General features: G+C 72.1%; 46 protein-coding genes and 2 pseudogenes. 22 read left to right on the plus strand and 26 right to left on the minus strand.

Translation table 11 applies throughout. The annotated features are described in order from the left end of the window. Both FLV34_RS43350 and FLV34_RS07775 read right to left on the minus strand, forming a co-directional pair. Window positions 1–167, minus strand: a 167-nt coding sequence (locus FLV34_RS43350) for an arabinofuranosidase catalytic domain-containing protein (RefSeq protein ID WP_222709444.1), incomplete at its 3' end; no start/stop codon positions are given. Window positions 168–444: 277 nt separating this feature from the next. Further along, the gene (locus tag FLV34_RS07775; RefSeq protein ID WP_240971510.1) at window positions 445–1,917 is read right to left on the minus strand and encodes a helix-turn-helix domain-containing protein; all 1,473 of its coding nucleotides are present in this window, start codon (window positions 1,915–1,917) and stop codon (window positions 445–447) included. A 243-nt stretch (window positions 1,918–2,160) separates the two neighbouring features. Between FLV34_RS07775 and aceA the strand changes: the two genes are divergently transcribed. After that, window positions 2,161–3,453 (plus strand): isocitrate lyase, encoded by a 1,293-nt coding sequence (aceA, locus tag FLV34_RS07780; RefSeq protein WP_142648368.1) that lies wholly within the window; start codon window positions 2,161–2,163, stop codon window positions 3,451–3,453. A 248-nt stretch (window positions 3,454–3,701) separates the two neighbouring features. On the opposite strand, the gene FLV34_RS07785 is transcribed toward aceA, so the two are convergent. Together FLV34_RS07785 and FLV34_RS07790 are read right to left on the minus strand one after the other, a co-directional pair. Next, window positions 3,702–4,505, minus strand: a complete 804-nt coding sequence (locus tag FLV34_RS07785; protein WP_142648367.1) for an ABC transporter ATP-binding protein — start codon at window positions 4,503–4,505, stop codon at window positions 3,702–3,704. Window positions 4,506–4,550: 45 nt separating this feature from the next. Further along, complete coding sequence (locus FLV34_RS07790) at window positions 4,551–6,269, minus strand: serine/threonine-protein kinase (RefSeq protein ID WP_187280567.1); 1,719 nt, start codon at window positions 6,267–6,269, stop codon at window positions 4,551–4,553. 194 nt (window positions 6,270–6,463) lie between these two features. Between FLV34_RS07790 and FLV34_RS07795 the strand changes: the two genes are divergently transcribed. Then, window positions 6,464–6,688, plus strand: a complete 225-nt coding sequence (locus tag FLV34_RS07795; RefSeq protein ID WP_142648365.1) for a hypothetical protein — start codon at window positions 6,464–6,466, stop codon at window positions 6,686–6,688. A gap of 59 nt (window positions 6,689–6,747) precedes the next feature. On the opposite strand, the gene FLV34_RS07800 is transcribed toward FLV34_RS07795, so the two are convergent. Beyond that, entirely contained in the window at window positions 6,748–7,728 is a 981-nt protein-coding gene (locus FLV34_RS07800) for an alpha/beta hydrolase (RefSeq protein WP_142648364.1), read from the minus strand. A 115-nt stretch (window positions 7,729–7,843) separates the two neighbouring features. On the opposite strand from FLV34_RS07800, the gene FLV34_RS07805 reads away from it, so the two are divergent. Genes FLV34_RS07805 through FLV34_RS07815 form a run of 3 tightly spaced genes read left to right on the plus strand, consistent with a single transcriptional unit; the run spans window position 7,844 to window position 10,254 of the window. Next, a complete protein-coding gene (locus FLV34_RS07805) occupies window positions 7,844–8,650 on the plus strand; it encodes an ABC-2 family transporter protein (RefSeq protein WP_142648363.1) in 807 nt (268 codons plus the stop codon). Between the two features lie 6 nt (window positions 8,651–8,656). Then, a complete protein-coding gene (locus FLV34_RS07810) occupies window positions 8,657–9,445 on the plus strand; it encodes an ABC transporter permease (protein ID WP_147942730.1) in 789 nt (262 codons plus the stop codon). Between the two features lie 5 nt (window positions 9,446–9,450). Beyond that, window positions 9,451–10,254, plus strand: a complete 804-nt coding sequence (locus FLV34_RS07815; protein WP_147942731.1) for an ATP-binding cassette domain-containing protein — start codon at window positions 9,451–9,453, stop codon at window positions 10,252–10,254. Here the strand turns inward: FLV34_RS07815 and FLV34_RS07820 are convergent. The 4 genes from FLV34_RS07820 to FLV34_RS40275 form a co-directional block, all read right to left on the minus strand. Beyond that, window positions 10,181–10,654: a hypothetical protein gene (locus FLV34_RS07820; RefSeq protein WP_142648360.1), complete on the minus strand. Its 474-nt coding sequence runs from the start codon at window positions 10,652–10,654 to the stop codon at window positions 10,181–10,183. The two genes, FLV34_RS07815 and FLV34_RS07820, sit on opposite strands and share 74 nt — an antisense overlap. A 64-nt stretch (window positions 10,655–10,718) precedes the next feature. After that, a complete protein-coding gene (locus FLV34_RS07825) occupies window positions 10,719–11,651 on the minus strand; it encodes an ABC transporter permease (protein ID WP_261985697.1) in 933 nt (310 codons plus the stop codon). After that, complete coding sequence (locus tag FLV34_RS07830; protein ID WP_147942732.1) at window positions 11,638–12,714, minus strand: ABC transporter ATP-binding protein; 1,077 nt, start codon at window positions 12,712–12,714, stop codon at window positions 11,638–11,640. Before FLV34_RS07830 ends, FLV34_RS07825 begins: the two co-directional genes overlap by 14 nt. After that, a complete protein-coding gene (locus FLV34_RS40275; RefSeq protein WP_168066003.1) occupies window positions 12,711–13,955 on the minus strand; it encodes a DUF2092 domain-containing protein in 1,245 nt (414 codons plus the stop codon). Before FLV34_RS40275 ends, FLV34_RS07830 begins: the two co-directional genes overlap by 4 nt. A gap of 134 nt (window positions 13,956–14,089) precedes the next feature. Between FLV34_RS40275 and FLV34_RS07845 the strand changes: the two genes are divergently transcribed. From FLV34_RS07845 to FLV34_RS07860, 3 genes are all read left to right on the plus strand, one after another. Then, on the plus strand, window positions 14,090–14,764 hold the full coding sequence (locus FLV34_RS07845) for a response regulator transcription factor (protein ID WP_142648356.1): 675 nt from the start codon (window positions 14,090–14,092) through the stop codon (window positions 14,762–14,764). A 75-nt stretch (window positions 14,765–14,839) separates the two neighbouring features. Further along, window positions 14,840–16,225 carry a cell wall metabolism sensor histidine kinase WalK gene (locus tag FLV34_RS07855; protein WP_261985698.1) on the plus strand — a complete coding sequence of 462 codons (1,386 nt, stop codon included), beginning with the start codon at window positions 14,840–14,842 and terminating at the stop codon, window positions 16,223–16,225. A gap of 9 nt (window positions 16,226–16,234) precedes the next feature. Further along, the gene (locus tag FLV34_RS07860; protein WP_147942735.1) at window positions 16,235–17,716 is read left to right on the plus strand and encodes an aspartate aminotransferase family protein; all 1,482 of its coding nucleotides are present in this window, start codon (window positions 16,235–16,237) and stop codon (window positions 17,714–17,716) included. A 201-nt stretch (window positions 17,717–17,917) separates the two neighbouring features. Here FLV34_RS07860 and FLV34_RS07865 read toward each other — a convergent pair whose 3' ends face one another. From FLV34_RS07865 to FLV34_RS07875, 3 genes are all read right to left on the minus strand, one after another. Then, window positions 17,918–19,147 (minus strand): Cmx/CmrA family chloramphenicol efflux MFS transporter, encoded by a 1,230-nt coding sequence (locus FLV34_RS07865; RefSeq protein ID WP_147942736.1) that lies wholly within the window; start codon window positions 19,145–19,147, stop codon window positions 17,918–17,920. Between the two features lie 896 nt (window positions 19,148–20,043). After that, window positions 20,044–20,925: a dihydropteroate synthase gene (folP, locus tag FLV34_RS07870; RefSeq protein WP_147942737.1), complete on the minus strand. Its 882-nt coding sequence runs from the start codon at window positions 20,923–20,925 to the stop codon at window positions 20,044–20,046. A gap of 291 nt (window positions 20,926–21,216) precedes the next feature. Next, on the minus strand, window positions 21,217–22,086 hold the full coding sequence (locus FLV34_RS07875; RefSeq protein ID WP_147942738.1) for a LysR family transcriptional regulator: 870 nt from the start codon (window positions 22,084–22,086) through the stop codon (window positions 21,217–21,219). A 1,384-nt stretch (window positions 22,087–23,470) separates the two neighbouring features. Here FLV34_RS07875 and FLV34_RS07880 point away from each other — a divergent pair. After that, on the plus strand, window positions 23,471–24,616 hold the full coding sequence (locus tag FLV34_RS07880) for a neutral zinc metallopeptidase (protein WP_147942739.1): 1,146 nt from the start codon (window positions 23,471–23,473) through the stop codon (window positions 24,614–24,616). Here FLV34_RS07880 and FLV34_RS07885 read toward each other — a convergent pair whose 3' ends face one another. Beyond that, entirely contained in the window at window positions 24,617–25,027 is a 411-nt protein-coding gene (locus FLV34_RS07885) for a hypothetical protein (protein WP_147942740.1), read from the minus strand. Between the two features lie 114 nt (window positions 25,028–25,141). Here FLV34_RS07885 and FLV34_RS07890 point away from each other — a divergent pair, with 114 nt between their 5' ends. The 5 genes from FLV34_RS07890 (at window position 25,142) to FLV34_RS07910 (ending at window position 30,865) form a co-directional block, all read left to right on the plus strand. Further along, window positions 25,142–26,683 carry an LCP family protein gene (locus FLV34_RS07890; RefSeq protein ID WP_147942741.1) on the plus strand — a complete coding sequence of 514 codons (1,542 nt, stop codon included), beginning with the start codon at window positions 25,142–25,144 and terminating at the stop codon, window positions 26,681–26,683. A 381-nt stretch (window positions 26,684–27,064) separates the two neighbouring features. Continuing rightward, the gene (locus tag FLV34_RS07895) at window positions 27,065–28,426 is read left to right on the plus strand and encodes a S8 family serine peptidase (protein WP_147942742.1); all 1,362 of its coding nucleotides are present in this window, start codon (window positions 27,065–27,067) and stop codon (window positions 28,424–28,426) included. A gap of 233 nt (window positions 28,427–28,659) precedes the next feature. Further along, window positions 28,660–28,986, plus strand: a complete 327-nt coding sequence (locus FLV34_RS07900; RefSeq protein WP_147942743.1) for a hypothetical protein — start codon at window positions 28,660–28,662, stop codon at window positions 28,984–28,986. Beyond that, entirely contained in the window at window positions 28,983–29,549 is a 567-nt protein-coding gene (locus FLV34_RS07905) for an AAA family ATPase (RefSeq protein ID WP_147942744.1), read from the plus strand. The genes FLV34_RS07900 and FLV34_RS07905 overlap by 4 nt, the downstream gene beginning before the upstream one ends. A 353-nt stretch (window positions 29,550–29,902) precedes the next feature. Continuing rightward, a complete protein-coding gene (locus FLV34_RS07910; RefSeq protein WP_147942745.1) occupies window positions 29,903–30,865 on the plus strand; it encodes a zinc-binding dehydrogenase in 963 nt (320 codons plus the stop codon). 119 nt (window positions 30,866–30,984) lie between these two features. On the opposite strand, the gene FLV34_RS07915 is transcribed toward FLV34_RS07910, so the two are convergent. The 3 genes from FLV34_RS07915 to FLV34_RS07925 form a co-directional block, all read right to left on the minus strand. Further along, the gene (locus tag FLV34_RS07915; protein ID WP_147942746.1) at window positions 30,985–31,590 is read right to left on the minus strand and encodes an HD domain-containing protein; all 606 of its coding nucleotides are present in this window, start codon (window positions 31,588–31,590) and stop codon (window positions 30,985–30,987) included. Between the two features lie 65 nt (window positions 31,591–31,655). Then, entirely contained in the window at window positions 31,656–32,426 is a 771-nt protein-coding gene (locus FLV34_RS07920) for an ion transporter (RefSeq protein WP_142648344.1), read from the minus strand. 440 nt (window positions 32,427–32,866) lie between these two features. Further along, window positions 32,867–33,283 carry a DoxX family protein gene (locus FLV34_RS07925; RefSeq protein ID WP_205830359.1) on the minus strand — a complete coding sequence of 139 codons (417 nt, stop codon included), beginning with the start codon at window positions 33,281–33,283 and terminating at the stop codon, window positions 32,867–32,869. A gap of 74 nt (window positions 33,284–33,357) precedes the next feature. Here FLV34_RS07925 and FLV34_RS07930 point away from each other — a divergent pair, with 74 nt between their 5' ends. Both FLV34_RS07930 and FLV34_RS07935 read left to right on the plus strand, forming a co-directional pair. Then, entirely contained in the window at window positions 33,358–34,218 is an 861-nt protein-coding gene (locus tag FLV34_RS07930; protein ID WP_147942747.1) for a sigma-70 family RNA polymerase sigma factor, read from the plus strand. 166 nt (window positions 34,219–34,384) lie between these two features. After that, window positions 34,385–34,735, plus strand: a complete 351-nt coding sequence (locus FLV34_RS07935; protein ID WP_147942748.1) for a helix-turn-helix domain-containing protein — start codon at window positions 34,385–34,387, stop codon at window positions 34,733–34,735. Between the two features lie 122 nt (window positions 34,736–34,857). On the opposite strand, the gene FLV34_RS40280 is transcribed toward FLV34_RS07935, so the two are convergent. Together FLV34_RS40280 and FLV34_RS07945 are read right to left on the minus strand one after the other, a co-directional pair. Next, entirely contained in the window at window positions 34,858–35,358 is a 501-nt protein-coding gene (locus FLV34_RS40280; RefSeq protein WP_187280568.1) for a hypothetical protein, read from the minus strand. A 520-nt stretch (window positions 35,359–35,878) separates the two neighbouring features. Continuing rightward, window positions 35,879–37,030: an ROK family transcriptional regulator gene (locus tag FLV34_RS07945; RefSeq protein ID WP_142648341.1), complete on the minus strand. Its 1,152-nt coding sequence runs from the start codon at window positions 37,028–37,030 to the stop codon at window positions 35,879–35,881. A 241-nt stretch (window positions 37,031–37,271) separates the two neighbouring features. Here FLV34_RS07945 and edd point away from each other — a divergent pair, with 241 nt between their 5' ends. Genes edd through eda form a run of 3 tightly spaced genes read left to right on the plus strand, consistent with a single transcriptional unit; the run spans window position 37,272 to window position 40,671 of the window. Continuing rightward, window positions 37,272–39,101, plus strand: a complete 1,830-nt coding sequence (gene edd / locus FLV34_RS07950; protein WP_142648340.1) for a phosphogluconate dehydratase — start codon at window positions 37,272–37,274, stop codon at window positions 39,099–39,101. Further along, the gene (locus FLV34_RS07955; RefSeq protein WP_147942749.1) at window positions 39,098–40,057 is read left to right on the plus strand and encodes a glucokinase; all 960 of its coding nucleotides are present in this window, start codon (window positions 39,098–39,100) and stop codon (window positions 40,055–40,057) included. The genes edd and FLV34_RS07955 overlap by 4 nt, the downstream gene beginning before the upstream one ends. After that, window positions 40,054–40,671, plus strand: a complete 618-nt coding sequence (eda, locus tag FLV34_RS07960) for a bifunctional 4-hydroxy-2-oxoglutarate aldolase/2-dehydro-3-deoxy-phosphogluconate aldolase (RefSeq protein ID WP_147942750.1) — start codon at window positions 40,054–40,056, stop codon at window positions 40,669–40,671. The genes FLV34_RS07955 and eda overlap by 4 nt, the downstream gene beginning before the upstream one ends. Window positions 40,672–41,003: 332 nt before the next feature. Here eda and FLV34_RS07965 read toward each other — a convergent pair whose 3' ends face one another. The 7 genes and pseudogenes from FLV34_RS07965 to FLV34_RS07990 form a co-directional block, all read right to left on the minus strand. Next, on the minus strand, window positions 41,004–41,897 hold the full coding sequence (locus tag FLV34_RS07965) for a carbohydrate kinase family protein (protein WP_142648337.1): 894 nt from the start codon (window positions 41,895–41,897) through the stop codon (window positions 41,004–41,006). Between the two features lie 88 nt (window positions 41,898–41,985). Beyond that, window positions 41,986–42,381, minus strand: a pseudogene (locus FLV34_RS43355) (substrate-binding domain-containing protein); the annotation flags it as partial. Beyond that, window positions 42,366–43,040, minus strand: a pseudogene (locus tag FLV34_RS43360) (LacI family DNA-binding transcriptional regulator); the annotation flags it as partial. The pseudogenes FLV34_RS43355 and FLV34_RS43360, both read right to left, overlap by 16 nt. Beyond that, entirely contained in the window at window positions 43,033–44,646 is a 1,614-nt protein-coding gene (locus tag FLV34_RS07975; RefSeq protein WP_147942751.1) for a glycoside hydrolase family 13 protein, read from the minus strand. The pseudogene FLV34_RS43360 and the gene FLV34_RS07975, both read right to left, overlap by 8 nt. A gap of 26 nt (window positions 44,647–44,672) precedes the next feature. Further along, window positions 44,673–45,539 (minus strand): sugar ABC transporter permease, encoded by an 867-nt coding sequence (locus FLV34_RS07980; protein ID WP_142648334.1) that lies wholly within the window; start codon window positions 45,537–45,539, stop codon window positions 44,673–44,675. After that, entirely contained in the window at window positions 45,533–46,495 is a 963-nt protein-coding gene (locus FLV34_RS07985) for a carbohydrate ABC transporter permease (protein WP_142648333.1), read from the minus strand. Before FLV34_RS07985 ends, FLV34_RS07980 begins: the two co-directional genes overlap by 7 nt. Window positions 46,496–46,498: 3 nt before the next feature. Beyond that, window positions 46,499–47,794, minus strand: a complete 1,296-nt coding sequence (locus FLV34_RS07990) for an extracellular solute-binding protein (RefSeq protein WP_142648332.1) — start codon at window positions 47,792–47,794, stop codon at window positions 46,499–46,501. Window positions 47,795–48,108: 314 nt separating this feature from the next. On the opposite strand from FLV34_RS07990, the gene FLV34_RS07995 reads away from it, so the two are divergent. Then, window positions 48,109–49,380, plus strand: coding sequence for an ABC transporter ATP-binding protein (locus FLV34_RS07995; RefSeq protein ID WP_147942752.1), 1,272 nt, complete (start codon window positions 48,109–48,111; stop codon window positions 49,378–49,380). Window positions 49,381–49,401: 21 nt separating this feature from the next. Here FLV34_RS07995 and FLV34_RS08000 read toward each other — a convergent pair whose 3' ends face one another. Continuing rightward, window positions 49,402–50,019, minus strand: a complete 618-nt coding sequence (locus FLV34_RS08000; RefSeq protein ID WP_142648392.1) for an amino acid-binding protein — start codon at window positions 50,017–50,019, stop codon at window positions 49,402–49,404. A gap of 412 nt (window positions 50,020–50,431) precedes the next feature. On the opposite strand from FLV34_RS08000, the gene pulA reads away from it, so the two are divergent. Both pulA and FLV34_RS08010 read left to right on the plus strand, forming a co-directional pair. Next, window positions 50,432–55,927, plus strand: a complete 5,496-nt coding sequence (gene pulA / locus FLV34_RS08005) for a pullulanase-type alpha-1,6-glucosidase (RefSeq protein WP_147942753.1) — start codon at window positions 50,432–50,434, stop codon at window positions 55,925–55,927. A gap of 189 nt (window positions 55,928–56,116) precedes the next feature. Then, on the plus strand, window positions 56,117–57,643 hold the full coding sequence (locus FLV34_RS08010; protein ID WP_147942754.1) for a cell wall metabolism sensor histidine kinase WalK: 1,527 nt from the start codon (window positions 56,117–56,119) through the stop codon (window positions 57,641–57,643). Window positions 57,644–57,671: the final 28 nt, after the last annotated feature.

Genomic DNA, 57,671 nt, shown 5'->3' on the forward strand with positions numbered 1-57,671 from the left:
CGGGTCGTGCTGTGCGCCGCCACGCACGGCGTGCCGCCCGCGGCGTAGATGTCGCACGGCCCCTGCGTGGCGGCCTCGGACGGTGCGGAAAGGCCGGCCGGCAGGCCGGCGGCGATCACCGCGCTGGCCCCGGCTGCGAGCGCCCTTCTCAGGCTTCCCAAAACCATGAGGCCTTCTCCTCTCGATCAGGAATCATGAGCGGACGGCGGCGACACGGCAGGCCCGGCCAGGCAGTGTTAGCGCTAACATCAATCGACGCCCGACACCGATTCGCGGTTTGACGGTAATGCGGAGTCAATGTGAAGAAGGCTTCGCCGTCAAGGGCAAAGATGTGATGTCTCGGACGGCCGGGCATCGCCCCGGCACCGCTTGGACATCTTCCCTGACGTTGTCACCCCGCATCGATGGGATGTCGTGAAACTTTCATCCGCGAGCCGTCGCCCGTCAGCCGCTGGCGGCGTGGCGCTCCAGGAACGCGTACACGTCGGCCTCGTCGACGCCGGGGAACGACCCGGGCGGCAGCGCGGCGAGCACGTGAGAGTTGGCGCGGGCCGACGGCCAGGCGTAGCCCTCCCAGCGCTGCGCGAGCTCGGCCGGCGGGCGGCGGCAGCACTCGCCGTTCGGGCAGTTCGAGCGGGTGCGGTGGGTGGTCTCGCGCCCGCGGAACCAGCGCGACTCCCGGTAGGGCACGCCCAGCGTGATCGCGAAGTCCTTCTCCTGCGACGGGTCCACGTGGGCGATGCAGAAGTACGTGCCGGTGGGCGAGTCGGAGTATTGGTAGTACACCGAGAACCGGTCGGGCGAGAGGAACACCTGGCGGCCCGACCACTGCTGGCACATCCGCTGGCCCTCGATCGCCCCCTGCTCGTCGGCGGGGAAGACGATCCCGTCGTTCTCGTACGCCTTATAGATGATCCCTCCGGCGTCGTTGCGCACGAAGTGACAGACGATGTCGAGATGGCGGGTGGCGATGTTGGTGAACCGGTGCGCCGCCATCTCGTAGGACACCGCGAACACGTCGCGCAGGTCCTCCACCGACAGCGCCTTGTCCTGCTTGGCCTCCCGCAGGTACGGCACGGCCGCCGCCTCGGGCACGAGGACGGCGGCGGCGAAGTAGTTGGCCTCCACCCGCTGGCGCAGGAAGTCGGCGAAGTCGCGCGGCTTGTGGTGCTGGAGCGCGATGTGCCCGAGCGTCTGCAGCAGCACGGTGCGCGGCGTGTGCATGCCGAGCTGCTGGCGTTTGACGTAGATGCGGCGGTTGCGCAGATCGGTCACCGACCGCGCCGAGCGCGGCAGGTCGGGCGCGGTGTGCACGGTGAACCCGAAGTGCGACACCAGCGCCTGGACGGTGCTCTCCGACAGCGCGCCGGTCCGGTAACCGACGGCGGTCAGGGCCTCGGCTGCGGCCTTCTCGATCTCCTCGAAGTAGTTGCCCAGCTCGCGCTGCTTGCGCCGCAGCTCGGCGTTGGCGGCCCGCGCCTCCTCCGGCGTGGCCGTACCCTTCGCCTCCCTGGCCTTGAGCTCCTCGAACAGGCCGAGGATGTGTTCGAGCACCTCGTTGGGCACCCGTGAGGAGACCTTGAGCCTGCTCAGTCCCAGGCCCGCGTAAAGCGGGTCACGCTGGGCCTCCTCCAGGGCGATCTCCAGCTGGGCCCGCCGGTTCGGCGCCTGCCTGCGCAGCAGCTCCTCCACCGGCACGTTCAGCGCGGCGGCGAGCGACTTCAGCAGCGAGAGCTTGGGCTCGCGCTTGCCGTTCTCCAGCAGCGACAGCTGGCTGGGCGCACGCCCGACGCGCTCGCCGAGCTCGGAGAGCGTGAGACCGCGCTGCTTGCGCAGGTGCTTGAGCCGCTGACCGAAGGCCAGGAGATCGAGCTCGTGCGTCAAAGACAGCGGTTCTTCGCCCAGGACGGAGGTCATAACCCGATCTTATGCGGAAAATCGGCGTTTCTTCCAACGAGACGTGCTCCACTTCACGCGGATTGGTCTAGTCCATAGCGAAAACTTTGCCTTTCTTCATAGTCGAATACCCGTCAGTCTTGCTTGGAACAGAATATTTGGCGTTCTTTCGCCCGACCACTCCTTGTGAGTGTCTTGATATCGACACAAACTCGGAAGCAAGCCCCAGGTGACGACAACGTACGCAACAAGGGAGTGACCGAGATGTCGGATCGCCTCACCGCAGCCGCCCAGCGGCTGCAGCAGGACTGGGAGACCAATCCGCGGTGGACGAACGTCGAGCGGACCTACACGGCCGAGGACGTGATCCGCCTGCGCGGCTCCGTGCAGGAGGAGCACACCCTGGCCCGGCTCGGCGCGGAGCGTCTATGGGACCTGCTGCACCACGAGGACTACGTCCACGCCCTGGGCGCGCTGACCGGCAATCAGGCGGTCCAGCAGGTGAAGGCGGGCCTCAAGGCGATCTACCTGTCCGGCTGGCAGGTGGCCGCCGACGCCAACCTCAGCGGTCACACCTACCCCGACCAGAGCCTCTATCCGGCCAACTCGGTCCCCGCCGTGGTCCGCCGGATCAACAACGCGCTGCTGCGTGCCGACCAGATCACCTGGGCCGAGGGCGACGAGGAGGCCCCCCACTGGCTGGCGCCCATCGTGGCCGACGCCGAGGCCGGCTTCGGCGGCGTGCTCAACGCGTTCGAGCTGATGAAGGCGATGATCGCGGCCGGCGCCGCGGGCGTCCACTGGGAGGACCAGCTCGCCTCGGAGAAGAAGTGCGGCCACCTCGGCGGCAAGGTGCTGATCCCCACCGGCCAGCACATCAAGACCCTCAACGCGGCCCGCCTCGCGGCCGACGTGGCGGGCGTCCCCACCCTGGTCATCGCGCGGACCGACGCCCAGGCCGCGACGCTCCTGACCAGCGACGTGGACCCCCGCGACCAGGCCTTCTGCACCGGCGAGCGCACGGCCGAGGGCTTCTACCGGGTCCGCAACGGCGTCGACGCCTGCATTGCCAGGGGTCTCGCCTACGCGCCGTACGCCGACCTGCTGTGGATGGAGACCTCCACACCGGACCTCGACGTGGCCCGCGAGTTCGCCGAGGCGATCAAGCGGGAGCACCCGGACCAGATGCTCGCCTACAACTGCTCACCGTCGTTCAACTGGAAGAAGCACCTGGACGACGCGACGATCGCCAAGTTCCAGCGCGAGCTGGGCCACATGGGATACAAGTTCCAGTTCATCACCCTGGCCGGCTTCCACTCGCTGAACTACTCGATGTTCGACCTGGCCAGCGGCTACGCCCAGGACGGCATGACGGCGTACGTCGGGCTCCAGGAGGCCGAGTTCGCCGCCGAGCGGCGCGGCTACACCGCCACCCGCCACCAGCGGGAGGTCGGCACCGGATACTTCGACCTGGTCAGCACGGCCGTCGCGCCGGACTCCTCCACGACGGCCCTGAAGGGCTCGACGGAGGAGGCACAGTTCGCCGGGGCTCACTAACCATCAGCGGACTTATCGGGACACAGGTCGGTGGCGGGCCCCGCCGTCCGTCCGCAGGTCACCCTCGGGGATCTGACGGATCGGCGGCGGGGCCTCGCCGTGTTCGCGACCGGGGTCAGCGACCGGGGTCAGCGCCCGGGGCCGGGTCAGCGCGCGCGACCGAGTCCGCGCTCGGAGTCACGGCTCCCGTCCGCGTCCGAGCCCGCGCCCGGATTCGTACTCAGGGCCGGGTCGGCGCCCGCGGCCGGTCAGACGCGCAGGGCGCGGGCGTACCAGCGGCCGTCCAGCGCGTCGATGCGCAGGCGGCGGCCGAAGCACTCGGACAGGTTCGGGCCGGTGAGCACCTCGTCCACGGGACCGGCGGTCAGGATGCGGGTGTCCCGCATGAGCAGCGCGTGCGTGGTGGTGGCCGGCACCTCCTCCAGGTGGTGCGTGACCATCACGGTGGTGAGCCCCTGCCGGGTGCGGGCCAAGTCTTCCAGCGCCTCGATCAGGTCCTCCCGCGCGGGCAGGTCGAGGCCCGCGAACGGCTCGTCGAGCAGCAGGATCGCCGGGTCGGCCATCAGCGCCCTGGCCACCCGGACGCGGGCGCGCTCCCCCTGCGAGCACACCTGGAACCTGCGGTCGGCCAGGTCCTTGCAGCCGAGGTCGGCCAGCAGCCGGTGGGCCCGCTCCCGCTCCTCGTCACCGTATCGGTCCCACAGCGGCGCGCTCGTCCCGGTATGACCGGTGAGCACGACGGTCAGCGCGGTCGCGCCCTCCTCCTCCAGCAGCGACTCGTCAACGAGCCGCTGACTCGCCGCCACCAGGCCGATGCTGCGGCGCAGCTCCCGGAGGTCGACCCTGCCAAGCCGCCGTCCGAGCACTGTGGCCGTGCCGGAGCTCGGGTGCCGTACGGCCGCGGCGATCGAGAGCATCGTCGTCTTCCCGGCGCCGTTGGGGCCGAGGATCACCCAGTGCTGGCCGTGCTCCACCCGCCAGTCGGCACCGGTCACCAGGGTCCGGCCGACCACGCGGACGGTCACGTCGTCGAGTTCGAGAGCTGCTTCCATGAACAGACAGCATGCTGCACGCGGGCACCCGCTCGGGACGCCGTATCAGGGAATGGACGGTGCGGGGGTGACCACCACGCTGGGCGGCGGGCTCGCCGGCGGGCTGCCGCCCGGTTCCGGCGGCGGCGACTCCCCCTCGCCCCACTGCGGCTCCTGGCTGACCCCCGAGGACGGGACCGGGGAATGGCCCTGCCCGGGCTGACCGGGCTGCTGTCCGGGATGGCCGGGCTGACCAGGCTGACCCGGATGTCCCGGCTGGTTGGGGCGTCCTGGGCGGCCCGGTGGGGAGGGCCGGGTGGGACGGCAGTCCCTCGGCCGCCCGGTGACGCAGCGCCCGTCTCCCGGGCGCAGGGTCGTCCCGGCGGGCGTCGGCGAGGGCGGCGCGGTCGCCCGGCCGTCGTCCGTGGTCACCGGCGCCGGCGTCGAGCCGGGTGAGCCGGGCGGCATGGTCCGCGTGGCCGTCACCGTCACCCTGGGCCGGGCGGCGTCCGCGATGGGCACCACCGGCGGGCCGGTGCGGAGCGCGTCATCCGGCGGCAGGGCGCTGTCCTCGCCGGGGATGACCACGGGCGCCGCGGGCGGCGGATCGGCCGTGCTCTGCATGTGGGCCGACCCGGCGCCCGCCGCGACCACGGTCACCGCGGCGATCGTCACGGTGGCGAGCGCCGCGAAGCCGGCGTGGGACACCTGTCCCCGCGATCGCGCCGCCCGGCGCCGCGCCGCCCTGCCCTCCTGTGCCGGCCCCTGTACCGACCCCCGAATCGACCCCCGAATCGACCCCCGAATCGACCCCTGTGCCGGTCCCTGGGTCGCTTCCCCGGAGGCCCTGCTCCGTGTCCCCTGCGTGGCCCGGCCGGGGACGGCCCCCGCCGGGTAGGGCACAGGCTGCCAGATCTCGTCGAGCACGGCGGCGACCGCACGCCGGGGATCGGCGGCCGCGTGGACCCCGCCCGCCGCGAGCAGGGAGGCCAGCAGCCACGCCGCGTCCGGGCGGTCGGCGGGCTCGCGCTGCAGCGCCGCCGCCACTGCGCCCCACAGCGGCCTCGGCACGGCGTCGATCCGGGGCTCCTCGACCAGGATGCGCCGGGTCAGCACGTCGAGGTCGCCGCCGCCGAACGGATGCAGCCCGGTCGCCGCGAACGCGACCAGGCAGCCCCAGGAGAAGACGTCGGAGGCGGGGATGGCGTGGTGTCCGCGCAGCCGCTCGGGCGCGACCCAGCCCGGGCTGCCCATGATCTGCCCGGCCTGCGTATGCGCCATCGCGACGTCGAGGTCGCGGGCGATCCCGAAGTCGATGACGAACGGCCCGCGCGGCGACAGCAGCACGTTGCCCGGCTTGAGGTCCCGGTGCACCAGCCCGGCCTCGTGCGTGGCCACGAGCGCGGCGGCCGTGCCGAGGGCCACGCCGTACGCGAGGTCGGGGGTGAGCGCGCCCTGCGCGGAGACCACCTGGGAAAGCGCGGGGCCGGGGACGTATTCGGTGACGAGGTAGGGCCGCTCGCCGTCGAAACCGTCCTCGATGACGACGGCCGTGCAGAACGGCACCACGCGCCGGGAGAGCGCGACCTCCTCGGCGAATCGGGCCCGCAGCGTGGAGTCCCCAAGGTGCATCGGATGCGGTGTCTTCAGCGCGACGTATCCCCCGCTGGGGTGCTCGGCCAGGTAGACGACTCCCATTCCGCCGCTGCCCAGCCGGCCGAGCAGCAGGTAGCGCCCGATGACGACCGGGTCGCCAACGGTCAGCGGGCGCACACCGGGAGGCATGCCGCTATCGGAAGCCGTTCCGCCACGTGCCATACGGAAGCTACCTCTCTCGAAGTGCCGCACAGCCACTGTGGCCGGTTGGAACGCACCACGCGCTCAAGTAGCGACAAGCGGCATGAGAGGTAAGCCCAATGGCACCTTTAGGTAAGGTGAATCGGAGAAACCGCAGGTCACATTGGTCTCATAAGCCACAAATGAGCGCCGTTCTCCGTAAAGACACCCCGATCGCCTGTTCGCCCAGCCTCTCCTTCACCCGGACGGGCGGCGCCGCCGTCGTGTACGGCTCGATCTCCTGCGACGCCGGGGTCGCCTGCCGGCCCGGGTCCTGTCAGGCCTCCGCGCATTCCCAGGCGTACAGCACCTCGGGCTACGGCGACCACGCCTCGCAGACGACGCCGGTCCACGCCGTCACCTGCTGACCCCGGTGCGGCGGCCTCGCGAACGGCCGCGCATTCCGGCGGCCGTTTTCCCGAAGTGCTCAGGCGGCCTCGGCGCCGGGAGTGGAGGAGTGGGCCTGGACGGCGTCGAGGAAGCGGGAGACGTGGTCGAAGAACAGGCGGCCTTCGGGGAGGGCGTCGGCGAAGAGGGGGAAGATGTGCGGCATGCGGTTCCACTCCTCGTAGGTCACCTGCACGCCGTCCTCGCGCGCGCTGACCGCGACCCGGCGGGCCTCGTCGCGCAGGACCTCGGTGGAGCCGGTGACGATCATCAGCGGGGGGATGCCGGTGTAGTCGCCGTACACGGGGGACACGAGGGGGTCGCAGCGGTCGAGGCCGTCGGTCCAGCGGCGGGCGAGCCAGTCGACGCGTCCGGCGGGGAGCATGGGGTCGGACCATGCGTTGGCGCGGTGCCGGCTGGTGCTGAGGTCGGCCCAGGGAGACAGGCAGATGCCGGCGGCGGGCAGCGGCATGCCCCGGTCGCGCAGGGCCAGCAGCGTGGCGAGGGTGAGATGCCCTCCGGCGGAGTCCCCGGCCAGCACGATGTCCCTGGCGGCGTACCCGCGGCCGAGCAGGCACTCGTACGCCTGGAGCGCGTCCGACAGCGACTCGGCGAGGGAGTGCACCGGGCCCTGGCGGTAGTCGAGGGAGAACACCGGACGGCCGGCGGCGGCCGACAACCGCCACGTGATCGGCCGGTGGGTGGCCGGGGAGCAGACGAAGTAGGCCCCGCCGTGGAAGTAGAGCACCACCTTGCCCTCGTCCAGGCCGGGACCGCCGCGCACCCATTCCCCCGTGCACGAGCCGAACTCGTCTGGAACGATGGACACGTGCTTGGGGAGGATGCCGGGGACCCGCTCGCCGAGGCACATGATGCGGCTGGCCACGGCCATTCCCGCGGTGTTGCGCACGAGGATGGTGGAGATCGGCTTCATGGTGCCCCGCAGGACTCCGTTGATCGCGGCGGCCTGCCAGCTGACCGGATATTCCGGGCGTATGTCTACATTCAGCTCATGTCCCATGCAAGCCTCCCAAAAGGGACATTCCCTGTTAGGTCATCCGTTCTACCGCTAGGCACGTTTCACTCCCCTTACGGCAAGGTTACGACAAGGTAACAGCCCAGGATATGAGGCACTTATGACGGTGATCCCCGGCCACGGCGCCGCCGTCGCCCTCTACCCGCGGCTGGCCTGGTACGGCTTCCGCAGGCACGCGACCTACTGGGCCGCCGCGCTGGCCGGGGCGTTCACCAACACCGTCTTCGGCGTGCTCCGCGCGTACGTGCTGATCGCGCTGTGGCAGGCCCGTCCCGGCCTCGGCGGGTACGACGTGGCGGGCGCGGTCACCTTCACCTTCCTCACGCAGGCGTTCATCGGCCCGATGCAGCTCTTCGGCGGCGGCCTCGACCTGCCGGAGCGGATCCGCACCGGCGACGTCGCGCTCGACCTGGTCCGCCCGGCGTCCCTGCAGTTGTGGTGCCTGTCGGAGGATCTGGGCCGGGCGGTGTATCTCTTCGCCGTCCGCGGCGGCCCGCCGACCCTCGTGGGCGCGCTGCTTTTCGGCATCGTCGCCCCGCACGCCCCGGCCGCGTTCCTCCTGAGCGTCGCCCTGGGCGTGCTCGTGAGCTTCGCGTGGCGTTACATCGTCGCGCTGGCCACCTGCTGGGTGATGGACGACCGGGGTCTCGCGGTGCTGTCGATGGTGCTCACGACGTTCTTCAGCGGGCTCATGCTGCCGCTGTCGATCTTCCCCGGGTGGTTCGGGGAGCTGTCCCGGGCGCTGCCGTGGTCGGCGATGGCGCAGGTGCCCGCCGACGTCTATCTCGGCACGGCCGATCCCGCCCGCGCCCTCGGCTTCCAGGCCCTGTGGGCGGCCGTCCTGCTGGCGCTGGGCGCGCTGATGACCGGCGCCGCCCGCAGGAAGGTCGTGATCCAGGGTGGGTGAGGGCCCGTGATCAGGACGTACGCGCTGCTCGCCTGGACGTGGACGCGGGCGGCGGCGCAATATCCGGTGTCGTTCGCGCTCATGACGGCGGGCGGGGCGGTGGTCGGCGGCCTCGACATCGCGGCCATCTGGGTGATCTTCGCCAACACCGACAGGCTGGCCGGCTTCGGGCTGACCGAGGTCATGTTCCTCTACGGCGCGTCGCAGCTGGCCTTCGCGCTCGCCGACCTGCTGTTCGGCAATCTCGACAGGATCAGCCGGCACATCGTGTCCGGCACGCTCGACGTCATGCTGATCCGGCCCGCGTCGCCCTTCGTGCAGGTCGCCTCCGACCGGTTCACGCCGCACCGGATCGGCCGGTCGATCCAGGCGGGGGCCGTGCTCGCCGTGGGCCTGTCGCGGCTGGACGTCCCGCTCGGCCGCGTCTGGATGGTGCCGGTCATGGTCGTCTCGGGCATCGTGATCTTCACGGCGCTCTTCACGCTCGGCGGCGCGCTGCAGTTCCTGCTCACCGCCGCTCCCGAGGTGGCCAACGCGTTCACGTACGGCGGGGCGACGCTCACGCAGTATCCGCTGAGCGTCTACGACCCCCGCATCGTGCGGGGGCTGACATTCGGGCTGCCGCTGGCGTTCGTCAACTGGCAGCCGGGCCTCTATGTGCTCGGCCGGCCCGATCCGCTCGGGCTGCCGTCCTGGACGGGCCTGCTGTCCCCCGCCGCCGCGCTCGCACTGGCCGCCGTCGCCGCGCTCGCGTGGCGGGCGGGGATCCGCCGCTACCGATCGACGGGGAGCTGAGACGAGTGATCGAGGCAGACGGGGTCGGCAGGACCTTCAGGGTCCGGGGCCGGATCGTGCACGCCGTACGGGACCTGTCCTTCCGGGTCGCGGCCGGGGAGTTCGTCGCGTGCCTCGGCCCGAACGGCGCGGGCAAGTCCACCACGATCAAGATGCTGACCGGGATCCTCACGCCCACGTCGGGCCGGGTGAGGGTGGCCGGTCTCGACCCGTCCCGGCGGCGTACGGCTCTCGCCCGCAGGATCGGCGTCGTCTTCGGCCAGCGGACGACCCTGTGGTGGGACCTGCCGCTGTGGGACAGCCTGGAGCTGGTCCGGCTCCTTTACAAAGTAGATCGCAAGGTGTTCCGGGAGCGCCTCGACGACATGTGCGACCGGCTCGACCTGGGCGGCTTCCTCGCCACGCCGGTGCGCCAGCTCAGCCTGGGCCAGCGGATGCGCGGCGACATCGCCGCCGCGCTGCTGCACGACCCCGCCGTGCTCGTGCTGGACGAGCCGACGATCGGGCTCGACGTCGTCAGCAAGGCGGAGGTGCGCGACTTCCTGCGGCGGCGATGCGCGGAGCACGGGACGACGGTACTGCTGACCACCCACGACCTGGGCGACGTGGAGCGGCTGTGCCGGCGCGTGCTGCTGATCGACCACGGCAGGCTGGCCTTCGACGGCACCGTGGACGAGCTGCGGGCGACCGCGCCGGGACGCGCCTCGATCGAGGACGTCGTGGCCGACCTCTATCTCAGAAGCCGTACGACTCCTCGTACTCCTCCTCTTCCTCGTCCCGCTCCGGACGGGCCCAGCGCGACGGCATGAGCACCGGGAGGAACAGCGCCACACCGAGCAGGGCGTACACGCCGGTGGACAGCAGCATGAGCATCCCCCGGCCGGCCTGCAGCAGCTCGGCCTGCACCGACGGCCCGGTGGGCACCAGGCTCGCGGCGCGCGACACGTCGAGCACGTAGACCACGGTCCAGGCCAGCAGCGCCATCGACGGGACGAACGTCGCCAGCGGGGACACCCGGCCGACCAGCACCAGCCCGAGCAGCAGGCCCACGACCGCCATCGCTCCGACCGCGATCAGCATCCGGGTGTCCTTGGCCGGGTCGACGATCTGCGCCGCTCCCCGGACCAGCTCCTGGGACGCCCATCCACCACCGAGGAGAAGAGCCGCCGCGACGACAACGCCAAGGAGCAGCCCGAAGAAGTGCCGCATGAACACCACCTTGGGTGAGAGGTCCGCGGCAACACTAGCGATAAAGAACGGTAAAGGGCAGCACTTACGCCGTGATGTCCTTACTCGTGAAGCGTGACCAGGCGAAAGAGCCGAAAACCAGGACGTACGCGGCGAAGGCGAACAGCCCTCGCCCCATCTCGTCGAACGCCATCGGCGCCCGCAACGCCCCGTCGAACGCGCCCCACCACCAGGTCAGCAGGACCGGACGTACGGCCGCCACCTGCGGGATCGCGCTCAGCACCTGGCTGACCACCACCAGCACGACACTCGTGGCGACCGCCCCGATCGGCGCCTCGGTGAGCGTGGAGACCGCGAGCGCGACCGCGCCGAGCGCGGCCATCCCCGCGGCGGCGTACAGGACGACCACCCCGACGCGCAGCAGGGCGTCGGCCGCCGGGATCGTCGCGCCCGACAGCAGCGTCACCGGCCCCACCGGGAACAGCACCAGCCCGGTCACCAGCGCCGACACCGCCACCAGGGCACACGCCGCGAGACAGAAGACCACGATGTTGGCGTATTTCACCAGCAGCAGCCTGGTGCGGCCGGCCGGGGCGACGAGCAGGTAGCGCAGCGTGCCCTGGGCCGCCTCGCCGGCGATCGCGTCGCCCGCCACGACCGCCACGGTCAGCGGCAGCACGATCGGCATCATGACGACGAACGCGGCGAAGGTCAGCATCAGGCCGTTGCCCGCGATCTGTCCGATGATCGAGCCCCCCGCGTCACCGTCCGACGCGACCCGCACCGCGATGCCGACCACCACCGGCACGACCGCGAGCACCGCGAGCATCGCGAGGTTGCGCGGGCGGCGGAACGTCAGCCCGATCTCGGAGGCCAGCAGCCGCGTCAGGTGCCGCACCGGGCCCGGGGCGGGCCGGGTGGACTCGGCGGGGGTCCGCTCCTCCCTCGGCGGTGCCGCCTCCTGGCGCACCGGCGGCCGGGCCTCCGACACCGCGGTCCCGTTCTCACCCATCGACATCGAACCCCTCCCCCGTCAGCCCGACGAAGACGTCTTCGAGCGTGGGACGCACCACGCCGAACCCGCGCACGGCCACGCCCTCCCCGACGAGCAGCGCGCAGATCTCTTCCGGCGCCCGGGCACCGATGACCGCCGTGACCTCGTCGTCCGCGACGCGTACGTCGCCGAGCCCGGCCCCGGCCAGCACGGCCGCCGCCGCGTCCGTGTCCGGCGTCTCCACCCGCAGGCGCGGCTCCTCGCCCGACGCGCGCAGCGCGGCGATCGGGCCCTGGGCGACGAGCCGGCCGGCGCGCATGACGCCGACGTGGGTGCACATCTGCTCGACCTCGCTCAGCAGATGGGAGGAGACGAAGACGGTCGTGCCGTCCTCGGCGATCCTCCTGATCAGCGTGCGGACCTCGCGGGTGCCCTGCGGGTCGAGGCCGTTGGTCGGCTCGTCGAGCACGAGCAGCTCCCTGGGCACCAGCAGCGCGGCCGCGATGGCCAGGCGCTGGCGCATGCCGAGCGAGTAGGTGCGGTAGCGCTTGCCCGCCGCCGCCGTCAGCCCCACCCGCTCCAGCGCCGCGGCGATCCTGGCCGGTGCCGTACGCGCGTCGGCCGACGGATCGGCCGCGTCGAGGCGGCGCAGGTTGGCCTCGCCCGACAGGTACGGATAGAAGGCCGGCCCCTCGACCACCGCGCCGACGCGTGGCAGCGCCCGGGCCGGCCCGTCCGGCATGGGCGTCCCGAGCAGCGACCACGTGCCCGAGGTCGGGGCGACCAGGCCGAGCAGCATGCGGATCGTCGTGGTCTTGCCCGAGCCGTTGGGGCCGAGGAAGCCGAAGACCGAGCCGCGCGGCACGGCCAGGCCGACGCCGTCGACGGCCACCTGGCCGCCGCGGAAGCGCTTGGTGAGACCGGACGTGACGATGGCGTCCGCGTCCGAGGTTCCGGCGGAGGGCGGGGGCGCCCCGGTGTCCTCCCGTGACGCCCCCGCGCGCGTGCCCACCGTCCCCGCGTCCCGCCGGTCCACCGCGACCTCCGCTCGGATTCCCGCTCGCGCGCGGTGCGTGGGCTCGGTCATCCCTTCACACCGGCCGCGCGGTAGAGGGCCTCCGGGGTGACGGCGCCGGCGAGCAGGCGGCCGTCGTCGGTGATCAGGATCGACACCACCTTGGTGCTCAGCAGCCGGCCGCTGCCCCACTCCCCGCTGACGGGGGTGGCCGCGCCCTTCAGGCCGTCCAGCAGCGCGGCCACGTCCAGGCCGCCACGCCCCTTCTCGTCCTGCTTCTGGGCGGGGGCGTCGGGCTTCTGGGCAGGGGTCTCCGGCAGGGAGGTGACGAGGACACTGTCCCAGCCGGAGCCGACGACGCGGCCGCGGTCGTGCGCCTCGGCCGCCGCCTCCGGCCGGTGGTCCGCCGGGGGCGTGGCCGTGCCCTCCTCGACCTTCGCTCCGGCCGGCGGAGTGAAGGAGAAGTTCTCCGGCGCGGGAGCGGTGAACGACAGCGACTCGAAGCCGACTTCGAAGGCCGGCTCGGCCGCCCCCTTCGTGTACACCTGGACGCGCAGCGGGATCAGCTTCTCGCCGTCGAGCGCCACCCGGACATCCCTGATCAGCGAGTCGGCCGACTTCGGCGTCAGCACGATCTGGTAGGCCGCGCGGCCCGCGACCGTGACGTCGTCGCCGACGCTGATCGCGGTGTCGGTGCCGGCCGCCTCCAGCGCCTGCCGCGCGGCCTGGTCCGGCGTCGCGAACGGCGACGCGGCTCCGGAGCGCATCGGGAAGGGCCCGCCGTGCCCGCCGTGCCGACCAGGCCCACCAGGCCCACCAGGCCCACCGGGCCCGCCGTGCTCGCCGCCGGACCCGGCCGGGACGGTGAGACGGGTCGCCGTGTTGGCGGCGCTGTCCCACAGCCAGACCGTGCCGCCGTTGGCGACGACGTCGGTCTCGCTCATCTCCCCCGGCAGCATGAGGCGGAACCTGTCCTCCCCCGCGTACCAGATCTTGAGCTGGTGCGACCCCGACAGCAGCGACGCCGGCGAGGCCCCGCCGGACGGCCCCGGTCCTCCGGACGACCCGGACAGGCCGGGCAGCGCGGGCAGGCCGAGCGACGCCGTCTCGACGATCGTGCCGGACATCTGCGGCATCCGGCCGTTCTGCCAGGTGCGCGCGACGTCGGCCAGCAACTGCTCCGCCGTACGGTCGGGCAGGGACGGCTCGCTGCGCACCGCCGCGATCACCGGCCCCGTCCCCACGGCCGCCGCCACGACGGCCACCGCCGCCACCGGCACTCCCCACCTCACGGCGCGGGCTCTCTTCGCCATTTCACATCTCCCACTATGTGCGGAAAGCTGATGACCCGAGACTGCCGAGACGTTCCTGTGCCGACGCTGAGACGGACTGAGAGGTCTCTCAGACTGGCCGCGCCCGCACGTCCAAAAGGGGCCACACTGGGGCAATGCGGGTTCTAGTGGTGGAGGACGAGCGGCGGATGGCGGCGGCGCTGCGCCGCGGGCTGCAGGCGGAGGGCTTCGCCGTCGACCTCGCGCACGACGGGAACGAGGGCCTGCACCTGGCGCGCGTCGGCGACTACGACGTGGTCGTGCTCGACATCATGCTGCCCGGCATGTCCGGCTACAACGTGTGCAAGCAGTTGCGGGCGGAGGAGAACTGGGTGCCGATCCTCATGCTGTCGGCCAAGGACGGCGAATACGACATGGCCGACGGGCTCGACCTCGGCGCCGACGACTACCTCACCAAGCCGTTCTCGTACGTGGTGCTGGTGGCCCGGCTCCGGGCGCTGCTGCGCCGGGGCGGCGGCCGCAGACCCGCCGTGCTGCGCGCCGGCGACCTGTCGCTCGACCCGGCGGCGCGTACGGTCACCCGGGGCGAGGCGCCGGTCGAGCTGACGCCCAGGGAGTTCGCCCTGCTCGAATATCTGATGCGCCGGCCGGGCGAGGTGGTGTCGAAGCCCGAGATCCTGGAGCACGTGTGGGACACCTACGACACCGATCCGAACGTGGTCGAGGTGTACGTCGGCTATCTGCGCAGGAAGATCGACACGCCGTTCGGGCGCGCCGCCCTGCAGACCGTGCGCGGGGCCGGATACCGGCTCGCGAGCGACGGCGGCTGAGCCGTGTCCGGCCCTGTGTCCAGCCGTGTGTCCGGCCCTGTGCCCGGCCCTGTGTCCGGAACTGTGTCCGGAACTGTGCCGAGCCCTGTTTCCAGCCCGGTGTCCGGCCTGCTCATCCGCCCGGTGACGTGGTGGCGGAGGCAGAGCCTGCAGTTCCGGGTCACCGCGGCCGCCACCGCCGTGCTGGCCCTCGCCCTCGCCGGGTCGGCGTACGTGTTCGTCGCGGTGCTCGGCAGGGCGCTCGTCCAGGGCATCGACGAGCAGGTCTACCAGCGGGGACGTGAGATCGTCGCGTTGTCGGACGCGAACCGGCTGTCCGATCCCGTCGTCTCGGTGGACAACACGATCGTGCAGGTGCTCGACCGGGACGGGCGGATCGTCGACGCCACCCCCAACACCGACCGCCTGGTCCCCCTGCTGTCCGCGCAGGCCCGGGAGGCCGCCGTACGCACCGGGACGCCGCTGTTCCTCGACGGCCGGCCGTACGCGCTGCCGGGGCCGCTGCGGGTGCGGGCGCTCAGCGCGGACCGCGGCGTGACGGTGATCGTGGCCCGGTCGTTCGGCGAGGTGGAACGCAGCCTCGTGACCATCGGGCACGTGCTGATCGCCGGCATGCCGCTCCTGCTCGCGCTGCTCGCGGCGGTCTCGTGGCTGGTCGTCGGGCGCACGCTGCGGCCGATCGCGCTGCTGCGGCGGGGCGCGGCCGAGGTGGGCGCCACGGCCCGGTCACGGCGCCTGCCGGTGCCCGAGGCGCACGACGAGGTGCACGCGCTCGCCACCACGCTCAACGACATGCTCGGGCGGCTGGAGGAGGCCGACGCGCGCCAGCGGGCGCTGGTCTCCGACGCGGCACACGAGCTGCGCAGCCCGCTCGCGAGCATCCGGCTCCAGCTCGAGGTCGCGCTCAGCCACCCGGACGGCCAGGACTGGAAGGAGACCGCCGAAGGGGTGCTGGAGGACACCCTGCGGCTGTCCCGCCTCGCCGAGGACCTGCTCGCCCTCGCCCGGCTCGACGAGGGCCGCGCCGGCCGGCGGGAGCCGGTCGACCTGGCCGAGATGGCCCGCCGTACGGCCGAGCGGCACGGCCTCGACCTCGACCTGCCGCCCGGCGCGCCTCCCGTCGTGCTCGGCGACGCGGTCGACCTGCGGCGGGTGCTCGCCAACCTGGTCGACAACGCCCTGCGGCACGCGGCGTCGGCGGTCCGGATCGGCGTACACGCCGAGGGGGACACCGCCGAGCTGACCGTCACCGACGACGGGCCGGGCATCCCGCCCGAGGACCGGGAGCGGGTCTTCGACCGGTTCACCCGGCTCGACGACGCGCGCAGCCGCGACGACGGCGGCGCCGGGCTCGGACTCGCGATCGTGCGCACCACGGTCGAGGCCCACGGCGGTACGGTCCACCTGGAGGACGCCTCCCCCGGACTGCGCGCCGTCGTCCGGCTCCCCCTGGCACGTTGAGGAGATCCATTGCTTCCCGATCACGGCAGGCCCGTCACCGAACTGCTCGCCGAGCTGACCGCCCTCAAGGAGGCCGACCTGCCGGTGCGCGGCGGCAAGGTCACGGCCTACGTCTACGACACCGGCCTGCCGGAGGTGCACGAGGCCGCGCAGCGGGCGTACGCGGAGATGCTCGAAGTCAACATGCTCGACCCGACGGCCTTCCCCAGCATGGTCGCGCTGGAGCGGCAGGTGGTCGGGGCGGTCGCCGAGCTGCTCGGCCGTCCCGGCGCGCCGGGGATCTTCACCAGCGGCGGCACCGAGTCGATCATGCTGGCGGTGAAGGCCGCCCGCGACGCCAGGCCCGGCGCGACCCGGGTCGTGCTGCCGGTCACCGCGCACCCGGCGTTCCACAAGGCCGCGCACTACCTCGGCATGGAGGTCGTGCCGGTGCCGGTCGACCCGGTCACCTATCGGGCCTCGGTCCCGGCGTTCGAGGCCGCGCTCGACGACCGTACGGCGTTGGCGGTGGTGTCGGCCCCCTCCTACCCGCAGGGCGTGGTCGACCCGGTCGAGGAGGTCGCCGCGCTCGCCGCCGCGCGCGGCGTGCCGTGCCACGTGGACGCCTGCGTCGGCGGCTGGCTGCTGCCGTGGCTGCGCGAGGCGGGCGCCGCGATCCCGCCGTTCGACCTGAGCGTGCCCGGCGTCACCTCGATCTCGTGCGACCTGCACAAGTTCGGGTACGCGCCGAAGGGGGCGTCGGTGCTGCTGTTCCGCGACGCGGAGCTGCGCCGCCGGGCATACTTCGCCTCGGCGGCCTGGCCCGGCTACACGATCATCAACGCGACCGTGCAGAGCTCGCGGTCGGCCGGACCGCTCGGCGGCGCCTGGGCCACCCTGCAGGCCCTCGGCCGGGAGGGCTACCTGGAGCTCGGCCGCAGGACGCTGGAGGCGACCCGGCGGCTGGCCGAGGGCGTGGCGAAGATCCCCGGGCTGCGGGTGCTCGGGGAGCCCGAGGCCGCGCTGGTCGCCATCGCCGGCTCCCCCGAGGTGGACGTCTTCGTCCTCGCCGACGAGGCGCGCCGGCTCGGCTGGTTCCTCCAGCCCCAGCTGTCGTACGCCGGGATCCCCGCCAACATCCACATCACGGTGACCGGTGTGACGCTGGCGGGGGTGGACGCGATGCTGGAGGTGATCGCGGAGGCCGCCGACGCCGCCCGGCGACGCGGGCCGGCCGATGTGCCCGAGGGCCTGCCCGAGCTCATCGCGTCACTCGACCTCGACGCGCTGGACGACGCCACGTTCGCCGAGCTCGCCGCGTCGGTGGGGATCGACCTCACCGCGACGGCGGAGCCGGGAACAGCGGAGCCGGGAACAGCGGAGCCGGGAACAGCGGAGCCGGGAACGCCGGCACAGCCCGGGATGGCGGTGGTGAACGCCGTGCTCGACGCCCTGCCTGCCGCCACCCGCGAGGCGATCCTCGTCCGCTTCCTTTCGGTGCTGTACTCCTGACTCACCGGCCCAAAGGGCCTGGCGGGGGCGGTCTGAGCGACACCGGGGTCGGTCACCGCGCCGGGGTCGGTCACCGCGCCGGGGTCGGTCACCGCGCCGGGGTCGGTCACTGCGCCGGAAGGGACCTCCGGTCCTTGCGGAGCCTGCCCGGCCTCACCCGCGAAGCTCCTCACAAGCTCGGAACTTCCGCGAGGCCCGGTCTCAGGCCTTCGCTGTGGTCCTCGTTCCCTTCCGCTCCGCTCCCGCCACAGCGAGCGCCAGCGCGACCAGCAGCGCGCTCACCCACAGGGGAGACCGGTAGCCCAGCCCGGCGCCGATGGCGGCCCCGCCCAGCAGGGGCCCGGCGGTCGCGCCCACGTTGAGGGCGGCGGTCGCGAACGAGCCGCCCAGAGACGGCGCGTCGTACGCCTCGTAGAGCGCCCGCGTGATCAGCATGGAGCCGACGGCGAAGGACAGCGTGCCCTGCACGAAGACGAGCACGAGGACGGCGGCCGGGTCGCCCGCGACCATGTCGAATGCGACCCAGCCTGCCGTCAGGGCCAAACCGCCGGGCACCAGCAGCCGCATCGGCCGCCGGTCCGCCATCCTGCCGCCGATCGTCACACCGGCGAATGATCCCAGGCCGAAGATCGCCAGCAGCACCGGCACCCACCGCGGGCCGTAGCCGGCGACCTCGGTGACCACCGGAGCCAGGAAGGTGAAGGTGCAGAACGTGGCGCCGTTCACCAGCGCGCCGAGCACGAGGGTCACGAGCAGCCGGGGACGGCGCAACGCTCTCAGCTCGCGCCGCGCACCGGGCACGGCCGCCTCGGACGGCATGGCCGTCCCCGGGTGTGTGGCCGCCTCTGGGCGCGTAGCCGTCTCCGATGGCAGGGGCGTCACCGTTGGCGTGGTCGGAATGGCGACCGCGATCGCGATGACGGCCGGCACCGAGACGATCGCCACCGCCCAGAACGCCGAGCGCCAGCCCCATACCTGGCCGAGCACGGCACCGGCCGGCACCCCGGCGACGCAGGCGAGCGTGATCCCGCCGAGCAGTACGGAGGCGGCCCGGCCCTTGGCGCCGGGCCCCGCCATGGCGGTCGCCGTCGCGAGACCCACGGCCAGGAATCCGGCGTTGGCCAGCGCTCCGGCGACGCGGGCGGCCAGCAGAACGCCGAAGCTCGTGGTGACCGCGCCCACCACGTGAACGACCACGAAGACGGTCAGGAAGACCAGCAGCGCCCGCCGTCTCGGCCACCGGAAGCCGAGGACGGCCGTCAGGGGCGCGCCCACGATCATCCCCACGGCGAAGGCCGATGTCAGCGCCCCCGCGGCGGGGACGGACACGTGAAGGTCGCGGGCTATGCCGGGCACCAGGCCCGACAGCATGAACTCGGAGGTTCCCTGGGCGAAGACCGCCAGTCCGAGCATGTAGATGGCGATTGGCATGACAACTCCACCGCGTCGTAAAGGTCGCGAAGGCCCACGAAGGGGATCGCGAACGGTCGATGAGCACGCGGTGAGCCGCTGCGGACCACAGCCGGACGACGAGAGGAGCACCCGGCCGGGCACGCGGGATCACCGCGCGAACGAACCCGGGGTCCGGCGGCAGGAGCAGTCGAAGACGACCATGCGCGGAGCCCCAGGAGAAACGGCCCGTACGACGGTGATTCGGTGGCAGACACCCCGCAGCGGCGCTGCGACGGGCGCGAAAGCGCTCCCCCTACGGCGATGCCGGGCGGCGACGGAGGCGGCGATCCGCGTGAAGTGCCGAGCGACAGGGCGATGTGCAGAGCCACGTGCGGCCCGGCATATCGCGAGACGCACGCGGCAGGACATGCCACCCACGCCGCGGCTCGGCGCCCGACGGACGACGCGCCCACGCAGTACTGCGACCAGCTCAGTGGTGCGACCGCTCGGTGATACGAGAAGTCAGCGGCGCGACAGTTTACGGGTGCGACAGTTCAGGAGTGCGACGGCTCAGCCACCGAATGACCGGTGGCTAGCGTCTCGACGCCTCGGGGCTCGACATGGCCGACACGTTAGCCACAGCCCGAACGCCCTGTCCACCGCTTTGATCGCGGCCCGGTCTCGTCGCGGCCGGTCCGGTTGCGCCCGCCTCGGGGCCCGCCGGACACACGCGGCAGGTCGTGAGCGGTTGCAGGCGGCAGGGCCGGTCACCCCACGGGAAACAGGAGCTCTGGTCTTCGCGAAGCCCGCTCGGCTTCACCCACGAATCCTCGCAAGCTCGGAATTGCCGCGGGGCCCGGTCTCAGGCCTTCGCTGCGGTCACCGCGCCGGAACAAAGCTCCGGTCCCTCCGCCCGGCCTCGCCGGATCGAGGGGCTAGGAGGGCGCGCCGGAGAGGCGGGGGACGACGGCGAGAGCCGTACGGGCGCTCGCCGCGTCGTGGACGCGGAACACCCGGGCGCCCTGCAGCGCCGACACGGCGAGCGTGGCCAGCGTGCCGGCGTGGCGCTCCTCGACGGGCAGGCCGCCCAGTGTCTCGCCGACGAAGTCCTTGTTGGAGACGGCCACCAGCACCGGCCACCCTGTGGCGGTCAGCTCGTCGAGCCGCCTGCTGACCTCCAGCGAGTGCCACGTGTTCTTGCCGAAGTCGTGGGCCGGGTCGATCAGGATCGCGTCGCGGCGGACTCCCGCAGCGACCGCGCGCTCGGCGAGGTCCGTCGTGTACGCGACCACGTCGGCCACCACGTCCTCGTACGCGATGCGGTGGGGGCGGGTGCGCGGCTCGACCCGCCCGGCGTGCGCACAGACCAGGCCGATGCCGTACGCCGCGGCTACTTCGGCGAGCTGGGGGTCCACCCCGCCCCAGGTGTCGTTGAGCAGGTCGGCCCCGGCCTCGGCGACGACCTTGGCGACCTCCGACCGCCACGTGTCGACGCTGATGATCACATCGGGGTGCCGGTCGCGCACCGCGGCGACGACCTCCGCGACACGGCGTATCTCCTCGGCCGGATCGACCTCCGTGCCGGGACCGGCCTTCACGCCGCCGATGTCCACGATGTCCGCACCCTCCTCGATGAGGCGGGAGGCGGCGTCGACCGCGGCCGAGAAGGCGTAGGTCGATCCCCTGTCGTAGAAGGAGTCGGGGGTCCGGTTGACCACGGCCATGACCGCGAAGTCGCCGGGACCGAAGGCACGGCCGCGCAGGCGCAGGACGGCCGACAGGCCGGGCGCCTCGGCGGGCATCGGCGAAGTGGACATCGCGGCCAGCGTACTAGGTCGTGCTGACAAATCATGGCCCCGCTGCGCGTGGCCCAGGCGGCGCCTCGCTGGGTTCTCACCCCACCCACGAAGATTGCTCGCAGGCTCGCAATCTCCGCGGGCCCGGATTCATCGCCCGCAGCCTGCGCGAACTCCTCCTCCGCCTTGCGACGCATCCACCTACGCGCTCGCGGCGGGCAGCATTCGTCAGACACTCCCTAGCGGTACGGCGTCCTCTCGCTTGCCCGCCGGAGACGCGGTCGTGGAACGGTCCAAAAAGACGGCATGTGGTCACGCCGCCGAGCCGCCCTCGGCCAGAGCCACGAAGTGCTGCGCCATCGCGGGCAGCCGCCGCCGGGCGTGCACAACCGCGATGATCTTGCGGAGCGAGGGATCGAGCGAGCGGATCACCAGGCCCGCCCTGGCCGCCTGCTCGGCCATGCCCCGGTACCACAGCAGCGAGGCCCGGCCCTCCCGTACGGTCCGCAGCCAGCCACGGCGCTCGTCGGACTCGACGGCCGGGACCGGACGGACGCCGTGCGTGGCGAAGATCTGGTCGAACTCCCTGCGGCGGGGGCTGCCGGGGGAGGGCAGCACCAGCCGCATGCCGTCGAGCCTGGCCACGGGGACGGGGGCGGGCAGGGCGAGGCCGGGCGGGGAGATCAGCACGATCTCCTGGCGTTCGAGCGGGTGGCTCACCAGGTCGGTGGGCACCGGGAGGTCGGTCAGCCCGAGATCGGCCCGTTGCTCGCGGACCGCGCTGACCACCGCCTCCCGGCCCTCGCACCGCACGATCTGCACCCGTATCCCCGGATGCTCGGCGGCGTAGGCGGGCAGCAGACGCCCGGCGAGGCCGGGCTCCAGGCTCGGGGTGGACGCGATCCGCAGTTCGGCGCCGGAGGAGTTGGTCTGCGTCGCGAGGGCCTCGATCTCGGCCACCGCGTCGAGGGCCTCGCGGGCCAGCTTCACCACCCGGCGTCCCTGGGCCGTCACGACGACCCCCCGGCCCGAGCGGGCGAAAAGCGTCATTCCGAGTTCACGTTCCAGGTCGCGTATCGCGCGGGACAGAGCAGGCTGCGCGATATAGAGCGATCTGGCGGCATCGGTCATGGTGCGGTGCTCCGCAGTGGCGACCACATAACGGAGCTGCTGCAGATTCATGCGAAAAACGCTAGGGCAGACGAGCCCGGCGATTCCGGAACATCGCAGAGATCACGCTGGTCGATTACACATCGTGCCCGACATCTGCTACATCCGTGATGGATGAGATTTCAGTATTCTTTTGCCCCAAATCCACAAAGGGGGCAAAGTCGTGGCGCAGCAGCACCCTCCCCAGGAGCCGCCGGGGGAGAGTTATCCCTATTCGGGGCCGCCGTACTCGCCGCAGCAGGAGGCCGTGCCCGGCGCACCGGACGCATCGGGATCACCCGGCGCGACGCCGGGGCCGTACGGCCCGCAGGGGTGGAGCGGACTCGAGGGCGGCGCATGGCAGCAGGCGCCCGGCACCACTCCTTACCCGCCGCCGGCGCAGCCGCAGAACGGCTCCCAGCCGCCGGGAGGTCAGCCGTACGGCACGCCCTACCCGCCCGGGGCGCACCCCCAGGGCCCGCCCGCGTATCCGGCCCCGTCTCCCGGCCCGGCCTATCCGGCTAACGCCGCCTCCCAGGGCGCTCCCGCCGTCCCCGGCATGCAGCAGGGCGATGGTCTCTATCCCGGGCCCCAGCCGCAGGGCTCCGGGGCGTACCCCGGGTCTCAGCCGCAGGGCGGGGTTCCGTATCCCGGACCGAACGGTGGCAGCCCTTATTCGCAGGCCGCGCCACCGTACGGCCCAGGAGTTCAGGCGGGGGCGGAGGCGCAGGGCGGCGCCTACGGGCAGGGCACACCGCCCTACGGCCCGGGAGCTCAGGCCGGGGCGGACGCGCAAGGCGGCGCCCACGGGCAGGGCACCCCTTATCCCGGCGCGACGCCCTACCAGTCCGGCCCCCAGGGAGGGACGCCGTTCCAGGGTGAGGCACCGTTCCACAGCGGGGCGCAGTTTTCAGGTGGGGCGCAGTTCCAGGGCGGCGCACACTCTCCGGGTGGGGCGCAGTTCCAGGGCGGCGCACAGCCTCAGCCACAGGCTTCGGGGTGGCCGGATGCGGCGGGTGCCGGAGCGCACGCGCAGCCTCCCGCGCAGTCCTTCGCGCAGCCGCCTGTGCAACCTTCTGCGCAGCCCTCTGTGCAGCCCTCTGTGCAAGCCCCCGCGCACCCCTCTGCGCAACCGCCGGCCCAGTCGTACGCCGGGCCCTACGGGCAGCCCTACGCACCCTCGCCGTCCCCCACTGCCCCGGCGGCCCCGCAACCCGGCGCACCGTACGCGCCGAACGGGGCGGCGGGCCACCAGGGAGGCCAGGCGTACGCGCCGGGCGGGCCCGGATATCCGCAGGACTTCCCGGGATCGATGGGGAGCACGGCGTCCCCCGGCCCTGCGCAGGGCATGCAGTTCCAAGCGGCGCCGTTCCAGGCCGCACCGCCCCAAGCGCCGCCCCAGGCACCTCCGCAGCCGATGCCCCAGCCGGCACCCCTGGCAGCACCACAGGGCACGCCGTTCCAGGTGCCACCGCCACCGGCGCAGCAGCCGGCGCCGCCCCAGGGGCCGGGGTGGGCTCCGCAGCCTCCGCCTCCCCCGCACGGGCCCGGCGCCCCCTATCCGCCGCCCGCCTGGCGGCCACCCCGCCGCAAGTCCGGCGGAGGGGCGGTCATCGGCGCGCTCATGGGCGTGCTGGCGCTGGTCTTCGTGCTCATCGTGGTCGTGGGCGCGCTGACCGGCCTCACGCACCACACCGAGACGGTCTCGCCGGTCGCGATCCCGAGCTTCACCTTCTCGCCGTTCCCCACGGACGACGCCACCACGAGCACGGAACCGTCCGAGCAGCCCACCTCGAAGCCGACGTCGAAGCCGACCTCTCAGCCCACGACGCGGCCGAAGCCCGTGCTCAACCGCACGACGAAGAACAACAGCCTCTATCGGGCCGGGTCGCTGGCGACGACGAACTGCCGGGCGGGGAACGCGAGCATCTACAACCACTCCCAGTTCAAGGCGCTGATCCTCAAGACCGGCACGTGCATGGGCAAGGCGTGGGGGCCGGCACTGGAGCGGGTGGGGTTCGACTGGAGCCCGCCGCACTACATGATCGCGGCGCGCAAGGGCAGGGGCGCGTGCGGCGACTATCCCTCCCCCGGCAGCAACGTGCCGTACTACTGCCCGAGCAACAGCACGATCTACGCCTCCACCTCGGCCATGGCGAGGGAGTACGGCCCGCTCGGCTCGTGGAACGGGATCATCATCAGCATGATGGCCCACGAGTACGGGCACCACATCCAGAACCTCACGGGCATCTCCGACTCCTGGTGGCAGCAGACGCTCGACTCCAGCTCCCAGAGCGGCAAGATGGCCCTGAGCCGCCGGCACGAACTGCAGGCGACGTGTTTCGGCGGCATGTTCATGCAGTCGGTCGCCGCCTCGTATCCGATCGACACCACCAAGCGCAACACGCTCCTGTGGGCCTACAGCCACCTGGGCGACCCGCCGGGAGGGCCTCGCGACCACGGGAACACGCGCAGCAACGCGGCCTGGTTCCGTCAGGGCTACACCCGCCCGAAGGCATACCAGTGCAACACCTGGGTAGTCGGCTCCAGCTCGGTGTCGTGATCAACGCCACAGTTTGCGTCTACCTTGTCCGGATATGGGGGTTAGAATCCCTAGCCACAGCTTCGGAAGAGAGAGCGGTGAACCATGCGAGGCGGGGGTCCCGCTGACGAGGCCGGAGGGCCCAGGGAAGGTCAGCGGCCAGGTCAGTACGGCGGAGACCCAGGTCAGCCCGGTGGTGGGCACCCCGGCCAGCCTGGCGCGAGCCCCGGCCAGCACAGCGGGCACGCAGGTCCGCCCGGCGAGAACCCAGGCCCGTACGGGAAGCCCGGCCAGCCCGGCGGCCATGCAGGCCCACCCGGTGGGCACGCCGGTCCGCTCGGCGCAGATGTCGGCCAGTCTGGTGGGTACCCCGGTCAGCACAGTGGCGACCCGGGCCAGCCGGGCGCAGACGCCGGGCCGCCCAGTGGTCACCCCGGCGCGAGTCCCGGGCAGCCTGGCGCGAGCCGACCAGGAGACGCGAGCCGGCCAGGAGACGCAGGTCGGGCCGGTGGAGACACGGGCCGGCATGGCCGGAGCGAGGACGGCATGCCGCCCCCGGGCGCGCCGCCCACGACGGCCCCGCGCGGCGGACAGCCGCGTTTCGGCCCTCCGCTGACGACCGCCTCCCTGATCGGCTGGACGGCGCTGTCGGCAGTCCTGCCCGGAGCGGCCCATCTGCGGGCGGGCAACCGCCGCACCGGGATCGCGCTGCTGGCGACGTTCGGCGTCGTGCTGGTCGCCCTGGTGATCCTGGTCCTGCGCCTGAAGGACAACGCGGGGGTCGCGCTGCGCGGCAGCACGATGACCGCCGTCATGGCCGGAGCCGCCGTGTGCGCGCTCGCCTGGTTCGCTCTCGTGCTCCTGTCGTTCGTCGCCCTGCGGCCACAGCGCCTGACGCAGACCGGCCAGGTGGTGTCGGGCGTCGTCGCGGGCGTCCTGTGCGTGGCCGTGATGGCCCCGTTCGCCTTCACCGCGAACACGATCAGAACGGCCAGCCAGTTACTCGACGACGTCACGGCTCCGGCGGAGGGCTCGACCCCCGTCCCCGTACGTGCCGAGGACCCGTGGAACGGCCGCACCCGCGTGAACTTCCTGCTGATCGGCGGCGACGCGGCGGGCAACCGGATCGGGGTGCGCACCGACTCGATGACCGTGGCCAGCGTGAACATCGCCACCGGCAACACCGTCCTGTTCAGCCTGCCGCGCAACCTCCAGTACGTCCGCTTCCCCGCGAGCAGCCCCCTTCACAAGGTGTTCCCGAACGGCTTCAACGCCGAAGGGCAGGGCCTGCTCAACTCCGTCTGGTACTACGCCGACAACAACCCCCAGATCATGGGCGGCAAGAACAGGGGCGCGCAGGCGCTGAAGGACGCGATCGGCTACACCCTCGGTCTGCACATCGACTACTACGCGATGGTCGACATGTACGGCTTCGCGGCCCTGATCGACGCGGTCGGAGGGCTCAAGATCCGGGTCCAGCAGGACATCAAGTGGGGCGGCAAGTTCGGCACCGCCGGCACCATCAAGGCCGGCTACCGGACGCTCAACGGCGAGGAGGTGCTCTGGTATGGCCGCTCGCGGGTGGACAGCGACGACTTCTCCCGCATGGCCCGCCAGCGCTGCGTCATCGGTGCGCTCGCCCAGCAGGTCACCCCGGCCACGGTGCTCGCGAACTTCAACAAGATCGCCTCGGCTGCTCGGCATCTGTTCCGCACCGACATCCCCCGCGACCTGCTGGAGCACCTCGTCCCGCTCGGCATGAAGGTGCGCAACGCCAAGATCACCAGCCTTCAGTTCGTGCCGCCGCTCATCTATACCGGCAACCCGGACTGGGTCAAGATCAGGAAGCTGACCCGGGACGCGATCCGGGAGTCGATGGCCGAGCGGGGCACCGTCGCGGCCACCGCCTCGCCGATGACGTCCGCCGGATCGGCGGCGTCCGCCACTCCCTCCGGCTCGCACTCCCCGTCCGCGTCGCCGAGCCCGTCCCCTTCCCGTACGCCGGTGGTCGCCGGGGCGAGCCCCCGCGCGACGCCCACCACGAACGACAAGGCGGCCAAGAACCTCTCGGAGCTCTGCGGCTTCTGAGACGGCGCGGCTGAGCGAGAACCGCGAACCTACCGCCGCGAGAACCGCCTAGCGGAGGCATCGGACGGAGGCTTCCGGCCGAGGGCCGCCGAGCCGAGGCTGCCCGGCCGGAGGCCTTCGGGCGCGGGCTGCCGGGCCGGCGCTTTCGGCCGAAGCTGCCGGACGGAGCGCTGCCGGACGGAGTGCTGCCGGACGGAGTGCTGCCGGACGGAGTGCTGCTGAGCGGGGCTTTCAGACCGGGGCTTCCGGCCAGGAGTCCCCACCGGGCGACACCAGGCCGTTTTTACGGGAAGGCGTGGACGCCGCCTTCCCGATGCAGCATGGTTGTCACGTAACGCATCCACCCAGTCACGATCCGCACAGTAACGGAGTGGACTCGTCGTGCGCGTACTCATCCAGTTGCGTCCGTCCCCCGACCTGGTCGCCGCCGTCGCCGACCCGTCGGTCCCCGCGGCGGCGTCGGACGTGGCCGACGGCCTGCCCGGGGTGGTCCTCGACCACTCGTACGCCCCGGTGGCCGTGCCTCGCCCGATGCCCGCATCCCCCGGCGGCGACCCGCTGTCGCTCAACCAGCCGCTGGTCTTCTCCATGGCGCCTCAGGACGCCTCGGTCGTGGTCCGCGGGGAGATCGCCGACGACGAGGTCACCAGCAGGGTCGCCCCCCTGCCCGCGACCCGCCGCGACGTGGTCGCGGTGTACGCCGACCCGGTGATCGAGACCTCGCTCACCTGCGGGGGCGACCCGGCCGTGGGTGACTGGCACGACGTCGAACGGCTGTTGCGCGTGCCCGACCTGACGGCCGAGGGGCTGGACGGCTCCGGCGTCAGCCTCGCGGTCGTCGACACCGGCATCAACGCGGCGTACGTCAAGGCCGCCCGCGGGCAGGACGTGACGGTGGATCACGAACGGAGCTGGAGCCCCGAGGGCGTCTCCGGGACCCCGGGGGACTTCGCGGTCGACCACGGCTCGATGTGCGCCTTCGACGCGCTCATCGCCGCGCCCAAGGCGTCGCTGGTGGACGTGCCCGTGCTGCTGTCGCGGCGGCAGGGCGGCTCGACGCTCGACGGCCTGCTGTCCGACGCCATCGCCGCGTACGCGCACCTGCGCGAGGTACTCGACGCCCAGCCCGCCGAGTCGCGGGCGCTCGTGGTGACCAACAGCTGGGGGTCGTTCTCTCCGCGCTGGGACTTCCCGCCCGGACACCCCGGCAACTACTCGGACAACGCGGCCCATCCGTTCAACCTCATCGTCGGCAGCCTGGCCGAAGCGGGGGCGGACATCCTGTTCGCCGCGGGCAACTGCGGGACGCAGTGCCGCGACAGCAGGTGCGCTTTCCCCGACCGGCCCATCGTCGGGGCCAACTCCCACCCCAGCGTGCTCTCGATCGGCGGGGTCGACACGGCGGGGATGCGGGTCGGCTACTCCTCGCAGGGCCCCGGCCGGCTGACCAAGCGCAAGCCGGACTTCTGCGCCTACACGCACTTCGCCGGGTCTGGTGCGCTCGGCGACGACGAGCCCGACTCGGGCACCTCGGCCGCCTGCCCTGTCGCGGCCGGGCTGGTCGCCGCCGTACGCTCCCGCTGGCCTGCCACGGTGCTGTCGCCCGCCCAGCTCCGTACGCTGCTCCGCCGGACGGCCGATGATCGCAGTGCCGTAGGGTATGACCACGACTACGGGTACGGCGTGGTGGACGCCGCCGGCATCATCGCCGCGCTGCGCCGCCGAGCCGCGAAGGCGGCCTGAACAACGCAGCGCCGCGAAGGCGGCCTGAACAACGCAGCGCCGCGAAGGCGGCCTGAACAACGCAGCGCCGCCAAGGCGGTCTGCAGACACAGCGCCGTGGAAGCGGGCTGAACAACGCGGCGCCGCGAAAACGGCCTGAGTCATGCGGGCCGCGGAAGCGGTGTGCGACGAAAGCGGCCTGGGGCCGCCGCGCCGTCCGGTGACGAGACGTCCAGCAGAGGGAGGCGGGGCCGGTGGCCGAGGTGCTCATCACCGTCCGGCTCACCGCGCCCGCGACGCTGGAGACCGCGATGCGGCGACTCGGCCTCGCCGAGGACGAGGGCGACACCGGCTACGGCCTGGTGCCGGTCGATCCCCGCAAGGACCTGTACGTCCTGCGGGTGACGGAGGAGGCCGGCCGGCGGGTCGGCGACTCGGACGCCGGGGCTGTGGACGGCGGGGCGGCGGACGGCGGGGCTGTGGACGGCGGGGCGGCGGACGGCGGGGCTGTGGACGGCGGGGCGGCGGACGGCGGGCCCTACTCCGATCCGCCCATCGAGCCCTACGGGCCGCCGCGATGACCGCTCCCGTCTGGGTGGTGTCCGGTCCGCCGGGCGCGGGCAAGTCGACCGTCTGCGAGCTGCTGCTGGCCCGTCTCGACCCCGTGCCCGCCCTGCTCGACAAGGACACGATGTACGGCGCCTTCGTCGAGGCCACACTCGCGGCGTACGGCAGGCCCACGGGCGAGCGTGAGGGGCCGTGGTATGACGAGCACGTCAAACGGCATGAGTACGCCGGCATGACGGCGACGGCCAGGGAGATCCGCTCCCACGGGTGCCCGGTGATGCTCGGCGGGCCCTTCACCTCCCAGGTGCACGACGCGGCGCTCTGGCACGCGTGGGTGGAGGCGCTGGGCGGGCCGGACGTACACCTGATCTGGATCCGCTCCGACGGCCCGACGCTGCGTGAGCGGCTTCTCCGCCGAGGCCTCGCCAGGGACGGGCAGAAGCTGGAGAACTTCGCCGAATATCTGCGCGCCATCCGCGTCGACGAGCCGCCCGCCGTGCCGTACGAGGAGGTCGACAACCGCCTCGGCGCGCCTCCGCTCGACGTCCAGATCGACCGGCTGGTGGCGAGAGCGTAGGCCGCACCCTCAACCGTTCCCGCGTGCTGCTCGCCACGTGCTTGAGCATGCGTTCACGACCATCCGGAGCGTCGGAACGCGGGATCCGAGCACCGCCTGGTGGCGAGAGCGTGGGCCGCACCCTCAACCGTTCTTGCATGCTGCTCGCCGGGTGCTCGCGCATGCGTTCGCGGACCGTTGGAGCGTCGCGACGCGGGATCCGAGTCAAGTGGTCGCGCACCGTTCTCACTTCGGCCGCCGGGACGGCGGAGTTCGTTAGCGTCCGAGGCGTGGAAGCTCCGCGCTTCCCCGGGACGGCCCGCAAGCGCACTGAGCCGCCCCGGACCGATCGATCCCCAAACACGGAGACAACAGTGAAGGCAGTCGCGATCAAGGCGTTCGGAGTTCCCGAAGGTCTGGCCGTCATCGACCTCCCCGCCCCGGTTCCGGGCGCCGGGCAGGTGCTGATCGCCACGGAGGCGATCGGCGTCGGCGGCGTGGACGCCGTGATCCGAAGCGGCGCTCTGGCCGCCTACGGTTTCACGGAAGGCCACATCCCCGGCGGCGAGGTGGCGGGCACCGTGATCGCCGTCGGCGACGACGTCGACACCTCATGGATCGGCCAGCGGGTGTGGGCGTCCACCGGCGTGGGCGGCGGCTACGTCGAGCAGGCGGTCGCCCCGGTCGAGGAGATCGTCCCCCTTCCCGCGGACCTGTCCGCCGTCGACGCGGTGACGCTCGGCAGCTCCGGTGTGGTGGCCCACTTCGCCCTCGCCCACGCCCACTTCGCCCCCGGAGAGTCGGTGCTGGTGCGCGGCGCGGCGGGCAGCATAGGGATCCTGGCCGTACAGCTCGCGGCTCGCGGCGGCGCCGGTGCGGTGGCGGTCACCACCTCGTCGGCCGAGCGCGGCGAGCGGCTGCGCAAGCTCGGCGCGACCCACGTGCTGGACCGCTCCGGTGAGGGCGGCGAGGGCGCTCCTACGGGCTACGACATCGTCATCGACGTCGTAGCCGGTCCGGACCTGCCCTCCTTCCTCGACAGGCTCAACCCGAACGGCCGGCTGGTGGTCGTCGGCGTGGTCGGAGGGCAGCCTCCGGCGGACTTCGGCACGACGATGATGGCCGCGTTCCGGAAGTCGCTGTCCTTCGCCACCTTCAGCGCCGACACCGTTGCCGCCTCCGACCGGCGTGCCGTACGGATCGAGCAGTTCGCCGCCGCGGGGCGCGACGCGCTGCACGCCGTGGTGCACGAGGTGCTGCCGCTGGAGCAGGCCGTGCTGGCGCACCGGAAGATGGACGCCGGAGAGGTGTTCGGCAGGATCGTCCTGACCCCGTGACGCGCTCGCCGGCCTGAAGGCCGGGCTCCAGCCCGTGCCGCGTGCGCGGCACCTCTACCGGACTGAAGGCCGGAGCACTGCGGACGAATCCGGTGGCCCACGGCCCCTGCCGGTCGCGGTCACACGATCTCGTGCCCGTACGCGGCCGCGAGCGGCCGCAGGTCGGGGACACCGAAGGCGGCGCACATCGACGCGAACGCCTCGGCCTTGTCGTCGCCATAGCGGCGCACATGGGCCGCGTAGGTGTCCGCGGTGACGAACCTCGGCGGGTCGGTCTTGCTGTGGAACTTGTCCGCGAACATCACAAGCCGTTCCTCGGCCGACTCCGCGAGGTAGTCGCGGGGAGGCAGCGGCAGGCCCTGTCGCAGCACGTCGTCCCGGCTGATCCCCACGCCCGTGTGGTGGGAGCAGAACCGGCACAGCCTCTCGGGGAAGCCCTCCTTGCGGAGCAGCTCGTGGCCGAGGACTCCGTGGCGTACGTAACCGGCGTGGTCGAGCCGCCCGTCCTCGTCGTAGAGCAGGTAGACGCCGACGTCGTGCAGGAGGCTTCCGGCCCGCACCACGTCGGCGTCGACGTCGAGCCCGGCGCGGTCGGCGCGGTCGGCCAGTTGCAAGGCGATAGCGCAGACGATCTCGCAGTGCGTGTAGACGAGGTCGAACGCCTCCTCCGTCGGCGCGTGTCTCGCGTGCAGTGCGCGGATCTCAGCGTCCGTCGGAAGCCGCATGGGCGGAGTCTAGCAAGCGATGATCATCGGCTGGCGGCCCTGGATGTCAGGAGGGCACGGGGATATCAGGAGGGCACCCGTTCGCCGAGGCTCTCACGCAGGCTCCTGATCTCCTCGCGCAGGGCCGACAGCTCGGCCAGCGTCGAGCGGTCGTCCGTGTCCCTGGCCTCCTCTTCCATCGCGCTCACCACGACCGCGATGAAGAGGTTCAGCACGACGAAGGTGCAGACCAGCACGAAGATGACGAAGTAGATCCACGACGAGGGGTGGCTCTCCATCAGCTGGCGGTTGATCTCCGACCAGCCGTCGCCCGTCATGACCTGGAACAGCGTGTACAGCGACGTGGGCAGGTCGCCGAAATACTCGGGCGCGGCGGCGCCGTACAGCTTGGTGCCCATGACGCCGGCGACGTACAGGATGAGGCCGAGCAGCACGACGATCGAGCTCATGCCGGGGATGGCGGTGAGCAGCGCGGAGACCACCCGCCGCAGCGACGGCACGACCGAGATGAGCCGCAGTGCCCGCAGGACGCGTAGCGCCCGCAGCACCGACAGGCCCCCGGCCGTGGGGAGGAACGAGAAGCCGATGATCAGCAGGTCGAAGACGTTCCAGGCGTCGCGGAGGAACCGCCACCGGTAGACGTAGATCTTGGCGAGGATCTCCGCCACGAAGATGTACAGGGCGACGTGGTCGGCGACATGCAGTTCCGTGCCGTATTGGGCGGTCGCCTCGGCCGAGGTCTCGACGCCCAGCGTGGCCGCGTTGAAGAGGATCACCACCGTGATCACCTGCTGGAACCGCGGCGACTCGATCAGACGGCGGACACGTTCACGCACGAAGAACTCCTGGGAGGCACTGAAAGATCGGCACAGAGCCTAGTGCCCCCCGGGGACATTTCCGTTACCCGGCCTTGGCGCTCCTATTGACGGCGTTCGAACCGGCCACGCCGCCGCCGACCGTCTCACCACGGGGCAAGACGGCCGACGCGGCAGGCTCTCATCGCACGGCGAGACGGCCGACGCGGCACCCTGTCACCGCACGGCAAGACGGCCGACGCGGCACCCTGTCACCGCACGGCAAGACGGCCGGCGCGGCACGCTCTCGCCGCACGGCGAGACGGCCGACGCGGCACCCTGTCACCGCACGGCAAGACGGCCGACGCGGCACCCTGTCACCGCACGGCAAGACGGCCGGCGCGGCACGCTCTCGCCGCACGGCGAGACGGCCGACGCGGCACCCTGTCACCGCACGGCAAGACGCCCGACGCGGCACACCGTCACCGCTCAGCGAGACCGCCGGTGCGGCGGCCGAAGGGCCTCAGCGCCCAGGACACCGCGGTGAGCGCGGTCAGCATGGAGAGCACCCACACCTCGCCCACGGCGTACCCGGTGGTCAGGTGGGAGACCACGGCCCCGGTGTAGGTGAAGAAGACGCCCGCGTAGGCCCACTCCTTGACCAGCGCGCAACGCGGGACGAGCAGGGCGATCGCCCCGAGCACCTTCCAGGTGCCCAGCAGCACCAGGAAGTAGGACGGATAGCCCAGGTGCGTCACCAGGTCGCTGACGTACGGAATCCGCGCGATGTCCCAGACGCCGCCGATCGCCAGTTCGGCCGTCACCGCCACGGTGGACGTCCAGTAGCCGGCCGCGCGCACGCGTGCCCAGTTCCTGGTGCTGCTCGAAATCGTTGCCATGAGATGCTCCTTGTCACATCCGAGCGGGGTCCGGGTTCATCGCCATGAACCCCGGCGGCGGAAGGATGTGACCGATGGACGAAGACGGGCTGGCCGTACGCTTCGAGGAGCAGCGGCCCCACCTGCGGGCGGTCGCCTACCGGATGCTGGGCTCGCACGCGGAGGCGGACGACGCGGTGCAGAACGCGTGGCTGCGGCTCAGCGGCGCCGACACCGCCGGCGTGGCCAACCTCGCGGGCTGGCTGACCACCGTCGTCGCCCGGGAGTGCCTGAACATGCTCCGCGCGCGCCGCAACCGCCGTGAGGAACCCCTTCCCGACGTCACCGCCGAGCCCGCCGCCGAAGCCCACGACGCGGGAGATCCCGAAGCCGAGGCCCTGCTGGCCGACTCGATCGGTCCCGCGCTGATGGTCGTGCTCGACGGTCTCGCCCCCGCCGAACGGCTCGCTTTCGTCCTGCACGACGTCTTCGCCGTGCCCTTCGGCGAGATCGCCGACATCGTGGGAAGGTCCCCCGCCGCCGCCCGTCAGCTCGCCAGCCGGGCCCGCAGACGGGTCGTGGGCGCGACCCCGCCCCGGCAGGTGGACATCGCCCGGCAGCGGCGGGTCGTGGACGCCTTCCTCACCGCGCTGCGGCATGGTGATTTCGACGGGCTGCTCGCCGTGCTCGATCCCGATGTCCTGCTCAGGGACGGCGACGCGGAGCCGGTGCGGGGTGCGCGAGCCGTGGGCGCCCATGCGCTCACCTTCTCGCGTGCCGCCCGGTTCGTACGGCCCGCATTGGTGGACGGCGCCGTTGGCCTCGCGATCGTCCCGCAGGGACGCCTCATCGGGGCGCTGGCCTTCACCTTCGATCACGACAAGATCACCGCGATCGAGATGATCGACGATCCGGGCCGCCTGCGGCACGTCGACCTGGCGGCTCTCCGCCCGTGACCGCGTCGCGTCCCCGCCTCTGACCACATCGCGTCCCCGCCTCTGACCGCGTCGCGTGCCCGCCTCGCCGTGGCGGGGGCGGGGTGACGGACGGACAGTCCAAGATTCCGGACCTGCCGCCGCAGCCGTCCTTGGCGCATGCTCGGGCCGCCGGGAGAGTCGAGCCATGAAACGGACGACACCCATACGTGAAAAGGAGCCTCGAAGCCTAGGGGCGCTCATCCGGGCCTGGCGGGAGCGCGCGCTGCTGACCCAGGAGCAGCTCGCCGACCGGGCGGGCGTCAACGTCCGCACCATCGGCAGGATCGAGGGCGACGCCGTGGGGCGGCCCCGCAGCGCGTCGCTTCGGCGGCTAGCCGAGGCGCTGGGCCTGGACGGGCGGGAGCGGGCCCTGCTCGCCGCGGCCGCGTGCCGCGAACCGGTCCGGCAAGACAGTGAGGCCACCTCCGTGCGGGTCGGATCCGCGTGCCGCTGCCGGTCGCCCCGGTGGCGGTCGCGTCTGGACGCCTGGCACTGATCACCGAGCCCATGCCGGTCACCCCAGTTCCGGTCACCCGGACACCTGCGGCCGGTGCCGACGTGACGACCCGCGGCGCGCTTCCCGAACGTCACCGGGGAAGCGCGCCGCGGGTGGCGGTCTCAGGCCATCACGGCACGGCTGACAAGCGGCTCACCGCTTCTGCAGACCACGCAGAAGAGCCAGAGCTGGACCGCGACGACGGTGCCGCCGTCACGGAGGTTCCGGCAGTAGGCGCGGTAGTTCCCGGTCGCCTCATATGCGCTGCCCGCGGCCACGCACTTCCCGCACGCGTTGGGCTGGGAGTAGGTGGCCTCCAGGAAGGAGCCCGACGGAGGCAGCGAGATCGAGCAGCTCACGGCGGGCGCGAACCCGGCCGTGGCAGGCTCCGCCCTCGCCTGCGTCTGCACCTCCCCCCGCACCCCCACCTCCCCCTGCACCCCCACCTCCCCCTGCACCCCCACCTCCGCGTGCACCCCCGCATCCCCCTGCACCCCCACTGCCCGCCGCACCTCCCCCCGCACCTGCGCATTGGCTGGGGTTGCGCTCGCGATGGCCCCCGCCATCAGCGCGAACGCCGCGCCCAGTCCGATGGTCGTCTTCGTCAAGGAGCGCACGGTCATGATGTCGTCCTTCCGATCGCATCCGTCAGGCGTGACCGGCGCCGGTCGTCGCGGCTGTCAGCGGTCCGCGGAGCGCCGTACCGTCTCCGGAGGACCGCCTCGTGCGGACCTTCACGTCGGCGACGCCGGAGTGGGGAAACAGCGGCGCTCCCCGCCGCGCGTCGGCGTGCATGCACCGGTCATGGCTCCACTCTCCTGGCTGCTCGCGTGGCGAACCAGGGCGTCCACCGGCCATTCGCCGGGCATTCCCCGGGCACCATGCCCTGAGCATCCCGCCCTGAGCATCCCGCCCTGAGCATCCCGCCCTGAGCATCACGCCCGCCCGGCCAACACGTGGCACTCCTTGCGCACCCCGCGAACCGCGTGATCCTGTGATGTGCGGCTTCGCGGCAGGGTTCCGTCCGGCCTCCTGTCAGGCGAGCCGCTCACGGGCGCCGCGACGAAGGCCGTGTGTTCGCCGGCGCACTCCGCCCAACAGCGTCACTCCGCCCGACAACGCCGCTCTGCCAGACGGCGGACTTCAGCGGGCGGCGGCGTCGACGGCCTGGGCCGACAGGACGTGGTCGAGCACCATGAGGGCACAGCCGGTGATGCCGGCGCCGGGCCCGAGGCGGCTGCGCTCGATGCGCAGGCTGCGGGTGGCGAGCTGGGTCGAGCGCCGGTAGACGACCTCGCGCACGCCCGACACGAGCGGCTGGAACATCTCGGCGACGTCGCCGCCGAGGACCACGACGGCGGGGTTGAGCAGGTTGACCGCACCGGAGATGACCTCGCCCAGCCAGCGGCCTGCCTGCCGCACCACGGCCATGGTCTCCGCGTCGCCTGCCCGGACCAGGGCGGTCACGTCGGCGAGCGACATCACGTCGCGGCCCTTCGCCCGCAGGTCGCGCAGGATGGCGGTGCCGCTGGCGACCGAGTCGACGCAGTCGAGGTTGCCGCAGCGGCACAGCACTCCGCCGCCGTCCCGCACGGGGATGTGCCCGATCTCCCCGGCCGCGCCGAGCGCGCCGCGCAGGATGCCGCCGCCGGAGATGACTCCGGCGCCGATGCGGGTGGAGACCTTCACGAACAGCAGGTCGTCGAGCTCCGAGGCGTAGACGACCCGGTGCTCGCCCATCGCGATGACGTTCACGTCGTTGTCCACGAGCACCGGCACGTCGAACCGCTCGGCGATGATCGGCGGGATCACCACGCCGGTCCAGCTCGCCATCACGCGGGCGCTCTCGACCCGGCCGGCGGCGAACTCCACGGTCGCAGGCACGCCCAGGCCGATGCCGACGACGTCGTCGCGCCCGTCGAGCAGCTTTTCCCAGGTGTCCATGAGCAGGGGCAGGACGACGCCCGGCCCCTCCTCGACGTCGATGTCCAGGTCGGTGCGGTGCAGCACCTCGCCCGCGAGGTCGCACAGCGCGATCTGCGTACGGCGGGCGCCGAGCGAGGCCACCGGGACGACTCCCCCGGAGGTGGCGAAGCGCAGTCGCATGGGCGGGCGGCCGCCGGTGGACGGCCCCTCGGCGTCCTCCACGATCAACCCGCGCTGCAGCAGGTCGCTGACGCGGTGCGCGACGGCCGGGCGGGACAGGCCCGTCACACGGCCGATGTCGGCGCGCGTCACCGCCTCCCCGCTCCGGATGAGCTGGAGGACCTCGCCGGTCGTGGCTAGACGTGACATCGAGCGTAAGTGAAGCACAGAAGCTCACCTAAGTTCAATGACTTATTCATTCGAAGTTACAAAAGTCGGCTTGAAAAGTCGCATAACTTCCCGATACTGTCCCTTCCGTGCCCGATCGACACCTGGTGCCCGATCAACGGGTCGAAGACCGGACGTCAGGCCGGGCACACGTCCCGGGACGAAGGATCCGGGGCGAGTTGGACCCCGCCTCGCGGCGGCCCCGGCAGGAGGAGAACCTTCCGTGACGCACCCCGTTATCACCGAGGTCACCGAACGCGTGGTCGCGCGCAGCCGCGAGAGCCGCGAGGCCTACCTGGAGCGGGTGCGCCGCGCCGGGGCCGAACTGCGTGAGCGGGGGCCGGCCCGGGGGCGGCTCGGCTGCGCCAACCTGGCCCACGGCTTCGCCGCCGCACCTGCCGAGGACAAGATCGGCCTGCGTGGTACGGCGAAGCCGGGCGTGGCCATCGTGACCTCGTACAACGACATGCTGTCGGCGCACCAGCCGTACGAGACCTACCCGCCGGAGCTGAAGCGGGCGGTCCGCGAGGCGGGCGGCGTGGCACAGGTGGCGGGCGGCGTGCCCGCGATGTGCGACGGCGTCACCCAGGGCCGGGCCGGCATGGAGCTGTCGCTCTACAGCCGCGACGTGATCGCGATGGCGACCGCGATCGCGCTGTCGCACGACATGTTCGACGCGTCCCTGCTGCTCGGGGTCTGCGACAAGATCGTCCCGGGACTGCTCATCGGCGCCTTACGCTTCGGGCACCTGCCGGCGATATTCGTCCCCGCCGGGCCCATGACCTCGGGCCTGCCCAACAAGGTCAAGGCCAGGGCGCGGCAGGCCTTCGCGGAAGGCAAGATCGGCCGACTGGAGATGCTCGACGCCGAGGCCTCGTCCTACCACTCCCCCGGCACCTGCACGTTCTACGGCACCGCCAACTCCAACCAGCTCCTCATGGAGGTCATGGGCCTCCACCTGCCGGGAGCGACGTTCGTCAACCCGCACACCGAGCTGCGGCGCGCGCTGACCGCGGCGGCGGCCCGGCGGGCGGTCGCGATCACCCCGCACGGCGCGGAGTACACGCCCGTCGCCGAGGTCGTGGACGAGAAGGCGATCGTCAACGCGGTCGTCGCGCTGCTGGCCTCCGGCGGCTCCACCAACCACACGATGCACCTGGTCGCCATGGCCGCGGCCGCCGGCATCGAGCTGACCTGGGACGACATGGCGGCCCTGTCGAAGGTCGTGCCGCTGATCACCCGCATGTACCCCAACGGCCAGGCGGACGTGAACCACTTCCAGGCCGCGGGCGGCATGGCGGTGTTCATCGGCGACCTGCTCGACGCCGGGCTGCTCCACGAGGACGTGCTCACGGTCGCCGGGCGCGGACTCGGCCTCTACCGCTCGGCTCCCACGCTCAAGGACGGCGCGCTGGTGTGGGACGAGCGGACCGAGCCCAGCACCGACACCGACGTCCTTCGGCCGGTCGCCGAGCCGTTCTCCCCCGACGGGGGCATCCACATGCTGACGGGCAACCTGGGCCGGGCGGTGAGCAAGGTCTCCGCCGTCAAGCCCGAGCACCTGGTGATCGAGGCCCCCGCCAAGGTGTTCGACGACCAGCTCGACCTGCTCGCCGCGTTCGAGCGGGGCGAGCTCGACGGGCAGGACTTCGTCGCGGTCGTCCGCTATCAGGGCCCCCGGGCCAACGGCATGCCCGAGCTGCACAAGCTCACCCCACCGCTGGCCGTCCTGCTCGACCGCGGCCAGAAGGTGGCCATCGTCACCGACGGCCGCATGTCCGGCGCCTCGGGGAAGGTCCCCGCGGCGATCCACCTGTCTCCCGAGGCCGCCGACGGCGGGCCGATCGCGCTGCTGCGCGACGGCGACGTGATCCGCCTCGACTCGGCCGCCGGCACCCTCACCGTGCTCGCCGACCTCACCGGTCGTACGCCGGAGGGCGCCCCGCTGACCGACGAGCAGTGGGCCGGCACCGGCCGCGAGCTGTTCGCCTCGTTCCGCCGCACGGTCGGCCCGGCCGAGCGCGGCGCGAGCGTCTTCGGAGGTGCCGCGTGAGCCTTCCCTGGCTGGTCGCGGACGTCGGCGGAACCAACGCCAGGTTCGGTTTGGTGACCCGGCCCGGAGGGCAGCCGGAGGCGGTAGCCGTACTCGACGTTTCCCAGCATCTCGGCCTTGCCGATGCCGTAGCCGCCTATCTCGCAGACCATGCGGGCGGAGTTCGGCCGGGGGCCGCGTGCCTGGCGATCGCCGGTCCGGTCGAGGACGACCGATACCGGCTGACGAACGCGGGATGGACCGGGTCCGTCAAGGAGCTCGGCATCCCGCGTACGGTGCTGCTCAACGACTTCGAGGCGCTGGCGATCTCGCTGCCGCACCTGGCGGGGGACGACCTCGTGCCGCTCGGCGGCCCGCCGCCGACGGCCGGCCTGACGAAGGTCGTGCTCGGGCCCGGCACCGGGCTCGGGGTGGCCGGTCTCGTGCCCGTACGGGAGGGGTGGCAGCCGGTGCCCGGCGAGGGCGGGCACATCGCGGCTCCCGCCGTCACCGACCTGGAGATGGAGATCGTCCGGGCGGTGCGCGCGGACGGCCTGCCGTACGTGGACGCCGAGCACCTGCTGTCGGGCACCGGGCTGCCGCGCCTGCACCGCGGGCTCGCGCTCGTGCGCGGCGTCACGCCCGAGGACCGCACGGCCGCGCAGATCACCTCCTCGGACGACCCGCTGTGCGCCGAGACCGTGGAGGTCTTCCTCGCCATGCTCGGCAGCTTCGCCGGCGGCGTGGCGCTCCCCTTCGCCGCGCGGGGCGGGGTATCCCTGGGCGGCGGCGTGCTGCCCCGCCTGCTCTCGCGGATCCCGGGCAGCGCGTTCCGGGCCCGGTTCGAGACGACCGCGCCGGCGCTGACGGAGTACGCCGCCGCGATCGCCACCGTCCTGATCACCGCCGAGCAGCCCGCGCTGACGGGTGCGGCCGCCTGGCTCGCCCAACGAAATCCCGATGTGGAGCTGGTATGAGCAACCTTCTCGACCTCGCACCGGTCGTCCCGGTGGTCGTCCTGGACGACGCGGACAGCGCCGTCCCCCTCGCCCGGGCCCTGGTCACGGGCGGGCTGCCGGTCATCGAGGTCACGCTGCGCACCCCGGCCGCACTCGACGCCATCCGGCGGATCGCCGCCGAGGTGCCGGAGGCCGTGGTCGGCGCGGGCACCGTGCGCTCGCCCGAGGACGTGGAGGCCGCGGTCGAGGCCGGGTCCCGCTTCCTCGTCTCCCCCGGCACCACGCCCGGCCTGCTCGCGGCCATGCTCGCCTCGGGCGTGCCGTTCCTGCCGGGCGTCGCCACGGCCACCGAGGCGATGACGCTGGCCGAGCGCGGTGTGCGCGAGCTCAAGTTCTTCCCGGCCGAGCCGGCCGGCGGCGTCGCGTATCTCAAGTCGCTGGGCGGCCCGCTGCCCGACGTGCGGTTCTGTCCCACGGGTGGGATCACCCCGTCGAACGCGCCGGCCTACCTCGCCCTGCCGAACGTCGGCTGCGTCGGCGGGAGCTGGCTCACCCCGCGCAGCCTGGTCGCGGCGGGCGACTTCGCCAGGATCGAGAAGCTCGCGTCCGAGGCCGCCGCGCTGCGTCCTTGAGCGCTACGCCCCTGAGCGGATCCGGGTCCCTGAGCGCTTCCGGGTTCCAGAGCGCTCCCACCCGCGCCGGGGCCCCGAGCACTCCCCGGTCTCTGGGTTCGCTCCCAGCCATGCCGGGTCCCGAGTGCCCCGCCCCCGGGCGCTTTCCGGGGCTCCTCAAGCTCGCCGGTCCGTCCTTCCTCCCTCGGCGGAGCCGGCGGCCATGCTCGTGACCGCGACCCGGACACGTCCATGGGTGCCGGGCCCGCGACCGCTCACCTGCGGTGGCGAGCCCGGCGTCACCCCATAACCAACCCCCGCGCACAGCCTCACGGGCAGCCTGACGGGCAGCCTTAGGACAGCGCGCGCAGCAGGGCGTCGGGGCCGATCGGGTCCTCGTGCGTGCCTTCCGCGGTGCACGCGTGCGCCCCGGCCACCGCGCCCAGCCGTACGCACTCCTCCAGGGGCCGGCCGGTCAGGCGTCCGTACAGGAAGCCGGACACGAACGCGTCGCCGGCGCCGTTGCTGTCGGCCACGGGACCGGGAGGCGGCGCGGCCGGGAAGGCGCGGATCCGCCCTCCGGCCAGCACGTGGCAGCCCGCGGCCCCGTCCGTGCACACGACCACCGACGCGCGGCCCCGCCCGGCGATCGCCCGCATGATCTCCTCGCGCCGCCCGCCGAGCCTGGCCGCCGACAGGAAGACCACGTCGGAGGAGTAGGCGAAATCCTCGTGATGCGGGTTCTTCCCGTCCCAGTCGTGCAGGTCGGTCGAGACCGTCGTGCCGTCGGGGATGTCGGCGTAGACGTGCCGGGCGAAGTCCACGATCGAGACGTGGACGTGCCGGGCCGACCGGAGCGCGGGCAGGTAGAGGTCGCGCGGCATCCGCTGGCCGGGTACGGCCCTGGGGTCGAACAGCGACAGGCGCCTGCCGCCGGGGTCCACGAGCAGGACGCTGCGGCGGGTGCCCGCCTCCGACGGGGCGTGGGCGAAGTCCACGCCACGGGCGGCGAGGTGGCCGCGGATCAGCGCGCCCTGCGGGTCGTCGCCGATGAGGTCGACGAACTTCACGCGCAGGCCGAGGGCGTGGCAGCCGAGCGCGACCCCCGCGCCGGTGTTGCCGATCCGGTCCACCACGGGCGGCACGGCGTAGGTGTCGGCGTACGGCAGGGGCAGCTCGGGCACGTAGACGGTCGTGTCGACGCCGGCGCCGCCCACGACCAGGACGTCGATGGGATGATCGGTCATTGGCAACGCTCCGCGGAAGGTCGGGAGAGCCCGGCGTGGCGACCTCGCGTGGCCGCCGGGCCGGGGAAGGCGAGACCCCGGCAGGGGCTCAGCGGTTGACCAGCGGGCCCGAGCTGGTGGAGCCGCGCACCACGAGCTCGGGCTGGTAGACCAGCTCGACGTGCTTGGCGGGAGTGCCGCCGATCTCCTCGAGCAGGGTCTCGACGGCGGCGGCCGCCATCGCGACGATCGGCTTGCGCACGGTCGTGAGCGGCGGGTCGGTGAACGCCATCAGCGGCGAGTCGTCGAACCCGACGACCGACACGTCGCCGGGCACCGACAGCCCGCGCTCGCGGGCGGCGCGGATCGCGCCGAGCGCCATGAGGTCGCTCGCGCAGAAGATGCCGGTGCAGCCCCGGTCGAGCAGCGCCGGTCGAGCAGCGCCGAGGCGGCGGCCTGCCCGCCCTCCACGGAGAACAGCGAGTGCTGGATGAGGTCGTCGACGTCGGCCAGGCCGAGCAGCTGCGCCATCGCCTGGCGGAAGCCCTCGATCTTGCGGATGACCGGGACGAAGCGCCGCTGTCCCAGCGCGAGGCCGATGCGCTCGTGCCCGAGGTCCACCAGGTGCTGTACGGCCAGGCGCGCGGCGAGCCGGTCGTCGGGTGAGATGAACGGCGCGGGGATGGCCTCGTTGTAGCCGTCCACGAGCACGATCGGCAGCCCGCGGTCGGTGAGCCGGTTGTAGCGGTCCATCCTGGCGGTGGTGTCGGCGTGCAGGCCGGAGACGAAGACGATGCCGGACACGCCCCGGTCGAGGAGCATCTCGGTGAACTCGTCCTCGGGGGCTCCGCCGGGCTCCTGGGTGCACAGGATCGGCGTGAAGCCGTGCTGGATCAGCGACTTCTCCATCGCCTGGGCGAACGCCGGGAAGATCGGGTTGCCGAGCTCCGGGATCACCAGGCCGATCAGGCCGTTGCTGCGCTGGCGCAACCGCTGGGGCCGCTCGTAGCCCATCAGGTCGAGGGCGGTGAGCACGGCCTGGCGGGTGGCCGGGGAGACCCCCGCCTTGCCGTTGAGCACACGGCTCACCGTCGCCTCGCTGACTCCGGCCTGGGCGGCGATGTCGGCGAGCCGTGTGTTGTTCATGAGCATTACTTTAGACATTCCTCGCGGTCCACCAGGTGGCCGAGTCGGGAGCGAGCCGCACGTTTTCGCCGGACGTCTCGGGCCCTCCGCTGGCCAGCAGCAGGTCGCCGGGCGCCTCCGTCTCCACCCACTCCCGCGTCATGTTGATCACGCAGGCGAACGAGTCGCCGCGCCGGAACGCGAGCGTGCCGGGCGGGCTGTCGAGCCACGTCAGCGTGCCGTCGCCCAGCTCCGGGTGCTCCCGCCGGAGGGCGAGGGCGGCCCGATAGAGGCTGAGCATCGACGCGCCGTCGCGCAGCTGCGCCTCCACCGACAGGTCGCGCCAGTCGGCCGGCATCGGCAGCCAGCTCTCGTAGACGCCCGGCGGGGTGAAGCCGTACGGCGGCTCGCCTGCGGCGGTCCACGGGAGCGGCACCCGGCAGCCGTCGCGCCCGCTGTCGGGGTCGCGCAGCCGCTGCGGATCCTGGAGGGACTGCTCGGGCAGGTCGAGCACCTCGGGCAGCCCCAGCTCCTCGCCCTGGTAGATGTAGGCGGAGCCGGGCAGCGCCAGCATGAGCAGCGCCGCCGCCCGCGCCCTGCGCAGGCCGCGCTCGCCGCCGCCGTAGCGGGTGACGTGCCGCTTGACGTCGTGGTTGGACAGGACCCAGGTCGAGGGCGCGCCCACCAGTGCCGCCGTGCGCACGGACTCGTCGATGACCTCCTTGAAGAGCGCCGCGTCCCAGGGCGTCTTGAGGAAGTGGAAGTTGAACGCCTGGTGCAGCTCGTCGGGGCGGACATAGTTGGCCAGCCGCTCGGGGGTGGGCGCCCACGCCTCGGCCACCCCGATCCGCTCGCCCTCGTAGGAGTCGAGGATGCGGCGCCAGGCCCGGTGGATCTCGTGCACGCCGTCCTGGTCGAAGAACGGCACGACCTGCGCGCCGATCATCTCGGCCTGGCCCCGGGCGCCCACGTCGGGCAGGCCCGGCGCCTTGACCATGCCGTGCGCCACGTCGATGCGGAAGCCGTCCACGCCGAGGTCGAGCCAGAACCGCAGCACGTCGGCGAACTCCTCGTGCACCTCCGGGTGCTCCCAGTTGAGGTCCGGCTGCTCGGGCGCGAACAGGTGCAGATACCACTGGCCGTCCTCGACGCGGGTCCAGGCGGGCCCGCCGAAGATCGACTCCCAGTCGTTGGGCGGCAGCTCGCCGGACGCGCCCTTGCCCTCCCGGAAGATGTAGCGCTCCCGCTCCGGGCTGCCCGGCCCGGCCTTCAGCGCGGCCTCGAACCAGGGGTGGCGGTCGGAGGTGTGGTTGGGCACCACGTCCACGATGATCCGCAGGCCCAGCCGGTGGGCGTCGGCGATCAGCGCCTGGGCGTCCGCGAGCGCGCCGAAGAGCGGATCGACGTCGCGATAGTCGGCCACGTCGTATCCGAAGTCGGCCATCGGCGAGGGATAGAACGGCGTCAGCCAGATCGCGTCCACGCCGAGGTCGGACAGGTAGCGCAGGCGGCTGCGCACGCCGAGCAGGTCGCCGATCCCGTCACCGTTGCCGTCCGCGAAGCTGCGGACGTACACCTGGTAGATCACCGCGTCGCGCCACCACCGCGTCGAGACCGCGGACGGCTGGACGGCGAGTTCGGTCATTGGGATCCCCCGATTCTCATATAGGGTCACGCCTTCGTCGCGCCGGCCGTCAGGCCGGTCACGAGGTGGCGCTGGACGAGCAGGAAGACGACGGCCGCCGGGATCGCGATCAGCACCGACGAGGCCGTCAGCAGGCCCCACTCCGCCTTGTGCTGGCCGACGAACTGGCTCAGGCCGACCGCGAGCGTGTACTTGTCGTCACCCGTCATGAACGCGGTCGCGTACGCGACCTCCGCCCAGGCGGTGATGAACGAGTAGAACGCGGCCACGGCGAGGCCGGGCTTGGCCAGCGGCAGGATGAGCCGCCAGAACGTGCCGAAGGGGGTCAGGCCGTCGACCCGGCCGGCCTCGTCGATCGTCACGGGGACGGTGTCGAAGTAGCCCTTCATCATCCACGCGCAGAACGGCACGGTGGAGGTGAGGTAGGCGATGACGAGCGACGGGAACTGGTTGATCAGCCCGAGCCCGGCCATCAGGTTGTAGATCGGCACGATCAGGATGGCCACGGGGAACATCTGCGTGATCAGGAGCATCCACATCACCGAGCGGAAGCCGGGGAAGCGGAAACGGCTGACCGCGTAGCCGGTCGTGGCCGACAGCAGCACGCCGAGCACCGCCGTGGTCAGCGACACGATCACGGAGTTGGCGGCCCAGGTGAGGAACCGGGTCTCCCCGAGGACCTGCGTGTAGTTGGCGAGCGTGGGGTGGTCGATCGGCGCGACCGAGGCGGTCTCGATGACCGTCCGCGGCTTGAGCGAGGTCAGCACCAGCCACGCGACCGGGAACACCGACACGATGCTCGCCGCGATCAGCGTGAGATGCAGGGCGATCGACCTGCCGGGGCTGCGCCTGTCGCGGCTCCACGCGGCGGCGGGAGCGGCCCGGCTCACCATGCCTCCCCCTGCTGCCTGAGCGCGCGCCGGTAGACCGTGGCCATGACGACGAGCAGCGCGAGGATCACCATGCCCCAGGCCGCGGAGCCCGAGTAGTTCCTGATGCCCTCGAAGGCCTGGCGGTAGGCGTACGTCACGAGGATCTCCGTGGCTCCGCCCGGTCCTCCCCTGGTCAGCAGGAAGATGACCGGGAACTGGTTGAAGGTCCAGATCGTGCCGAGCAGCACGACCGTGCTCGACACCGGGCGCAGGCCCGGCAGCGTGATGTGGCGGAAGCGCTGCCACGGCGTGGCGCCGTCCACCTCGGCGGCCTCGTACAGCTCGCGCGGGATGGCCTGCAGGCCGCCCAGCAGCGCGAGCATCATGAACGGCACGCCCAGCCACACGTTGCAGGCGATCACCGAGACCTTGGCCCAGAACGGGTCGTCGAGCCAGCTGACGCCGGCGAACCCCGCGGCCCGCAGCATGGCGTTGACCACGCCGAACTCGCCGTTCAGCAGGTAGCGCCAGATGAACGCGGACACGAAGGCCGGCACGGCCCAGGGCAGCACGAGCAGGATCCGGTAGAGCGACCGCAGCCGCATGGGCCGGTTCAGCAGCAGCGCCAGGCCCAGGCCGATGCTCACGTGCAGGGCGACGCAGACGACGGTCCACACGATCGTCCAGGTGAGCCGGCCGAGGAACTCCGCGGACGTGAGGATGTCGGTGTAGTTCTTCAGGCCCACGAACTCGTAGGTGGACGGGATGACGTTCATCCCGATCGTGCGGCCCATGTTGCCCTCGGTCGCGTCGGTGAGCGACAGGTACACGCCTCGCACGAGGGGGTAGCCGACGAGCACCAGCGTCACTATGACGACCGGCGCGGTCATCGCCCAGGCGTACCAGTGGCGCGACAGAAGGCGCCGCGCCCCCGGACGGGGCGCGGCCCTTCTCGTCGCGACGACGTCAGCCGTCATCGCCTACAGGCTCCAGCCCTTGAGGATGCCCTGGTAGGCGGTGGCGACGTCCGTGAGCATGGGCTCGGTCGTCGTCTGCCCGCCCGCGAGCTTCTGGTAGCCCTCGACCAGCGGCTGGAACAGCGAGGCGGCCTCCGGGATCCAGGGACGCTCGACGGCCGTCTCCATCGGCTTCTGCCACTGGGCGATCTTGGGGTTGGCCGTCGCCTCGGGCGCGCTGTAGGCGGGCTGGCGGGTCGGCAGCAGGCCGAGCTTGCCGGCGACCTTGGCCTGGCTCTCCGCGCTGGCCATGAACTGGACGAACAGGTAGGACGCGTCCAGGTTCTTCGAGCCCGCGTACACGGTGTAGTCGTGGCCGCCCAGCGGCGAGCCCGCCTTCACCGAGCCGGCCGGAACCGGGGCGACGCCGAAGTTGTCCGGATTGTCCTTGAACACCTTGCCACCGAGGTTGTCCGCGTTGGACCACGGGCCGTTGAAGATCATCGCGACCTTGCCGTCCTTGAACGCGGTCTCTGCGTTCGTGTAGCTGTCCTGCAGCGCGGGCTTGACGGCGGCGCCGGACGTGATCAGGTCTTCGACGATCTTCACCCCCGCCACGCTCTGCGGAGACGAGATCGTGATCTTCTTGTTCTGGACGTCGACGAAGTCGCCGCCCTCGCCATAGATGAACGGAAGCAGGAAGTAGGCGTCCACGTTGAGGGCGAGGCCGCCCGCTCCGGTCTTCGACTTGACGTCGAGCGCCACCTTCTTGAGGTCGGCCATCGTCGCCGGAGGCTGGTCGTAGCCCGCCTTCTTCAGTAGTTCCTTGTTGTACAGGAGGCCGAGGGTGTCCGTCACCTGCGGCACGCCGTACGTCTTGCCGTCGAACCTGCCGCTCGCCGCCGGGACCGGCAGGAACTCCTCGGGCTTGTCGACTGCCGGGGTGCCGTCGAGCGGCGCGAGGTAGCCCAGCGACGCGAACTCCGCGACCCAGCCCACGTCGGTGCGCAGCACGTCCGGCGCGCCCGCCCCGGACTGCGCGGCGGTCTTGAACTTGTCCCGCGCGTTCGCGAACGGCACGTTGACGTAGTTGACCTTGATCTTCGGGTATTTCGCCTCGAAGTCCTTGATGATCTCCTGGAAGACCGGGGCCTCGGTCGTGGCGTCCGAGGTGTCCCACCAGGTGACCGTTCCGGACACCTCGGCGGGGGCGGCGCTCTTGGCCGGGGCCGTTCCGGTGTCGCCGGAACCGTCGCCACAGGCGGTGACCGCCAAAGCGAGCGCCGCGGCCACCGCCGCGGACGTGAGGACTCGCCTCATGTGAGTCGCACTCCTTGCTCAGGGGGATTTGAGCGGAACGTAACAGGGGTGCGAGCAGGAATGAAAGACGTTGCAGAAACTTTCAGCAATTTCGTTACATTTGACGCGCCGAAGAGGGCCGCAAGGAGGTCACAACGCGACCCTGACAGCCATCTTTAGCAATGAGAAAGTCACATGTAACGAGAAGTTGCGTGTAGATGCCGGATCTTTCACGACACGTATGGACACGAGTGCCCGTGACGCGATGTACTACCTCATCATTCACACCGAAGGCTGGGGATCCGGGCGTGCCTGCCCGGGAGGAACGAGCGCGCATGAGCACCGTCGTCCTCGACAACGTGACGAAGATCTACCCGGGGGGGTACCTCGCGGTCGACCGCATGAACCTGCGCGCGGACGAGGGCGAGCTCCTCGTCCTGCTGGGACCGTCAGGTTGCGGTAAGTCCACGCTGCTCCGCATGATCGCGGGGCTGGAGGAGATCACCTCCGGTGACCTGTGGCTGGGCGGACAGCTCGCCAACAACCTCGCGCCCCGGGACCGGGACGTCGCGATGGTCTTCCAGAACGGCGCGCTGTATCCCCACCGGACGGTGCGGGGCAACCTGTCGTTCCCGCTGGAGATCGCCAAGGCGGACCCCACGATGGTCAAGCAGCGGGTCGTCGAGCTGTCGCGGGCGCTGCACATCGACGAGACGCTCGACCGGCGGCCGGGCACGCTGTCCGGTGGCCAGCGCCAGCGCGTGGCGATGGGCCGCGCCATCGTGCGCCAGCCCTCGCTGTTCCTGATGGACGAGCCGTTGTCCAACCTGGACGCCGGCATGCGCACCGAGCTGCGCATGGAGATCTCGTCGCTGGTGCGCTCGCTCGGCGTCACCACCATCTACGTCACGCACGACCAGGTCGAGGCCCTCACCCTGGCCGACCGCATCGCCATCATGAACCGCGGCGTGCTGCAGGACATCGGCACGCCGGCGCAGGTCTACAACGACCCCGCGACCGCGTTCACCGCCGCGTTCCTCAACTCCCAGCAGCTCAACCTGCTCGCGGCGACCGTGCGCACCCCGCAGAACCAGTTCATCATGCTCGACTTCGGCCCTCACCAGATCACGATGCCCTGGACCGATCCACGGGCGTACGCGGTGTCGCAGCACACGGGCATGCAGATCATCGTGGGGATCCGGCCGGACGGGCTGGTGCCGGTGCCGGAGCGTACGGAGGGCCCGACCTTCTTCGGCCGGGTCAGGACGCTGGAGTATCACGGTCACGAGTGGCTCGCCTACCTGGAGGCCGGGATCCCGGCCGTCAACGTGCCGGAGCCTCCGGACCGCCGCCAGCTCAACGGCGCGGCGGGCGGCGGCAAGGCCCGGTCGATGATGCGCCGCCTGCTGAACGGCTCGGCCGCGGGGGAGGAAGAGGAGCCGCCGCCGCTCTCGCAGTCGGGCACGCACCGCCGCGCGGACCTGATCGTCCGGCTCGGCAACCGGCCCGTGTGGCGCGCGGGCGACGCCGGCCGGGTCGCCGTCGACGTCTCCCGGCTCATGCTGTTCACGATGGACGGCAACCGCATCGACCCTCCGCGCCGATAACCCCGGTCACGATAACCCCGGTCAGACGGTGCGGCTGACGCCGCCGGCCAGCACGGAGACGATCCCCACCAGGCGCACGATCTTGTCCAGCTCCGCCCGGTGGAACGCGGGCCCCTGAGACCGCGCCACCACCAGGTGGATCCCGTCCATCGGCACGCTCGCCAGATACAGCCCGCCCTCCTCGAAGGCCGAGGCGCGCAGCGGGGTGAGGTCGGCCGCGGGGACGGTCTCCGGCGCCTGCCAGCTTCCGTGGACGATCGTGCCGTCGGCCGAGTCGACCGCCACCGCCCACTCGGCGCTGACCAGGTCGGGCACCGCGTCGACGAGGGTGACGTACGCGCGGTCGGGGTCCGCGGCGACGTGGCCGAGCAGATCGTAGTCGGGGGTCGATCCGGGCACCTCGCGGGTCGGCCACACGGCCTCCACCCGCGTGCCGGGGACCACGCCGATCCGTTCGCGCAGCACACCGGGCTCGAACACGCCCGACCAGGAGACGGTGAAGTCGTCGACCGCGCGGCCCGACTGCCGCTCCAGCACGGTCACCTGGAGGATGTCCGCGCCCATCACCCCGAACGCGCGCGCCACCTGGCCGAGCACCCCTGGCCGGTCGGGGAGCGAGACCCGTAGCCGCAGCAGCATCGCCACCACCTCCTTCTTATTGCGACACCAACAGTGTCGGACACACGTTTCGCGCCTGTTACGCCGGTGGGTCACGGAATGGCTGCAATGTTTCTGGAAGTTGCAGCAAAGTCTTGCACAGACCTGGGGCCGCCAGTAGCTTCCGGGCCATGGTGACCCCCCAGCACCGGCGTACGCGCGTGCCCGTGGCACTCTCCACGGCCGCGGCCCTCAGCGCCGCGCTCACCGTCGCGCTCACCGTCGCGCTCACCGTCGCGCTCACCGTCGCGCTCATCGCCGTCCCCCTGGCCGCTCCCCCGCGGCGTCCGCCCCGGTTTCCGCGGTCACGGGCGCGGCAGGCGCGCCGCCGGACGCCGAGCTCCCCCGCGACGCCCTCCGTACGGACCTGTCCCGCGAACGGCTCTACTTCGCCATGACCGACCGGTTCGCGAACGGCGACCCGTCCAACGACCGGGGCGGGCTGTCCGGCGACCGGCTCACGACCGGCTACGACCCCACGGACAAAGGCTTCTACCAGGGCGGCGACCTCGCCGGCCTGATCGGCAAGCTCGACTACATCAAGGGCCTCGGCGCCACGGCCGTCTGGCTCACCCCGTCGTTCAAGAACCGGCCCGTGCAGGGCACGGGCGCGGACGCGAGCGCCGGCTACCACGGCTACTGGATCACCGACTTCACCAGGATCGACCCGCACCTCGGCACCAACGCGCAGATGAAGAGCCTCGTCAAGGAGGCGCACAGGCGCGGCATGAAGGTGTTCTTCGACATCATCACCAACCACACCGCCGACGTCATCGACTACAAGGAGAAGACGTACGGCTATCGCGGCAAGGCCGCCTATCCCTACGTGGACGCCTCCGGCCGGGTCTTCGACGACCGCGACCACGCCCTGCGCGACGACTTCCCGAAGGTCACCGCCGAGTCGTTCCCGTACACGCCGGTGGTGACGGCGAAGTCGAAGGTGCCGTCGTGGCTGAACGACCCGACGATGTATCACAACCGGGGCGACTCGACCTTCTCCGGCGAGAGCTCCGAGTATGGCGACTTCTCCGGCCTCGACGACCTGTGGACCGAGCGGCCCGAGGTCGTGAAGGGCATGACCGACATCTACCGGACGTGGGTCAAGGAGACCGGAGTCGACGGCTTCCGCATCGACACCGCCAAGCACGTCAACATGGAGTTCTGGCAGCGCTTCGCGCCCGCCCTGCACGGCTACGCCGCCAAGCTCGGCAACGACAGGTTCTTCATGTTCGGCGAGGTCTACAGCTCCGACCCCGCGTTCGAGAGCCGCTACACGACCACCGGCACGCTCGACGCCACGCTCGACTTCGGCTTCCAGGAGGCGGCCCGCTCGTTCGCGAGCGGCGGCGACGCCGCGAGCCTCGGCAGGCTGTACGCCGCCGACGACTACTTCACCGACGCCGACTCCAACGCCTCGTCGCTGCCGACGTTCCTCGGCAACCACGACATGGGCCGGATCGGCTACTTCCTCAAGCAGGACGCCCCCTCGGCGGACGACGCGACACTGCTCGCCCGCGATCGCCTGGCCCACCAGCTCATGTACCTGACCCGCGGCCAGCCGGTCGTGTACTACGGCGACGAGCAGGGCTTCACCGGCGGCGGAGGCGACAAGGACGCCCGGCAGCCGATGTTCGCCTCGAAGACGGCCGGCTATCTCGACGACGACCTCATCGGCACCACCGCCACCCACACGACCGCCAACTACGTCACCACCCATCCCCTCTACATCTCGATCGCCGAGCTGGCCCGGCTGCGCGACCGCTACCCCGCGCTGGCGGACGGCGCGCAGATCGTGCGGCTGGCGAGCGGGAACGTGTTCGCGTTCTCCCGGATCGCCGCCGGGGAGCGGGTCGAGTTCGTGGTGGCGCTCAACAACGGCGCGACGGCCGCGGACGTCCGCATCCCGACCTACTACTCCCCCGGCGCCTCCTTCACCCAGGTGTACGGCGGGACGCAGCGGCTCACGAGCGGCTCCGGCGGCACGCTGGCCGTGACCGTGCCGCCGCTGTCGGCCGTCGTCTACCGCGCGGACAAGCCTCTGGCCGCCCCCGGCGCGGCCCCGCGGGTCACCCTCACGCTGCCCGGCGAGACCCTGCGCGGCACGGCCGCCGACGGGCGGGTGCCGATCTCCGCCGAGGTGCCCGGCGACGGGTTCGCCCAGGTCACCTTCGCCGTCAAGGCGGGGGACGCGCCGTGGCGGGTGCTCGGCACCGACGACGCGCCCAACGGCCGCACCTATCGCGTCTTCCACGACCTCACCGGCATGCCCGAGGGCGCCCCGCTCACGTACAAGGCGGTCGTGAAGGACTCGGCGGGCCGGTACGCCTCCGCCACGGCGACCGCGACGGCCGGGCCGGTGCCCGCGGAGGAGGAGCCGGGCGCGGTCACACGCGACCACCTGGTGGTCCACTACAAGCGCGAGGGCGGCGACTACGACGGCTGGGGCCTGCACGCCTGGGGCGACATCGACCAGACGGTCGAGTGGGGCTCGCCGGTCGCCTTCGAGGGCGAGGACGCCTTCGGCCGCTTCGCCTGGCTCAAGCTGAAGCCCGGCGCCACCGAGGTCGGCCTGATCACCCACAAGGGCGACACCAAGGACCAGGGCGACCGCATGGTCGACCCGGTGCGCACGGGCGAGGTGTGGCTCGTCGAGGGCAGGCCCGAGGTGTACGCCTCCCGGGCCGCCGCCGAGGGCTTCGCCACGATCCACTACCGCCGCCCCGACGGCGCGTACGACGGCTGGGGCCTGCACCTGTGGGGCGAAGCGATCGCCGACGGCGCGGGCACCGACTGGGGCGCACCGCGCCCGCCGGACGGGACGGACTCCTTCGGTGCCTTCTGGCGGGTGCCGCTGAAGAACGCCGACGCGGCGCTGAACTACATCGTCCACAAGGGCGACACCAAGGACCCCGGTCCCGATCAGTCGTTCGTCCCGGCCCGGCAGCCCGAGGCGTACGTGAACTCGGGCGGGACGCAGATCCACGCCGGCGCGGCGGCGGCGCGGAACGTCGCGGTGCTGCACTACCACCGCGACGACGGCGACTACGACGGCTGGGGGCTGCATTTCTGGGGCGACGCGTCCGGCTCGGTCGAGTGGGGCGACCCGCTGAAGCCGGCCGGCGCCGACGCCTTCGGCGTGTGGTTCGAGGTGCCGCTCAAGGACGACGCGAAGACGCTGGGCTGGATCATCCACAAGGGCGACGAGAAGGACCAGCAGGCCGACCAGTCGCTCGACCTGGGCGTGACCGGCCACGAGGTGTGGAAACTGTCAGGTGTGGACGGATATCTGCTGCCGCAGCCCGCGGCCTCCGGTGCGGACGCCGACCTGTCCAAGGCCACGGCCCAGTGGATCGACAGGGACACGGTCGCGTGGAAGGGCACGGTCGCCGAGGCGAACCACTACGCGCTGGCCTATTCCCCCACGGGCGACATCGCGTACGCCAAGGGCGACCTGTCCGGGGACGTCCACCTCATCCGGCTGACGCCGGGCACGCTCGGCGACGCCCGGAAGGCCGCCTGGCCGCATCTGGCGGCGTACGGCGCGCTGAAGGTGGACCCGCGCGACGCCGGCCTCGTGCGCGACGCGCTGCGCGGCCAGGTCGTGGCGATCGAGCGCGGGCCCTCGGGCGCGCTGCTGACCGCCACCGGCGTGCAGATCCCCGGCGTGCTCGACGACCTGTACGCCGGGGCCGCGAAGGTCCCGCTGGGCCCGACGGGCCGCGGCGGGCTCGCGGTGTGGGCGCCGACCGCCCGGAAGGTCGAGCTGGCCCTCTATGACGGTCCCGAGGGCGGACGCAGGACGGTGCACGGGATGCGCAGGGACGACGCGACCGGCGTGTGGTCGATCGACGGCCCGGCGTCATGGAAGGGCAGGTACTACACCTATCTCGTCACCGTCTACGCCCCCGCCGCCGGGAAGATCGTGACCAACGAGGTGACCGACCCCTACAGCCTGTCGGTCTCGGCGGGCTCGGGGCGCAGCCAGATCGTCGATCTCGACGACCGGTCGCTGCGGCCCGACGGGTGGACCAGCCTGAAGAAGCCGCCCGCGGTGCGCCAGGACCGGGCGTCGATCTACGAGCTGCACGTGCGCGACTTCTCGGCCTCCGACACCACGGTCCCCGAGGCCGAGCGCGGCACCTACAAGGCGTTCACCGAGACCGGCAGCGCGGGGATGACCGAGCTGCGGAGCCTGGCGAAGGACGGCCTCACCCACGTCCACCTGCTGCCGGCCTTCGACTTCGCCACCGTGCCCGACCGGAAGGCCGACCGCACCGAGCCCGCCTGCGACCTCGCCGCGCTGCCGCCCGACTCCGACCGGCAGCAGGCGTGCGTGGCGGAGACCGCCGCGAACGACTCGTTCAACTGGGGCTACGACCCGCTGCACTACACCGTGCCCGAGGGGTCGTACGCGACCGGCCCGGACAAGCGGATCAAGGAGTTCCGCGAGATGGTCGCCGGGCTCAACGGGGCGGGCCTGCGGGTGGTCATGGACGTGGTCTACAACCACACCCACGCCGCCGGGCAGGACCCGGGCAGCGTGCTCGACCGCGTCGTCCCCGGCTACTACCACCGGCTCATGGACGACGGCACGGTGGCCGCCTCCACCTGCTGCGCGAACACCGCGCCCGAGCACGCGATGATGGGCCGGCTCGTCGTCGACTCGATCGTCACCTGGGCGAAGCAGTACAAGGTGGACGGCTTCCGGTTCGACCTGATGGGCCACCACCCGAAGGCGAACATCCTGGCCGTGCGCAAGGCCCTCGACGCGCTCACGCCCGCCAAGGACGGCGTGGACGGCAAGTCGATCATCCTGTACGGCGAGGGCTGGAACTTCGGCGAGGTGGCCGACGACGCCAGGTTCGAGCAGGCCACCCAGGCCAACATGGCGGGCACCGGGATCGGCACGTTCAGCGACCGGCTGCGCGACGCGGTGCGCGGCGGCTCGCCGTTCGACGCCGACCCCGGCGTCCAGGGTTTCGGCTCGGGCCTGGCCGACTCGGCGCAGGACGGCCGGCTCGCGCACGCCGAAGACCTGGTGAAGCTGGGCCTGGCGGGCAACCTGCGCGACTTCGCGTTCACCGGGTCGTCCGGCACGCCCGTCAAGGGCTCGCAGGTCGACTACAACGGCGGGCCCGCCGGGTATGCCGCCGAGCCCGCCGACACGGTGACCTACGTGGACGCCCACGACAACGAGACGCTGTTCGACGCGCTCGCCTACAAGCTGCCGAAGGACACCCCGATGGCCGACCGGGTCAGGATGCAGTCGCTTTCGCTGGCGACGGTCCTGCTCGGCCAGGGCACCGCGTTCGTCCACGCAGGCAGCGAGCGGCTGCGGTCGAAGTCGCTCGACCGCAACTCCTACGACTCGGGCGACTGGTTCAACCGCCTGCTGTGGGACTGCCGTCAGGGCAACGGCTTCGGGGGCGGCCTGCCGCCCGCGCGGGACAACGAGGCGCGCTGGCCGTACGCGCGGCCCCTGCTGGCCGACCCCGCGCTGAAGCCGGACTGCGCGGCGATCGGCGCGGCCCGGGCGCGGTTCGGCGAGCTGCTGCGGATCCGCTACTCCTCCCCGGCCTTCTCGCTCGGCTCGGCCGCGGAGATCGCCAGGCGGGTCTCCTTCCCGCCGTCGGGCATCCCCGGCGTGATCGTCATGCGCATCGACGCCGCCGGGGTCGATCCCGCGAACAAGACGATCTACGTGGTGTTCAACGCCACCGGGAAGACCGCCGCCCCCGTCGTGCCCGCGCTGAAGGGCGCCCGGGTCGCGCCGCACCCGGTGCAGGCGGCGTCGGCCGACCCGATGGTGCGGCAGGCGTCGGCCGATCCGGCGACCGGCACGCTGACCGTGCCCGCCCGTACGGCCGGGGTGTTCGTCGAGGCGGCGTGAAGCGGCACCCCGGCCGTGCCGCCCGTACGGCCGGGGTGTTTCCCGAGGAGTCGCAGGGACGCCCACGGGGTACGACCATGTGCGGAAACCCGCACCCGGTTGCACCCCTTGAGAGACTTTGGGCAACTTTGGGGCGAGCTTTCCGATGTCGCGAGTTTCCCTAAGGATGACCATCAGTAACCTCGGGTAATGCTCCTCCCCAGGCGCTCCCCGTCGCTGCGAGCCCGGCTGGCCCTCCTCGCCACCGGGACAGCGGCGATCCTGCTGATCCCGCTCGCGATCGTGGTGCACGTGCTCGTCCGAGACATGGTCGCGGACCGCATCTGGGATCGGAGCCTCGACACCGCCACGTCCGTCGCCGCGCAGATCCGCGGTGGTCACCTGCCCAATCCCATACCGACCGGCGGGAACGACATCAACCTGATCGAGGGGACGGGGCCGGACGGCCGGGGCGTCGCCGAGAGCCCGGCGGCCGAGCACCTGCCCCGCCTGAGCCCGTTACGCCCGGCCCCCGACCGCGAGGTCACCCAGACGACGGCCTGCTCCCCCGCCGGGCGCGACTGCCTCTACATCACGGTGCTGCGGGTCTCCCCGGGTTCCGGCTCCGACCTCGTCTACGCGGGCCGGGCGGCTCCGGGGATCCTCGACACCTCCGTCACGCTGCCGGCGCTGCTGCTGGCGGCCCTGCTGCTCACCGCGCTCGCGGGCTGGACGGCCTACAACGTCACGGGCCGCGCGCTGCGGCCGGTGGAGGCGATCCGGTCGGAGCTCGCCGAGATCACCGACCGCAATCCCGGCGGCCGGGTGCCCGAGCCGCCCGGCGACGACGAGTTCTCCCGGCTGGCGCAGGCCGCCAACGACGCGCTGTCGCGGCTGGACACCTCGATCCAGCGGCAGCGGCAGTTCGCCGCCGACGCCTCCCACGAACTGCTCACCCCCATCGCCGGCATACGCGCCCAACTGGAGAGCGCGCGGCTGCACCCCGAGGACACCGCCGAGGCGCTCTGCGCCGCGCTCCGCGACACCGACCGCCTTGAGGCGATCGTCGCCGACCTGCTCCTGCTCGCACGGATCCCGACGGTCCCCGAGACCGCCCGGGAGGAGGTCGACCTGTCCCATCTGGTGGTCGCCGAAATCGAGCGGCGGCCGGAACGGCTGCCGGTCCACCTCCACGACACCCCGGGGGTGATGGTCAGGGGCGTGCGCCGTCACCTCGCCCGGGTGGTGGCGAACCTGCTCGACAACGCCGAGCGGCACGCGCTGACGGTGGTCTGCGTGCGGGTCACGTCCACCGAGGACGCGGCCGTCCTGTACGTGCGCAACGACGGCCTGCCGATCTCCGAGGCCGACCGTGAGCGGATCTTCGAGCGGTTCTACCGCACCGACGCGGCACGCAGCCGCGACCGGGGCGGCACGGGCCTCGGCCTGGCCATCGCCCGTGAGGTGGTGGAGGCCCACGGCGGCTCCATCCGGGTGGAGGACGTCACGGACGGCGAACCCGGCGTGCGTTTCGTGATCACGCTGCCGCTGTCCCCGGAGGCCGCGGACGATCCCGGCGCCGGCGCCGTGGACCCCCTCGACTGCTTTCCGGACGCCGACGAGCCGGACGCCGGCGATCTCGCCGCGGACTACCGTGTCTCCGACCTTCCCACCCGCGACTGCGGCGCCCCGGGCGGTGACACCCGAAGTTCCCCGGGCGGTGACACCCAAAGTTAAGGACAGCGCCCCTGGTCGTTCAGCCCAG

The sequence above is a fragment of the Microbispora sp. CSR-4 genome (assembly GCF_008033685.1).
Taxonomy (GTDB): Bacteria; Actinomycetota; Actinomycetes; order Streptosporangiales; family Streptosporangiaceae; genus Microbispora.

Bases quoted from the DNA above. Each gene is read 5' to 3' on its own strand.
- FLV34_RS07775 (WP_240971510.1), bottom strand. From the start codon at position 1,917: ATGACCTCCGTCCTGGGCGAAGAACCGCTGTCTTTGACGCACGAGCTC.
- aceA (WP_142648368.1), top strand. From the start codon at position 2,161: ATGTCGGATCGCCTCACCGCAGCCGCCCAGCGGCTGCAGCAGGACTGG.
- FLV34_RS07785 (WP_142648367.1), bottom strand. From the start codon at position 4,505: ATGGAAGCAGCTCTCGAACTCGACGACGTGACCGTCCGCGTGGTCGGC.
- FLV34_RS07790 (WP_187280567.1), bottom strand. From the start codon at position 6,269: ATGCCTCCCGGTGTGCGCCCGCTGACCGTTGGCGACCCGGTCGTCATC.
- FLV34_RS07795 (WP_142648365.1), top strand. From the start codon at position 6,464: ATGAGCGCCGTTCTCCGTAAAGACACCCCGATCGCCTGTTCGCCCAGC.
- FLV34_RS07800 (WP_142648364.1), bottom strand. From the start codon at position 7,728: ATGGGACATGAGCTGAATGTAGACATACGCCCGGAATATCCGGTCAGC.
- FLV34_RS07805 (WP_142648363.1), top strand. From the start codon at position 7,844: ATGACGGTGATCCCCGGCCACGGCGCCGCCGTCGCCCTCTACCCGCGG.
- FLV34_RS07820 (WP_142648360.1), bottom strand. From the start codon at position 10,654: ATGCGGCACTTCTTCGGGCTGCTCCTTGGCGTTGTCGTCGCGGCGGCT.
- FLV34_RS07825 (WP_261985697.1), bottom strand. From the start codon at position 11,651: ATGTCGATGGGTGAGAACGGGACCGCGGTGTCGGAGGCCCGGCCGCCG.
- FLV34_RS07830 (WP_147942732.1), bottom strand. From the start codon at position 12,714: ATGACCGAGCCCACGCACCGCGCGCGAGCGGGAATCCGAGCGGAGGTC.
- FLV34_RS40275 (WP_168066003.1), bottom strand. From the start codon at position 13,955: ATGGCGAAGAGAGCCCGCGCCGTGAGGTGGGGAGTGCCGGTGGCGGCG.
- FLV34_RS07845 (WP_142648356.1), top strand. From the start codon at position 14,090: ATGCGGGTTCTAGTGGTGGAGGACGAGCGGCGGATGGCGGCGGCGCTG.
- FLV34_RS07865 (WP_147942736.1), bottom strand. From the start codon at position 19,147: ATGCCAATCGCCATCTACATGCTCGGACTGGCGGTCTTCGCCCAGGGA.
- folP (WP_147942737.1), bottom strand. From the start codon at position 20,925: ATGTCCACTTCGCCGATGCCCGCCGAGGCGCCCGGCCTGTCGGCCGTC.
- FLV34_RS07875 (WP_147942738.1), bottom strand. From the start codon at position 22,086: ATGAATCTGCAGCAGCTCCGTTATGTGGTCGCCACTGCGGAGCACCGC.
- FLV34_RS07880 (WP_147942739.1), top strand. From the start codon at position 23,471: ATGCCCCAGCCGGCACCCCTGGCAGCACCACAGGGCACGCCGTTCCAG.
- FLV34_RS07890 (WP_147942741.1), top strand. From the start codon at position 25,142: ATGCCGCCCCCGGGCGCGCCGCCCACGACGGCCCCGCGCGGCGGACAG.
- FLV34_RS07905 (WP_147942744.1), top strand. From the start codon at position 28,983: ATGACCGCTCCCGTCTGGGTGGTGTCCGGTCCGCCGGGCGCGGGCAAG.
- FLV34_RS07915 (WP_147942746.1), bottom strand. From the start codon at position 31,590: ATGCGGCTTCCGACGGACGCTGAGATCCGCGCACTGCACGCGAGACAC.
- FLV34_RS07925 (WP_205830359.1), bottom strand. From the start codon at position 33,283: ATGGCAACGATTTCGAGCAGCACCAGGAACTGGGCACGCGTGCGCGCG.
- FLV34_RS07930 (WP_147942747.1), top strand. From the start codon at position 33,358: ATGGACGAAGACGGGCTGGCCGTACGCTTCGAGGAGCAGCGGCCCCAC.
- FLV34_RS07935 (WP_147942748.1), top strand. From the start codon at position 34,385: ATGAAACGGACGACACCCATACGTGAAAAGGAGCCTCGAAGCCTAGGG.
- FLV34_RS40280 (WP_187280568.1), bottom strand. From the start codon at position 35,358: ATGACCGTGCGCTCCTTGACGAAGACGACCATCGGACTGGGCGCGGCG.
- FLV34_RS07945 (WP_142648341.1), bottom strand. From the start codon at position 37,030: ATGTCACGTCTAGCCACGACCGGCGAGGTCCTCCAGCTCATCCGGAGC.
- eda (WP_147942750.1), top strand. From the start codon at position 40,054: ATGAGCAACCTTCTCGACCTCGCACCGGTCGTCCCGGTGGTCGTCCTG.
- FLV34_RS07965 (WP_142648337.1), bottom strand. From the start codon at position 41,897: ATGACCGATCATCCCATCGACGTCCTGGTCGTGGGCGGCGCCGGCGTC.
- FLV34_RS07975 (WP_147942751.1), bottom strand. From the start codon at position 44,646: ATGACCGAACTCGCCGTCCAGCCGTCCGCGGTCTCGACGCGGTGGTGG.
- FLV34_RS07980 (WP_142648334.1), bottom strand. From the start codon at position 45,539: ATGGTGAGCCGGGCCGCTCCCGCCGCCGCGTGGAGCCGCGACAGGCGC.
- FLV34_RS07985 (WP_142648333.1), bottom strand. From the start codon at position 46,495: ATGACGGCTGACGTCGTCGCGACGAGAAGGGCCGCGCCCCGTCCGGGG.
- FLV34_RS07990 (WP_142648332.1), bottom strand. From the start codon at position 47,794: ATGAGGCGAGTCCTCACGTCCGCGGCGGTGGCCGCGGCGCTCGCTTTG.
- FLV34_RS07995 (WP_147942752.1), top strand. From the start codon at position 48,109: ATGAGCACCGTCGTCCTCGACAACGTGACGAAGATCTACCCGGGGGGG.
- FLV34_RS08000 (WP_142648392.1), bottom strand. From the start codon at position 50,019: ATGCTGCTGCGGCTACGGGTCTCGCTCCCCGACCGGCCAGGGGTGCTC.
- pulA (WP_147942753.1), top strand. From the start codon at position 50,432: ATGACCGACCGGTTCGCGAACGGCGACCCGTCCAACGACCGGGGCGGG.
- FLV34_RS08010 (WP_147942754.1), top strand. From the start codon at position 56,117: ATGCTCCTCCCCAGGCGCTCCCCGTCGCTGCGAGCCCGGCTGGCCCTC.